Annotated in this window: 48 protein-coding genes and 1 other annotated feature (2 of these 49 only partly in view); of the genes, 39 read left to right on the top strand and 9 right to left on the bottom strand. The window is 48.6% G+C overall.

Annotated features, from left to right (window positions below; translation table 11 throughout):
* The 9 genes from WMO65_RS09795 to WMO65_RS09835 form a co-directional block, all read left to right on the top strand.
* Positions 1 to 468, top strand: the 3' end of a protein-coding gene (locus WMO65_RS09795) for an L-fucose/L-arabinose isomerase family protein (protein WP_148391985.1). 951 nt of this gene lie to the left of the window's left edge; only the last 468 of its 1,419 coding nucleotides appear in the window; its start codon lies beyond the left edge, outside the window; it ends in the stop codon at positions 466 to 468.
* Positions 469 to 479: 11 nt separating this feature from the next.
* A complete protein-coding gene (locus tag WMO65_RS09800; RefSeq protein WP_148391984.1) occupies positions 480 to 3,611 on the top strand; it encodes a glycosyl hydrolase family 2 protein in 3,132 nt (1,043 codons plus the stop codon).
* A 29-nt stretch (positions 3,612 to 3,640) separates the two neighbouring features.
* Positions 3,641 to 5,143 (top strand): xylulokinase, encoded by a 1,503-nt coding sequence (locus WMO65_RS09805; RefSeq protein ID WP_148391983.1) that lies wholly within the window; start codon positions 3,641 to 3,643, stop codon positions 5,141 to 5,143.
* A 1-nt stretch (position 5,144) separates the two neighbouring features.
* Entirely contained in the window at positions 5,145 to 5,840 is a 696-nt protein-coding gene (deoC, locus tag WMO65_RS09810) for a deoxyribose-phosphate aldolase (RefSeq protein ID WP_148391982.1), read from the top strand.
* Positions 5,841 to 5,854: 14 nt separating this feature from the next.
* Positions 5,855 to 8,407 (top strand): glycoside hydrolase family 2 protein, encoded by a 2,553-nt coding sequence (locus WMO65_RS09815; protein ID WP_148391981.1) that lies wholly within the window; start codon positions 5,855 to 5,857, stop codon positions 8,405 to 8,407.
* A 12-nt stretch (positions 8,408 to 8,419) separates the two neighbouring features.
* Positions 8,420 to 9,466 (top strand): alcohol dehydrogenase catalytic domain-containing protein, encoded by a 1,047-nt coding sequence (locus WMO65_RS09820; protein WP_033141234.1) that lies wholly within the window; start codon positions 8,420 to 8,422, stop codon positions 9,464 to 9,466.
* A 44-nt stretch (positions 9,467 to 9,510) separates the two neighbouring features.
* A complete protein-coding gene (locus WMO65_RS09825; RefSeq protein WP_148391980.1) occupies positions 9,511 to 10,479 on the top strand; it encodes an acetylxylan esterase in 969 nt (322 codons plus the stop codon).
* A 131-nt stretch (positions 10,480 to 10,610) separates the two neighbouring features.
* On the top strand, positions 10,611 to 13,064 hold the full coding sequence (locus WMO65_RS09830; protein ID WP_148391979.1) for a beta-mannosidase: 2,454 nt from the start codon (positions 10,611 to 10,613) through the stop codon (positions 13,062 to 13,064).
* Between the two features lie 561 nt (positions 13,065 to 13,625).
* Entirely contained in the window at positions 13,626 to 14,933 is a 1,308-nt protein-coding gene (locus WMO65_RS09835; protein WP_187370557.1) for a glycoside hydrolase family 140 protein, read from the top strand.
* On the opposite strand, the gene WMO65_RS09840 is transcribed toward WMO65_RS09835, so the two are convergent.
* Positions 14,912 to 16,825 (bottom strand): DUF2961 domain-containing protein, encoded by a 1,914-nt coding sequence (locus tag WMO65_RS09840; RefSeq protein ID WP_148391977.1) that lies wholly within the window; start codon positions 16,823 to 16,825, stop codon positions 14,912 to 14,914. The two genes, WMO65_RS09835 and WMO65_RS09840, sit on opposite strands and share 22 nt — an antisense overlap.
* 268 nt (positions 16,826 to 17,093) lie before the next feature.
* Between WMO65_RS09840 and WMO65_RS09845 the strand changes: the two genes are divergently transcribed.
* The 9 genes from WMO65_RS09845 (at position 17,094) to WMO65_RS09885 (ending at position 29,506) form a co-directional block, all read left to right on the top strand.
* Positions 17,094 to 19,451, top strand: coding sequence for a glycoside hydrolase family 3 protein (locus tag WMO65_RS09845; RefSeq protein WP_148391976.1), 2,358 nt, complete (start codon positions 17,094 to 17,096; stop codon positions 19,449 to 19,451).
* A gap of 172 nt (positions 19,452 to 19,623) precedes the next feature.
* Positions 19,624 to 19,891, top strand: a binding site (T-box leader).
* 409 nt (positions 19,892 to 20,300) lie between these two features.
* On the top strand, positions 20,301 to 22,019 hold the full coding sequence (locus WMO65_RS09850) for a proline--tRNA ligase (protein WP_148391975.1): 1,719 nt from the start codon (positions 20,301 to 20,303) through the stop codon (positions 22,017 to 22,019).
* A 4-nt stretch (positions 22,020 to 22,023) separates the two neighbouring features.
* On the top strand, positions 22,024 to 23,460 hold the full coding sequence (locus WMO65_RS09855; RefSeq protein ID WP_148391974.1) for an aminotransferase class I/II-fold pyridoxal phosphate-dependent enzyme: 1,437 nt from the start codon (positions 22,024 to 22,026) through the stop codon (positions 23,458 to 23,460).
* A 269-nt stretch (positions 23,461 to 23,729) separates the two neighbouring features.
* On the top strand, positions 23,730 to 24,320 hold the full coding sequence (locus WMO65_RS09860) for a nucleoside/nucleotide kinase family protein (protein WP_103732987.1): 591 nt from the start codon (positions 23,730 to 23,732) through the stop codon (positions 24,318 to 24,320).
* 419 nt (positions 24,321 to 24,739) lie between these two features.
* Positions 24,740 to 25,729, top strand: a complete 990-nt coding sequence (gene holB / locus WMO65_RS09865; protein ID WP_018595388.1) for a DNA polymerase III subunit delta' — start codon at positions 24,740 to 24,742, stop codon at positions 25,727 to 25,729.
* 1 nt (position 25,730) lies between these two features.
* Positions 25,731 to 26,609 (top strand): PSP1 domain-containing protein, encoded by an 879-nt coding sequence (locus WMO65_RS09870; RefSeq protein WP_033144218.1) that lies wholly within the window; start codon positions 25,731 to 25,733, stop codon positions 26,607 to 26,609.
* A complete protein-coding gene (locus WMO65_RS09875; RefSeq protein ID WP_033144219.1) occupies positions 26,606 to 27,376 on the top strand; it encodes a tRNA1(Val) (adenine(37)-N6)-methyltransferase in 771 nt (256 codons plus the stop codon). Before WMO65_RS09870 ends, WMO65_RS09875 begins: the two co-directional genes overlap by 4 nt.
* A complete protein-coding gene (gene rsmI, locus WMO65_RS09880; RefSeq protein WP_033144220.1) occupies positions 27,373 to 28,218 on the top strand; it encodes a 16S rRNA (cytidine(1402)-2'-O)-methyltransferase in 846 nt (281 codons plus the stop codon). The genes WMO65_RS09875 and rsmI overlap by 4 nt, the downstream gene beginning before the upstream one ends.
* Positions 28,219 to 28,264: 46 nt before the next feature.
* On the top strand, positions 28,265 to 29,506 hold the full coding sequence (locus WMO65_RS09885) for a CapA family protein (RefSeq protein ID WP_148391973.1): 1,242 nt from the start codon (positions 28,265 to 28,267) through the stop codon (positions 29,504 to 29,506).
* Positions 29,507 to 29,558: 52 nt separating this feature from the next.
* On the opposite strand, the gene WMO65_RS26545 is transcribed toward WMO65_RS09885, so the two are convergent.
* The 4 genes from WMO65_RS26545 to WMO65_RS09900 all read right to left on the bottom strand — a co-directional run bounded on the left by WMO65_RS26545 (position 29,559) and on the right by WMO65_RS09900 (position 32,075).
* A complete protein-coding gene (locus WMO65_RS26545; RefSeq protein WP_033141593.1) occupies positions 29,559 to 29,738 on the bottom strand; it encodes a UTRA domain-containing protein in 180 nt (59 codons plus the stop codon).
* A gap of 84 nt (positions 29,739 to 29,822) precedes the next feature.
* Positions 29,823 to 30,131: a GntR family transcriptional regulator gene (locus tag WMO65_RS09890; protein ID WP_148391972.1), complete on the bottom strand. Its 309-nt coding sequence runs from the start codon at positions 30,129 to 30,131 to the stop codon at positions 29,823 to 29,825.
* Between the two features lie 201 nt (positions 30,132 to 30,332).
* On the bottom strand, positions 30,333 to 30,995 hold the full coding sequence (locus tag WMO65_RS09895; RefSeq protein ID WP_033141591.1) for a DUF1638 domain-containing protein: 663 nt from the start codon (positions 30,993 to 30,995) through the stop codon (positions 30,333 to 30,335).
* 279 nt (positions 30,996 to 31,274) lie between these two features.
* Positions 31,275 to 32,075, bottom strand: coding sequence for a carbon-nitrogen hydrolase family protein (locus tag WMO65_RS09900; protein ID WP_054350349.1), 801 nt, complete (start codon positions 32,073 to 32,075; stop codon positions 31,275 to 31,277).
* A 171-nt stretch (positions 32,076 to 32,246) separates the two neighbouring features.
* Between WMO65_RS09900 and WMO65_RS09905 the strand changes: the two genes are divergently transcribed.
* Positions 32,247 to 32,891, top strand: a complete 645-nt coding sequence (locus tag WMO65_RS09905) for a nucleoside recognition protein (protein ID WP_148391971.1) — start codon at positions 32,247 to 32,249, stop codon at positions 32,889 to 32,891.
* A 68-nt stretch (positions 32,892 to 32,959) separates the two neighbouring features.
* Here WMO65_RS09905 and WMO65_RS09910 read toward each other — a convergent pair whose 3' ends face one another.
* The 3 genes from WMO65_RS09910 to WMO65_RS09920 form a co-directional block, all read right to left on the bottom strand.
* Positions 32,960 to 35,242, bottom strand: coding sequence for a CheR family methyltransferase (locus tag WMO65_RS09910; RefSeq protein WP_148391970.1), 2,283 nt, complete (start codon positions 35,240 to 35,242; stop codon positions 32,960 to 32,962).
* Positions 35,243 to 35,469: 227 nt separating this feature from the next.
* Entirely contained in the window at positions 35,470 to 36,501 is a 1,032-nt protein-coding gene (locus WMO65_RS09915) for a LacI family DNA-binding transcriptional regulator (RefSeq protein WP_033141582.1), read from the bottom strand.
* A 105-nt stretch (positions 36,502 to 36,606) separates the two neighbouring features.
* Entirely contained in the window at positions 36,607 to 37,650 is a 1,044-nt protein-coding gene (locus WMO65_RS09920) for a LacI family DNA-binding transcriptional regulator (protein WP_033141581.1), read from the bottom strand.
* A gap of 346 nt (positions 37,651 to 37,996) precedes the next feature.
* Between WMO65_RS09920 and WMO65_RS09925 the strand changes: the two genes are divergently transcribed.
* The 17 genes from WMO65_RS09925 to WMO65_RS10005 all read left to right on the top strand — a co-directional run bounded on the left by WMO65_RS09925 (position 37,997) and on the right by WMO65_RS10005 (position 53,709).
* Positions 37,997 to 39,091, top strand: coding sequence for an ABC transporter substrate-binding protein (locus tag WMO65_RS09925; protein WP_033141580.1), 1,095 nt, complete (start codon positions 37,997 to 37,999; stop codon positions 39,089 to 39,091).
* An 18-nt stretch (positions 39,092 to 39,109) separates the two neighbouring features.
* Positions 39,110 to 39,940, top strand: a complete 831-nt coding sequence (locus WMO65_RS09930) for an ABC transporter permease (protein WP_181014455.1) — start codon at positions 39,110 to 39,112, stop codon at positions 39,938 to 39,940.
* Positions 39,940 to 40,713, top strand: coding sequence for an ABC transporter permease (locus tag WMO65_RS09935; RefSeq protein WP_052099492.1), 774 nt, complete (start codon positions 39,940 to 39,942; stop codon positions 40,711 to 40,713). Before WMO65_RS09930 ends, WMO65_RS09935 begins: the two co-directional genes overlap by 1 nt.
* On the top strand, positions 40,683 to 41,447 hold the full coding sequence (locus WMO65_RS09940; protein ID WP_033141577.1) for an ABC transporter ATP-binding protein: 765 nt from the start codon (positions 40,683 to 40,685) through the stop codon (positions 41,445 to 41,447). Before WMO65_RS09935 ends, WMO65_RS09940 begins: the two co-directional genes overlap by 31 nt.
* Before the next feature lie 19 nt (positions 41,448 to 41,466).
* The gene (locus tag WMO65_RS09945) at positions 41,467 to 42,210 is read left to right on the top strand and encodes an ABC transporter ATP-binding protein (protein ID WP_033141576.1); all 744 of its coding nucleotides are present in this window, start codon (positions 41,467 to 41,469) and stop codon (positions 42,208 to 42,210) included.
* 40 nt (positions 42,211 to 42,250) lie between these two features.
* Entirely contained in the window at positions 42,251 to 43,027 is a 777-nt protein-coding gene (locus WMO65_RS09950) for an SDR family NAD(P)-dependent oxidoreductase (RefSeq protein ID WP_052099490.1), read from the top strand.
* Positions 43,028 to 43,039: 12 nt separating this feature from the next.
* A complete protein-coding gene (locus tag WMO65_RS09955) occupies positions 43,040 to 43,873 on the top strand; it encodes a transketolase (protein WP_033141574.1) in 834 nt (277 codons plus the stop codon).
* Entirely contained in the window at positions 43,870 to 44,814 is a 945-nt protein-coding gene (locus WMO65_RS09960) for a transketolase family protein (protein ID WP_033141573.1), read from the top strand. Before WMO65_RS09955 ends, WMO65_RS09960 begins: the two co-directional genes overlap by 4 nt.
* A complete protein-coding gene (locus tag WMO65_RS09965) occupies positions 44,811 to 45,833 on the top strand; it encodes a zinc-dependent alcohol dehydrogenase (RefSeq protein ID WP_033141572.1) in 1,023 nt (340 codons plus the stop codon). The genes WMO65_RS09960 and WMO65_RS09965 overlap by 4 nt, the downstream gene beginning before the upstream one ends.
* 2 nt (positions 45,834 to 45,835) lie before the next feature.
* Positions 45,836 to 46,495 carry a ribulose-phosphate 3-epimerase gene (locus WMO65_RS09970; RefSeq protein WP_187370556.1) on the top strand — a complete coding sequence of 220 codons (660 nt, stop codon included), beginning with the start codon at positions 45,836 to 45,838 and terminating at the stop codon, positions 46,493 to 46,495.
* A 16-nt stretch (positions 46,496 to 46,511) separates the two neighbouring features.
* The gene (gene araD / locus WMO65_RS09975) at positions 46,512 to 47,237 is read left to right on the top strand and encodes an L-ribulose-5-phosphate 4-epimerase AraD (protein WP_033141570.1); all 726 of its coding nucleotides are present in this window, start codon (positions 46,512 to 46,514) and stop codon (positions 47,235 to 47,237) included.
* A gap of 22 nt (positions 47,238 to 47,259) precedes the next feature.
* Positions 47,260 to 48,099 (top strand): triose-phosphate isomerase family protein, encoded by an 840-nt coding sequence (locus WMO65_RS09980; RefSeq protein ID WP_148392067.1) that lies wholly within the window; start codon positions 47,260 to 47,262, stop codon positions 48,097 to 48,099.
* Position 48,100: 1 nt separating this feature from the next.
* Entirely contained in the window at positions 48,101 to 49,543 is a 1,443-nt protein-coding gene (locus WMO65_RS09985; RefSeq protein WP_148391968.1) for a lactate racemase domain-containing protein, read from the top strand.
* 415 nt (positions 49,544 to 49,958) lie between these two features.
* Positions 49,959 to 50,360: a DUF4430 domain-containing protein gene (locus WMO65_RS09990; protein WP_054350367.1), complete on the top strand. Its 402-nt coding sequence runs from the start codon at positions 49,959 to 49,961 to the stop codon at positions 50,358 to 50,360.
* A gap of 21 nt (positions 50,361 to 50,381) precedes the next feature.
* Positions 50,382 to 50,900: a hypothetical protein gene (locus WMO65_RS09995; protein ID WP_148391966.1), complete on the top strand. Its 519-nt coding sequence runs from the start codon at positions 50,382 to 50,384 to the stop codon at positions 50,898 to 50,900.
* Between the two features lie 82 nt (positions 50,901 to 50,982).
* Entirely contained in the window at positions 50,983 to 52,212 is a 1,230-nt protein-coding gene (locus tag WMO65_RS10000) for an amidohydrolase (RefSeq protein WP_148391965.1), read from the top strand.
* A gap of 102 nt (positions 52,213 to 52,314) precedes the next feature.
* Entirely contained in the window at positions 52,315 to 53,709 is a 1,395-nt protein-coding gene (locus WMO65_RS10005) for a glutamate synthase-related protein (protein ID WP_118743506.1), read from the top strand.
* Between the two features lie 52 nt (positions 53,710 to 53,761).
* On the opposite strand, the gene WMO65_RS10010 is transcribed toward WMO65_RS10005, so the two are convergent.
* Entirely contained in the window at positions 53,762 to 55,132 is a 1,371-nt protein-coding gene (locus tag WMO65_RS10010; RefSeq protein WP_033141564.1) for an MATE family efflux transporter, read from the bottom strand.
* A gap of 275 nt (positions 55,133 to 55,407) precedes the next feature.
* On the opposite strand from WMO65_RS10010, the gene WMO65_RS10015 reads away from it, so the two are divergent.
* The 3 genes in view from WMO65_RS10015 to WMO65_RS10025 are tightly spaced (at most 48 nt apart) and all read left to right on the top strand, a layout consistent with a single transcriptional unit that may run on beyond the window.
* A complete protein-coding gene (locus tag WMO65_RS10015) occupies positions 55,408 to 56,214 on the top strand; it encodes a histidine racemase CntK family protein (RefSeq protein ID WP_033141563.1) in 807 nt (268 codons plus the stop codon).
* Positions 56,215 to 56,256: 42 nt separating this feature from the next.
* On the top strand, positions 56,257 to 56,946 hold the full coding sequence (locus WMO65_RS10020; protein WP_033141562.1) for a hypothetical protein: 690 nt from the start codon (positions 56,257 to 56,259) through the stop codon (positions 56,944 to 56,946).
* 48 nt (positions 56,947 to 56,994) lie between these two features.
* Positions 56,995 to 57,671, top strand: the start of a protein-coding gene (locus WMO65_RS10025) for a beta-galactosidase (RefSeq protein ID WP_148391964.1). Its footprint extends 1,381 nt past the window's final position; the window shows 677 of its 2,058 coding nt (coding positions 1-677); the start codon lies at positions 56,995 to 56,997; its stop codon lies beyond the right edge, outside the window.

Below are 57,671 nucleotides of genomic sequence, written 5' to 3' on the forward strand. Positions count from 1 at the left end.
CTTTTCGCGGATGTGCGCCACTATGACAAGGAGAATGACGTGTGGTTCTTCTCCAACTCAGGCACCCATGCCACATACTTTGCAGGTGCATCCATGGATCCGGCGGAGAACTTAAAGCACGTGACCTTCTGCCCGGAGACGCATTATTATCCCGCAGGCGGCGCCAGCGTACATCATTTTGCACATGCAGGCAGGGTGACTCTTGCAAGGCTTGCCAGGAAGAACGGAAAATACGTGATGACTATTGTACCTGCCGAGATCGTGGAATTTGACAAGGAAAAGATGACTGCCATGGGAAACACCACCACCCCGGCCTGGCCGGTAGCCTTCACAAGGCTTCAGGTGACCGCGGACGAATTCCTGGAGAAGTTCCCTTGCAACCATATCCACGGTGTGTACGGGGACTGTACGGAGGCTCTGAAGCTGACAGCCAGGCTACTTAACATGGATGTACAGATATTACAATAGGAGGTGGCGCCGTGTATTTAGAGCACAGACCTGAGAAGATGCGGGAGGAGGATTTCAGGAATCCTCCGGCCCGGTTCAGGGGGACGCCGTTCTGGGCGTGGAACTGTACCCTGAAAAAGGAAAATCTGAGGAAACAGATCGGATATTTTAAAGAAATGGGAATGGGCGGTTTTCATATGCACTGCCGTACAGGTATGAATACGGAATATCTGGGTGACGAGTTCATGGACATGGTGTCAGACTGCAATGAGACGGCAAAGCAGAAGGACATGCTCTGCTGGCTCTATGATGAGGACAGGTACGCATCGGGATTCGGCGGCGGCTATGTGACAAAGGATATCCGGTACAGAGAGCGGTATCTTCTGTTTACGCCATGCAGGCAGGACGGATACGAGAAGGACAGGGAGACATTCCAGAGAAAGTGCCGTCAGGGGGAGGAACCTAAAGGATACTTTGTCATGGCATACAGGGTGCGGCTCACCATGGGATATCTGGAGGGATATGTGGCAGAGCAGGAGGAGAGTATCCGGTGCGGGGACGGGGAAACTATATGGTACGCCTACCTGACAGTTGATGAGAAATCTTCCTGGTGGAACAACCAGACCTATGTCAATACCCTGGATAAGCCTGCTCTTGACCGTTTTATCCACATCACCCATGAGCGGTATTATGAGAAAGTGGGGGCTGACTTTGGAAAGAGTATTCCTGCCATATTTACAGATGAGCCGCAGTTTGCGGAGATGGAAAACCTGAATTTTGCGGAGGAGAAAAAGCCCGTCCGCCTGCCCTTCACCGATGATTTTGATGAGAGCTTTCAGACTGCATACGGGGCTTCGCTCCTTGAACATCTGCCCGAGGTTATATGGGAAAAGGGAAAAGACACGGCGGCCACCTTCCGATATCAGTATATCAACCATCTGACAGACCGTTTTGTGGAAGCGTACGCGGCAAATGTGGGAAGTTGGTGCGAAAATCACAACCTGGCGCTGACAGGACACATGAAGGGGGAGGAGACACTCCGCTCCCAGACCGTGTTCACAGGGGAGACAATGAGGTCCCTGCGGCATTTTCATCTGCCGGGCCACGATGTGCTGTCAGACCAGCGGGATTATCCCACCGCAAAAATGGCCCAGAGTGTTTCACGGCAGTTCGGGCGTTTCGGTGCCCTGAGTGAAACATACGGGGTGACGAACTGGGATTTTGATTTCCGGGGACACAAAATGTCGGGAGACTGGCAGGCAGCCCTGGGCATTGCCGTGAGAGTGCACCATGTGAGCTGGCTCTCCATGGAGGGGGAGGCCAAGAGGGATTATCCGGCATCCATAAACTATCAGTCACCCTGGTATAAGGAATACCCCCTGATCGAAAATTATTTCGGACGTGTCAATGCGGCTCTGACAAGCGGGAGGCCACAGGTAAAAGTCGGTGTCATACATCCCGTGGAATCCTTCTGGATGACTTTCGGACCTTATGACCAGACCTACGAGAAGCAGGAAGCCCTGGAAAACCAGTACAGAGATTTGTGCGGATGGCTCACCTTCGGTCAGATGGATTTTGATTATATCAGTGAAGCGCTTCTGGCGGAAGAGACGAACTGCGCGTTTGACAGCCGGGGCTTTTGTATGGGGGAAATGCGTTATCAGGTAATCCTGGTTCCGGGCTGTATCACGTTGCGGGAGAGCACGGTGGACCGCCTTCTGGCTTTTGCCGGCAGCGGAGGCAGAGTGGTGATCCTGGGGGAAGCGCCCGTCTGCATGGACGGCGTATTCTCCGAAAAGGTAAGGGAGCTTGCCGGAAAGTGTGAGGTGCTGACCTTTGAAAAAGGGGCAGTCCTCAAATGTCTGGAACCATGGCGCGATGTGGATGTGCTTCTGGACAGCGGCGGAAGAGCGGACAATCTGGTATATCAGATGAGGCAGGATGAGGACGGCAGATGGCTGTTCCTGGCACATGGATATGAGAAAGTGCGGGATACCTTCTGGAGCATGGTGGACTGTGAGGATTACCCTTATGTGGAGAACATACACCTGCGGATACAGGGGGAATATGACCTGACGGTTTATGATGCCATGACAGGAGAGACAGAAAAACTGCAGTGTACACACCGAAACGGACAGACCAGAGCGGAATGGAGACTGGGCGTGCATGACAGCCTGCTGATCCGGCTGACTCCGGCTGCAGAGCGGCAGCAGTGCAGCGGGAACGCGGTGGAGATAAGGGAACCGTCCAGCAGGATCCGGCTGACTCAGCCTTTCGAGGTGATAAGAGAGGAGCCGAATGTGCTGCTTCTTGACAAAGCGGAATACAGGATCGACCGGGAACCATGGCAGCCGGAGGAGGATATTCTGAGGCTGGACAATATCTGCCGCAGACGTTTTGGCTATCCGCCGAAAGAGGAGGCAGGGGCGCAGCCCTGGACCGTGAAGGATGAAAAGGGATTCCCCAATGTACTCTCTCTCCGGTTTGCCGTAGATTCCCTTACCGATACATGGGCAAGCCTTGCCCTTGAGAGCCGGGACAAAACGGAGATCTATGTGAACGGCAGCCTGGTGGAAGAAGAATCTTCCGGATGGTTTACCGATGAAGCCATAGAGGTGGTGAAGATACCGCCGCTTCGCCGGGGAAGCAACACCATAGAGCTGAGGATGCCCTACGGGGAAAAGGCCAATGTGGAAAGCTGCTATCTGCTGGGGGATTTCGGGGTGGAAGTATTCGGAAAAGAAAAACGGATCATCCCGGTGCCCGAAAAGGTGGTATTCGGTGACCTGACCCGCCAAGGCATGCCCTTTTACGGAGGGAACCTTACATACCGATGTAAGTTTACAGCTCCCGGAGGCCATATGCGCCTGAGAGCCCAGTATTTCAGCGGACCGCTTCTGGGTGCTGCAGTCGATGGAAAACGTACGGGAAGTATTGCCTTTGCCCCCTATGAGGTGGATTTGGGTGATCTGGAGGCAGGGGAGCATCTGCTGGAGATCACAGCATTCGGAAACCGTTACCACACCTTTGGGCAGCTCCACAACTGCGACAGGAACTATTCCTGGTTCGCCTCCTGTTCCTGGAGGACGAAAAATGACCGCTGGAGCGATGAGTATATGCTGAAGGAGCTGGGAATCCTTGTGACCCCTGAACTAATATATTGAAGGAACCAAAATGCGGGAAAGGATGACATATGAAGTTACAGTATGCGGCCGGTATAGATATCGGAACACAGGGAACAAAGGCTGCCCTTTTTTCCCTGGACGGAAAGAAAATATCGGAGGCTTTTGAGAAGTCGAATCTTATATACGGCGGACCCGGGGAGGTCTGCCAGAACGCTGAGGATATCTATGGTTCCGTTCTGCGGACCGTAAACGCGCTGATGAAAAAGAGCGGTGTCCCGCCAAAACAGGTGGCTGCCATGGGAATCGATGCGCAGATGGCGGGCATCATGGCAGTGGATGCTGACTTTGAAGCGGTTGGCCCTTATGATTCCTGGCTGGATACCCGGTGTGAACCGTATATCCATACAATGATAAACCGGGCCGGGGATGAGGTCATACGCCGGACCGGGGGACCGGTCACTTACACACACGGCCCGAAGATATTATGGAGGAAGGCAGAAAGGCCGGCAGAATATGAGAAGGCTGCCAAGTTCGTCCTGCCCGGAGTCTTTGTGGCCGGAAAGCTGTGCGGGCTGAAGGCGGAGCAGGCGTGGATCGATTATACCCATCTGCACTTCTCCGGATTTGCGGACAACAGGAGGAAAGTCTGGGATGAGGGGCTGCTCTCGGAGTTCGGCATAGAGAAGGATAAGATGCCCCGGATCGTAAGCCCCTGGACCGAGGTGGGCAGGCTGACCGAGCAGGCGGCAAAGGCCTGCGGTCTCACAAGCGGGACAAGGGTGGTGGCCGGATGCGGGGATTCTGCGGCTTCCGCCCTGGGCGCGGGGATCGTGGAAAAGGACATGATTTATGATGTGGCCGGGACTGCTTCCATTTTTTCCTGCAGCACGGACCGCTTTACGCCGGATCTGGAGACGAAGACCATACTGTTTTCCAGGTCAGTGATAAACGGGCTTTACACGCCCCTGGCATATATCGGAGGCGGAGGACTCTGCCTGCGGTGGTTTCTGGAACAGAACGGCAGGGATTATGAATATTGGAACAAACAGGCCGAAAGGCTGGAGGCAGGCAGCGGCGGGTTATATTTCGTACCCCATTTTTCTGGCCGTACCTGTCCAAATGATCCCGGGGTGAGAGGCGCATACTGGGGGCTTTCTTTTCATCACACCGGAGCTCATATGTACCGGAGTATTATGGAGAGTATCGCATATGAATACGCGTACTATTATTCCATTTTGAAGAGGCAGAATCCACAGATCTCACCCAAGTATATTTACGGAGCCGGGGGAGGCGCCAGAAGTGCAGTCTTCAGCCAGATAAAGGCTGACGCGCTGGGGATACCTTACCGGCCCCTGCAGGAAGCGGATACGGCAGTGTACGCCAGTGCCATGCTGGCGGCTTACGGTACAGGACTGCTTCGGGATTTAAAAGCCGTCATGAAGGCGCCTCTGAGAGAAGAGGTATATCTTCCGGATAAAGAGAGATATGAGATATATCAGAAAAACAAAGAAATTTATGTAAACCTATTGGAGGCCCTGGGGGCTTTCGGAGAAAAGGAAAGAGGAGAATGACATGAAAAATAATCTTACACCACAGAAACTTGCAAAAATGATTGACCAGACACTGTTAAAAGCATATGTGAGCGACGAGGATTTCCAGGCGTTTTGCAAGGAGAGCGCAGCGTATGATTTTAAGATGGTGGCGATCAATTCAGCGCCGGTAAAAAAATGCAGGGAGTTCCTTAAAGACAGCGATGTGCATGTGGGCGCAGCCATAAGTTTTCCTCTGGGCCAGACAACCATCGAAACGAAAGTATTTGAGACAAAGACAGCAATCCGGGAAGGCGCGGATGAGATCGACTATGTAGTCAATCTTGTGGAGCTGAAGAACAGGAATCTGGACTATATCCGCAGGGAGATGGAGAGCATTGTGGAAATCTGTCGGAAAGCGGGCGTGTTATCCAAAGTGATTTTTGAAAATTGTTATCTGACCCAAGAGGAGAAGGAGATTCTCTGTAAGATCGCCCTGGAGGTAAAACCCGATTTTATCAAGACATCTACCGGATTCGGTACAGGGGGAGCCACAGCGGAGGATGTGCGTCTGATGAAATCCCTGGTCGGTGATGAGATAAGAGTAAAGGCAGCCGGAGGAATCAGGGATCTGGATACTGCCTTTACCATGATCGAGGCCGGAGCGGAACGAATCGGGACCAGTGCAGGTGTGAAGATCGTGGAGGAGCTGAGAGAACGGATTGCGGCAGAAAACTGAGAGGAGGAGAAGCGATGACTCAAAGGCTGGGAATCAGAAAATCCCTGGACGAGCTGGAGAAAGAAGCCTGGGCGCCGAAGCCGTCCATGCTGGAGACACCGGCTGTTATGACAGGGCTGAATGCGGACAGAAAAGTTGTGATAAAGGATACGGAGAACCGTGTATCCCTAAACGGCATCTGGCAGATGGTCTGGGACGGGGACGAGAGGGAGAGACTGGATCTATCGGTGCCCTGGAAGGACAGTATTCCGGCCAATGTGCCGTGCAGTGTACATACGGCCCTCTATGAAGCCGGCATCATTCCGGACCCTACGGTGGGGCTGAATGATAAAACTGCCAGGGAGTACAGCTATAAGACCTGGTGGCTGAAAAAGGAATTTTCCCGGGAAGATGGCTGCAGAGCGAATCAGTTGTACTTTGAAGGAATCTGCCATTATGCAAAAATCTGGCTGAACGGTCATTACCTGGGAGAGCACAAGGGAATGTTCGGACGCCCTGTGTTTGACGCCGCGCCTTATCTGCAGAGGGAGAACACCCTGATCGTGAAGATAGAAAACTCGCCGGCCCGGCCCCAGCCCATGTCCGAATATATGGATAACGACGAGGGGTGGCATGACGGTGTTGTCATCAACTGCGTGTATGGGTGGCATTATGCCTGCATTCCCAGCAGGGGTATATGGGCGCCCGTCGGGCTGGAGGAAAAGAAACCCTCCTGCTGCAGCGAGAAGCCCCTGGTATCCTGTGGGGATACAGATGAGGGGATTGTGGATATCTGCATGAAATTTCACGGAACAGGTGGAAAAGTGACCATCACCGGCGAGATAGAAGGAAAGAACCACAAGGGAAAAGGCGGCAGTTTTGTCTTTGGGACGGAGATCCACACGGATGGACAGGTCGTCCATCTGCAGACCAGAATCGAGGATCCAAGGCTCTGGTGGCCGGTCAATATGGGAAAACAGAATCTGTACACACTTCGTCTGTCGGTGGTGACAGAACAGGGGGAGACACAGTATTTTTATACCACTTTCGGTATGCGCACCATTGAGATGGGCCCGCTTCCGGGAGGACCATATGAGGACAAGCATAACTGGACATTTATAGTAAATGGACGCCCTGTTTTCATCAAGGGTACGAACTGGTGCACGCTGGATGTGCTTCTGCGGTTTGACAGGAATCTGTACCACAGGTTTTTAAGCCTTGCCAGGGACCAGAATATCCAACTGCTCCGTGCATGGGGCGGCGGAATGCCGGAGTCGGATCTGTTTTATGACTTGTGCGACGAATTGGGGATCATGGTCATGCAGGAGTGGCCCACCTGCTGGGACAGCCAGAAGGACCAGCCCTTTGACGAACTGGAGGAGACGGTACTGGTGCATATGCCGCGGCTGAGAAACCATCCGTCCCTGATCATGTGGTGCGGGGGAAATGAGTCTGCCAGGGCTGACGGCAGGGCCATGGATATGATGGCACGCTGTGCCTATGAGCTTGACGGCAGCAGGGGATTCCACAGGACTTCGCCGTGGGGTGGCGCCCTGCACAATTATTCCACGTACTGGGATATGCAGGATATTGATGTGAGCCTTAACCTGAGATCTCATTTTATGGGGGAATTCGGCATGGCTTCCGCGCCGAATCACAGAAGTGTGATGCGGTATCTGCCAAAAGAGGAGGCAGGACAGTGGCCGCCCAGCCGCTTTGGTTCCTTCGGGCACCACACCCCCAGATTCAACCAGCTTGAACCTGATGATATGGCGCATCTGAGTAAACGGGTGCCGGAATTCTGTGCCGGGGATACCATGGAGAGCTTTATCTGGGGAACACAGATGGCCCAGGCAACGGCGGTCCGCCATACATTGGAAGCCTACCGGTGCAGGTGGCCTGAATCCACGGGAATCTGTTACTACAAGCTGACAGATGTGTACCCGGCATGCTCCTGGTCCACAATTGATTACTACGGCGTGCCGAAGCTTTCCTATTATGCAATCAAGGACAGTTATGAGCCGCTCCACGCCTGCATTTTATTTTCATCCATGCGGATGGAGGAAGATGTGAAGCTTCCTGTATACCTGCTGGATGACGCAGACCGTCTGGATGGGAGTGCATGGAGTGTGCAGGTGAGGGCTTACGATGAAAACCTGCATGTGATCAGCGAGGCGGTGTACAGCGGAAGAGACAGCGCAAATGTAACCTATCTCGGGCACTTGCCTGTGGACAGAGCAGATGCGGGCAGCGGTCCGGTCCTGCTGACTGCAGAGGTGTATGTGGAAGGGGAAAAAGCGGACGATACTTTTTACTGGTTCAATTATCAGCAGAAACAGGGCTGTCTGCTGGCACTTCCAGGAACAACGCTCACCTGTAACGTAAAAGAGGGCCATGTCGTCATTTCCAATACCGGGGATGTTCCGGCAGTCGGAGTCACCGTGGAATGCCCTGACAGAGATACGGAATTTGTAACCGAAAGCAGTTTGTTCTGGCTGAATCCGGGGGAGGTAAAATGCATTGCCGTTTCCCATACGGACAGCCTGGTGGTCCGGGCCTGGAATGCACCGGAAGCCACGGAGAGATGAGAGGGATAGAGAATGAAAGCAATACAATTTTATGGAAAAAATGATTATGCGCTGACCGATGTGGCCAAACCGGAGATCGGGGACGGTGAGCTTCTTCTGAAAGTAAAAGCGGCAGCCATCTGCGGCAGTGACCTGCGGATGATCCAGAACGGATACCAGGGAGTGACAAAGGAGACACCACGTATCTACGGGCATGAGATATCCGGGATCATTGAACAGGCCGGGAAAGCGGTGATCGGCTATGAGCCGGGAATGACTGTGGCGATCGCTCCGAATATGGGATGCGGCACCTGTGATGCCTGTGTATCAGGCAATACCCATCTGTGCCGGGAATACCGTGCCTTTGGGATCAACATGGACGGGGGATTTGCGGAATATGTGGTGATCCCCGAGGCAGCGGTCCGCCAGGGAAATGTGGTGAAGATAGAGATCGACAGGGACATGACTTTTGAGAAGGCGGCGGTCCTGGAACCGTTATCCTGTGTATACAATGGCTTTGAGCAGGTAGGGATAAAGCCCTGTGACACAGTGCTGATCATCGGCGCCGGCCCTATCGGCATCATGCACGGTATGCTGGCAAAGATGGCCGGTGCGGCAAAGGTCATGATCACGGATCTGAATGAAAACAGGGTGGCTATATGCAGGGCGTTTGACCCGTTCTTCACCACATACGCAGGCGGAGATCTGAAGGAATTCGTCATGGAGCAGACACAGGGCCAGGGTGTTTCTGTCTGTATCACTGCGTGCCCGTCTCCCCAGGCGCAGGCACAGGCCCTGGAACTGCTGGCGGTGAACGGCAGGGTGAACTTCTTCGGCGGACTTCCCGCTGACAGGTGTGAGGTGACGATCAATACCAATCAGGTACATTATAAACAGCTTGTCCTCACAGGGAGCTGCCGTGCCAGTCTGACCCAGTACAGAAAATGCATGAAGCTGGTGCAGGCAGGTGTCCTGAATATAGATAAAATTGTTTCTGCCACATATGCTCTTGAGGAGTACGAGGAGGCCTTCGCCGCGGCAAGGGAAGGCAGGAACCTGAAAAACATATTTGTATTGTAACTATTTGGCGCGGGAAAACGCGGACCTGAATCGGGAGGACAGAGATGGGATACATAGAAGACAGGAAGAGAGAGCTGGAAAAATATCTGCCGCCCCTGACCCGGAAACCGGATTTTGATCTGTTCTGGGAGCAGTCTCTGGAAGAGAGCCGGAGGCTGCCGCTTGGACTGGAAGTGAAAAGGCTGGAGGATTATCCGGCGGAAAAGGTCCATGTGTATGACATCAGTTATCAGGGGATGGAGAATACCAGGATTCACGGCTGGTATCTGGCTCCGCGGACGGCGGGCGGGGGCAGACTTCCCTGTGTGATTCAGTATCACGGATTTTCCGGCAGCAGAGGGATGCCCTCAGACCATCTTTTCTGGACAGCGCTGGGGATGGCGGTTCTGGCTGTGGACTGCCGAGGACAGGGCGGGATCACAGCAGACCATGCCTGTTATCAGGAAGCTTATTTTGACGGGCCTGCATGCAGAGGGATCTTAGATCCCCATGAGTATTATTACCGGCATGTTTATCTGGACAGCGTCCGTGCCGTGGACGCGGCCTGCGCCATGGAGGAGACGGACAGGGACAGGATTGTGCTCCACGGAATCAGCCAGGGCGGAGCCCTTGTCATGGCAGCCGCGGCACTGGACAGCCGGCCTGCCGCAGCACTGGCGGATGTACCGGGCAACAGTGATCTGGCAGTGAGGGTGGAGGGGGAGTACGGCAGCTTTGGTGCCGCTGCCGCGTACCTCCGCAGATTTCCGCAGCATACGGATACGGCTTTCGGCACATTGAGCTACTTTGACACAATGAATCTGGCGTCCCGCATTACCTGTCCTGTCCTGTGTTCTGTATCCTTAAAGGATAAGACCTGCCCCGCAGAATGCTTTTTTGCCACTTATAACAGGATTGAATCAGATAAACAGATAGAGATCTATCCGTTCTGCGGACATGAGAATGCTTACAGCATACAGATGGAGAAAAAGCTGGTGTTTCTGCGGCATTGTAATATCATAGGTAGCTGTTAAGCACCCTCAGTTCCGGGAGGTGTTTCGCTGAGCGAAACCCGAGTCAGCCGGCGCCGGACTGCTGCAGGGATACACGGTTAAGAAACATGGCATCCGGAAGGATGGAGACAAGACTGGAGGATAAACGAAATATGAGGAGACAGGAGATTACACAGGGGTGGACGCTCCAGGTTCAGGGAGAAAAGGAGAGGATTCCCGCCCAGGTGCCGGGGTCTGTTTACTATGATCTGCTTCGCACGGGCAGGATGGAAGATCCCTTCTGGAGGGACAACGAGGATGAAGCCCTGAAATGGATGGAGAAGGATTTTGTCTATGAAACCCGGTTCACACCGGAGAGCGGACTTTTTGATACAGATGAGATCAGACTTTGTTTTGACGGTCTGGATACCATTGCAGACATTTATCTGAATGGATGCCTGCTGGGCCGGGCTGACAATATGCACCGCGCATGGGCATACTCCGTGACCGGGATGCTGCTGCGGGGAGAAAACAGTCTGAGGATTTATTTTCACAGTCCTGTTAAATATATCCGGGAGCGCTATGCGGAGTGTGTGACTATGGGATCTGAACACTGTATGGACGGGTTTCCCCAGATCAGGAAAGCACACTGCATGTTTGGCTGGGACTGGGGCCCAAGGCTTCCGGATGCGGGAATATGGAAGAATGTTTTCCTGCAGGGAGTGGAGAAGGGAAGGCTGGAATCCGTATATGTGACGCAGGAGCATGAGGAGCAGAAGGTCACACTTTATATCCGCACAGAGATCGCTTCCGCAGGAGAAACACAGGAGGACAGGGCAAAAGCACAGGAGCTTTCCTACAGGGTCACAGTCACAGACCCACAGGGAAATGTGAGGACAGAGGAGGATTCACCGGAGTGTCTGGTCATCACACAGCCGCTTCTGTGGTGGCCGAACGGATACGGGGAACAGAATCTGTATGGAATTTGTGTGCAGCTTATGGACGGCAGCCGTGAAGTTGACCGATGGGAGAAGCGGATAGGGCTTAGGACCATGACCGTGCACAGGGAGAAGGATGTATACGGCGAGAGCTTTGCCCATGAGGTAAACGGCGTGCAGATTTTTGCCATGGGCGCGGATTATATACCGGAAGACAATATTTTCGGCAGAATCACCGGGGAGAGGACCAGGAAACTGCTGGAACAGTGCCGGGCGGCTAATTATAACTGTATCCGGGTATGGGGAGGCGGATTCTATCCCCATGACGATTTTTATGATGCCTGCGATGAGCTGGGACTGGTAGTCTGGCAGGATCTGATGTTTGCCTGCGCTGTCTATGAATTGACAGAGGATTTTGATAAAAATATCAGGGCGGAGATCAGGGACAATGTGCGCCGCCTCCGCCATCATGCCAGTCTTGGACTCTGGTGCGGGAATAATGAGATGGAAATGTTTGTGGATGAGGGCCAGTGGGTGAATACGCTGAAGCAGAAGGCGGATTATATCAAGATGTACGAGTATATCATCCCGCAGGTGCTGAAGGAGGAAGACCCGCAGACCTTTTACTGGCCGGCAAGTCCGTCTTCGGGCGGAAGCTTCGACGCGCCCAATGACCCCGACCGGGGGGATGTGCATTACTGGGAGGTATGGCACGGGGATAAGCCATTTTCCGAATACCGTAAGTATTATTTCCGGTATGCCAGTGAGTTTGGATTCCAGTCTTTTCCGTGTCTGAAGACAGTGGAGGCGTTTACGCTGCCGGAGGACAGGAATATTTTTTCCTATGTGATGGATAAGCATCAGAGGAATGACGCGGCAAATGGGAAGATCATGAAGTATCTGTACCAGACCTTCCTGTATCCCACTGATTTTGATACGCTGCTGTATGCGTCCCAGCTCCTGCAGGGAGAAGCTATAAAATACGGAGTGGAGCATTTCCGAAGAAACAGGGGCAGGTGTATGGGAGCAGTGTACTGGCAGCTCAATGACTGCTGGCCGGTGGCTTCCTGGTCCTCCATTGACTATTACGGAAGGTGGAAGGCACTGCATTATTATGCCAAAAGGTTTTTTGCTCCAATCCTGCTGTCCTGCAGGGAGGAGGGGATGATGACGCAGAACACCAATGTGAATGCGCAGCCCTTTCAGATGGAGAAGAGTGTGACGTTCAATGTGTCTAATGAGACGCCGGAGGATAAAGTGGTCCGGGTCGTATGGGCTGTACGGGACCGGTTCGGCGGTATTCTGCAGAAGGAGGAGACAGAGCTTTCGGTGCCGACACTCTCCAGTGTGTGGATGGAAAAAAGGGAGCTTCCGGACATGAAAATCCGGGAAGAGTACATCAGCTATGATCTTTTTGAGGATGACCGGTGGGTATCCGGTTCCACAGTGATACTCACACTGCCGAGATTTTTCCGGTATGAAGATCCGCAGCTTACGGTGGAGTCCGGAGACGGTGAGGTCATCGTCAGGGCAAAGGCGTATGCGAAGAGTGTTGAGATTCGGAACAGGAATGAGAATCTGGTGTTGGAGGACAACTATTTTGATATGAATGCAGGGGAGAGAAGAGTGAAAGTGGTTTGCGGTGAGATAAAGGATCTGACGGTACGGAGTGTGTTTGATATTCGGTAGCGAAGGCAGCCGGCGCGATATAGAGCAGAATGTTCCATATCTGTGCATTGCGAAGCGTGTTGCTGGGCGCGCAGTGAAGGGTAACTGCTTTGGTATATTCAGAATAGAAAATGCAAATGGGTACTTGAAAAATTCAAGTACCCAGTGTATAATTGATTTAGAAGTAATCAAGAGATAATCGCTATCCATTGATTGCGCTTCGGAAAACCATAGTAATTTATAGTTACCAGCTATCCTCTACTGCCTATAGAGGATAGCTATTTTCTTTTCTGATGATTGTCTATGTATGACAGCGCAGATAGTATGACCAGAACTAAGGTAAGCACTTCAAGCGTGTTCATAATACATGTCCCCTTTCGTTTGTTCCGAAGGGGAATCATTAGATTGTCTAATATTATCCTCTGACTTAAAATCAATTATACCATTATATTTTACCATTAAAAACCAGTAAAAGCAATGTTGTTATTTGCATAAATTTAGCCGGGAATACACTGCAGATTGCCGGAATAAATCTTAAAACACATTTTAAGAAAAGAAGGAATGCTAATATGGAGGCGAAACATGAAAAAACTGAAAGTACACCATGAGAAACAGTATCTTATGTGGGAGGACGGGACTCCTTTTTTCTATTTGGGAGATACAGCCTGGGAACTGTTTCACAGACTGAACAGAGAGGAAGCGGATGAGTATCTGAGCCTGCGGGCAGCACAGGGATTTCATGTGATCCAGGCGGCAGCGCTGGCGGAGCTGGATGGAATCTATACAGGGAATGCGTATGGGGATAAGCCGCTGCCGCTTTGCAGCGGGAAGGTCTGCCTGCCGGGGACGCAGGGAGGGGCATTTCCGGAAATGGAGGACTGCGAAGCGTATTGGAGGCATGTGGACTGGATCGTACATAGAGCAGCAGAACTGGGGATGTTTATCGGGATGCTGCCCTGCTGGGGAGATAAGTGGAATAAGAAGTGGGGATGCGGGCCGGAAATCTTTAAAGATCCCGGAAGTGCTTATGATTATGGCGCCTGGATTGGGGAGCGGTATAGCAGAGAATGGAATATCATATGGATCCTGGGCGGAGACAGACCGGTGGAAAACGAGGAGCAGGAGAGCGTGACAGACGCAATGGCAGCCGGAATCAGGAGCAGAGATACAGAACATCTGATGACCTTCCATCCCTGCGGAGCGTCCTGTTCCACCGATTTTTTGCGGGATAAGTCATATATTGATTTTAACTGCTGCCAGTCCGGGCATGGACTGGAGGGCTATGAGAGCTGGAAATTCATAAGGAAGATGCAGGAGGAGGAAGAGAAACCCTGTCTTGATCTGGAACCGAGATACGAGAGTCATCCGGCCTGTTTTCAGCCCGAGTATGGTGTGTTCTGGGGAGAGCGGGAAGTAAGGCAGAATGGGTATTGGAATCTGCTTCAGGGAGCCTGCGGCTGTGTTTACGGGAACCATGCAGTGTGGTGTTTCTGCAGGGAAAAGGACCAAGGCCATCTGAAGACCTGGCGTGAAGGGCTTTTGGAGAAAGGTGCGGGACAGATGCGGTATATGGAAAAACTGCGGCTTGACAGACCGTTTTTTGAACTGCGCCCGGCACCGGAACTTGTGGAGCAGGAGGAGTGGTGCGGACAGTATATCTCTGCCGCCAGAGGAGATACATATGCTTTTTTGTATACCCCCTATGGGCAGGAGATAAAAGCCCATCTGGAAAAAATGGGAGAGGGACCGGTGCTGTGCAGCTGGTTTGACCCTGAGGATGGAACAGTTAAGAAAAAGGAAATATGGCCGCCCTGTCCGGTGGTCTTAAGACCGCCGGATGGAGGGCGGGACTGGATTGCCGTGCTGGATCAGATGCGGGCAAAGATCTGATAGCCGTATTCATTCCAGGTCACATGGTCAGGAGATAACGGGCTGCCGCAGGGCTGAGGTTCTATGGTGACAGTGATGTCCGATTTTCCGGCAAGATATCTGCGGGGAATGATGAACTCGTCTTCCAGCCATCTCTTATATGGATTATGATCCGGAAAATACCAGGGGTATTCTTCCACCGCTTCATTATCTACAGAAACGAAAGCTTTTTGGCGTCCGTACTTCTGGTCGCTGACCCGGCGGAGTATAACTGCCTGGGCGTCCGGTGGAACAGGGACAGTGAAGGAGCGTTTTTTTCGGCTGTAATGCCCGTAAAAAGTAACAGGAATATGGTCATCGTCCCCCTCAAAAAAGGAAGTCAGCGAAACGGGCACAGGGCTGTCCTCGCAGATATAATGAAAAGCTTCCAAAGTGCCGGGGTCCTGAAATTGGATCTCCCCTATTTTCTTAAGCTTTATTTCGTCTCTGCCGTAATAAAATACCATGCCGGAGTGTTCCATATACAGGTCATTGCACCCGCCGGATTCGATTCCGAAACGAAAACAGGAAGAAAAAGGATACCAGTCCCCCGGAAGGGAGCGATGCATGGACCAGTCTTTGTGTTCATGCCCGTCATAGCCGCTGGCAGGATTACACTCTTTGGGAGTCTCGAATCCCCAGCCGTAGCAGGAATAGCTTTCAGAACCGTCACTCTCAATCTGCGGTGTGCGCAGTCCGTCAAAATGGATGCGGACATCACCTTCACAGTCAGCCCTGGATTCGGGGGTCTCGCCATATGCGGTGATGATGGAGGAGATGATATGACCGTTTCCGGATACCTGTGCGATCAGGCTGTCAGCACCTTCCGTATGTTTTCGGCTGTAGTAGGGAGCCCCTCTGAAATATAGGAATCCGTTTTCCTGATAGTATGGATTCCATTCACGGGTCCAGAGAATCTCGGCAAAGGGGATTTGTACCGCCAGGTCCCCGGTATTTTTCAAGACCAGATCAGCACTGTGGGCAAAAGGCATGGGGTAAAAGTTATAATAATACCCGTCTGTATTCATGCCTGACAGCAGATACTGTACACTGTGATACCCCAGTTCATTGGAGAAAAGGCAGCCGAATGAAGCATCGAAGTCAGGGGAGGAATGTCCGTCCCAGCGTGCGCTGAGAGACAGAGTGTGTAGCTGGGAGGCGGTATACTCCCCTGTGAGAATGCGGATACCGGCTATACAGCCGCTTTCCTCACAGGTAAAAAGCGGGAACTCTTCCCCAGGCTTCAGAACCAGGTTTGTCAGTTGGCGGCGCAGGGGGGACTGCAGGCTGTGTATACAGCTTCCGGTCTGTTTCCAGAGAGCGGTCAGCCTCTGCTGTGCCGGGTCTTCTGCAGGGCTGAAAGTTTCCACGCCGTCTCCGTTTTCATAAGAGTGATAGACAACATGGCCCCAGCCGCCCTGGTTTTTACTGCGGTCACAGCCTTCCAGCCGGATACTGCTGGTGATTTTACAGCTTTTTTTATAGGGCATGGGCACAAAGCTGCGCACCACGCGGATAGGACCTCTGCCGTTGTCATAGGGGCCGATATAGCGGGAGGCAAGAGGTTCTGTAAACGGGTATTTTTCACCGAATTCCGAGTGCCGGATGGTAAAGCGGGGGGTCTCTTCCCCGTCAAAGTAAAAACGGAAAACCGGCTCCTCACAGGACGGATAGCGGTGCTGGACAAAATTATAGATACATCCGGGGCCAAGGTGTTCAAAAAGAACCCATTCACCGTCTGCATCCTGGTAGAGCGCCCAGTCCCAGTCAGCATTTCCGCCTTTTTTATCAATACTTCCCTCATAGTGGGCTCTGCAGCCTGTCTTGGGGACCGGGAGGGACTTTAAGTCTGCCATGGTTTCGTAAATATTCATATGGATATCTCCTGTCTTTTAGTGTTTTAGGATATTATAAAAAAAGGGGGGATTATCTCAATGGATAATATTAAGATTTTTCGGAAAAAAGAAAGAAATGCACTGTGAAACAAACGGAGCGGCAAGGGTGGATGGAAGAGGTTAATATCAGGAACATTTACGTCAATATAAGCTCTTGTTCCCCAGAGAATGGGGAGATAAGATAGAAAAAAGATTACGAGGAATCCCGCCCATAGAGGCGCGAGAAAAAACAGGAGGATTTTTAATTATGAAGAAATGGGCGCGTGCGCTGTATCAGCCATGCCTGCCTTTAGGCAGGAACGGACAGAGAGTGACAGGATGTGAAGAACACATTCTTTTATCCAGAAAAGCAGCAGCCGAGGGAATGGTGCTGTTAAAAAATGAAAAGAGTATCCTGCCCTTTGAGAAGGGGACCAGACTGGCATTATTCGGAAAAGGCAGTGTGGATTATGTAAAAGGAGGCGGAGGCAGCGGTGATGTGACTACCGCTTATGTGCGCAGTCTCCAGGATGGTCTTGAGATAAAGGAAGAAGAGGGAAAGGTACAGGTACTGGCGTCTCTCGGCAAATTCTACAGGGAAAATGTAAGTGCACAGTATGCCGGCGGGATTCAGCCGGGTATGACTGCAGAGCCGGAGATTCCCTGTGATCTGCTTGAGAAAGCCAAAGCATGGGCGGATGTGGCTGTAATATCCATCTGCCGGTTTTCCGGCGAAGGCTGGGACCGGAAAGGGATTCCGGGAGATGGAGATTTTTATCTTACCCGGGAAGAGCAGAACATGGTGGATACAGTGACTGCCAATTTTGAAAAGGTTGTTGTTGTGCTGAACGTGGGCGGTATGGTGGATACCTCCTGGTTTTGTGATTCTGAAAAGATACAGGGAGTTCTCCTTGCATGGCAGGGAGGCATGGAGGGCGGACTGGCAGCGGCGGATCTGCTGTGCGGGGACGTAAACCCATCCGGAAAGCTGACAGATACCTTTGCCCGTACATTTGATGACTACCCATCTTCTGCAGGTTTCAACGAATCCGAGGATTATGTGGATTACACAGAGGACATCTATGTGGGATACCGGTATTTTGAAACGATTCCGGGCGCTGCCGAGAAGGTAAATTATCCCTTTGGATACGGACTCTCCTACACGGAGTTTGCCATTGAGCCGCTTCGGGCAGGGGAAGAAGATGGGACCATTTGTGTGGATGTGAGAGTTACCAATATGGGAAGCAGGGCCGGAAAAGAGGTAGTACAGCTTTATTACCGGGCACCTCAGGGTGTTCTGGGAAAACCGCTTGAAGTGCTGGGGGCATTTGCAAAGACAGAGCTTTTGGGAGCCGGGCAGTCCCAGGTGCTCAGACTGAAAATGCCGGTCAATGCCATGGCTTCGTATGATGATCTGGGAAAGATCCAGGCATCTGCTTATGTGCTGGAGGCCGGAAATTACAGCTTCAGAATCGGAAACTCTGTGAGAAATACAGTAAAACTGGACTATGAATACCAGGCAGCGCAGACGGTTGTGACAGAGCAGCTCGAAAGAAAATGCGCGCCGGCTGCCCTTAAATTACGCCTGTTGGCAGACGGGTCCTACGAGGAACTTCCGCAGGGCGGAGACGGATATGAGAAGAACCGTCTGGTTCCTCAGGATATTGATACGCTGGAAGGAGTGGAACCCGATGTACAGGGAATCTCGTATCAGGAGAAAAAAGAATGGCGAAATGCGGACAGGATCACCCTTGAAGGTGTAGCGGAAGGGAAGGCAGATTTACGCCGGCTTCTGGCACAGCTCAGCGACAGGGAATTAGCCGGGCTGCTGGGCGGTCAGGTAAATACAGGTACTGCCAATACATATGGAATGGGCAATCTTCCGGCATATGGAATTCCCAATATCATGACTGCGGACGGCCCGGCAGGACTGAGAATCAGGGAGGAGTGCGGTGTCTATACGACGGCATGGCCCTGCGCCACACTGCTGGCCTGTACCTGGAATCCGGAGATAGTATTTGAGGCAGGGGCAGCAGGAGCGGCTGAAGTGAAGGAAAATAATATCGGTGTCTGGCTTACCCCGGCTATGAATATACACAGAAGTCCCCTGTGCGGAAGAAACTTTGAATATTATTCCGAGGACCCGCTGGTATCAGGAAAAATGGGAGCAGCTATGATCAGGGGCATCCAGTCTCAGCATATCGGGGCGTCCATGAAACATTTCTGCTGCAATAATAAGGAGACTAACAGGAAGGACAGCGATTCCAGGGTGTCGGAGAGGGCGCTCAGGGAAATCTATCTGAAAGGATTCGAGATTGCGGTAAAGGAAGCCCAGCCCTGGACAGTGATGACATCCTATAATCTGATGAATGGATATCCCACTTCCTGTAACCCGGAACTGCTTAACGGAATCCTCAGAGAAGAATGGGGCTTCGAGGGAATGGTGACTACGGACTGGTGGAATCACGCGGAGCATTATCTGGAAGTAAAGGCCGGGGGAGATATCAAGATGGGATGCGGTTATCCTGACAGGATTCTGGAGGCTAAGGAGAAGGGATTCGTGAGCAGGGAAGAGATGGAGAAGTGCGCGGAGAGGATATTGGGGATGATATTGAAAGTGGATTAAATATTCTGGACGGGACTGTGTACTTGCTGATTTGGAATTTTGATGCCATCGGCCTGAATATACCCTGCGGGACAGGAACGTGTAAATGGTAATCACAGGCGGCTTTTAGCAGCGGTTTTGTTTTTAATATCGTTGACATGGATGCGGTTTTGTGATAAGATTCGGAATCAAGAGAAAGGCGTTGAGAAGAGATAGTAAGCGTGTCTGGACGTTGCAGAGAGAAGCCGGGTGGTGCGAGGCTTTATGGAGGGGCGCTGAACCGGTCTTTGAGCTGCAGGCTGAAAGGTGACGAGTAGGTTATGACGGGTATCCTCCGTTATGGGGATGGAGTATCGGATGGCTGATGATCTTTGGATGGATGGCGTCCTGTACTTGGAGAGAGCAGAATGGAAATTCTGAATTCAGGTGGTAACACGGATATTTGAGTATTCGCCCTGAACTGGCTTAGCTGGTTCAGGGTTTTTGTTTTTTCTGCCGCTCGCTGTCCCATCGGTTCCGGGCAACGTGGTGTGTTGCGTTTGTATGCAGCCGAATTCTACACCGAGGGTATTTCGTCCGCCTGAGACGAACAATGGGTTGTACGGCTCAGACGGACGAAATACCCTCGGTGTAGCTTCGGAATGCATACGGCACTGCAACACACCACGTTGCCCGGAACCGATGGGACAGCGGCGGCAGAAAAAAGCACTTCGTGCAGGGTGAGGGCGGGAGGTTGTTTTATGTGAGCAAGCGATAATTCCATTGTTAGATGCAATTCAGGATGGATTTTGCCTTTAGATGTGAGGGGTGCTGAATAGTTGGTAGATTTAGATATATGAAATAAAAAAATGTGAATGGAGGAAGAGTGTTATGAAGATGGAGAAAGTTGTGGGGGAAAGGTTTCGGGAGAGGCCGGCGGATTGTGTGATCGACAGCCATGCTTTGATGGTGAGAGGCGGGTATATGAAGTATGTGGGGAATGGGATTTATTCGCAGTTTGGGCCGTTGAGGAGGATCTGCAGGAAGATTGAGGGGATTATTCGGGAGGAAATGGATGGGATTGATGGGCAGGAGGTGCAGTTTCCTGTTGTTATGCCGGCCTCGCTTTGGGAGGAGTCGGGGAGATATGAGAGTGTGGGGAGTGAGCTGCTGCGGTTTTCGGATAGGAATGGGAGTAAGATGGTACTGGGGATGACGCATGAGGAGGCTTCGGTGCAGTTGGTGCGGGAGTATGGAAAGAGTTATGCTAAGTATCCTTTTATGATTTATCAGATCCAGACAAAGTTCAGGGATGAGGCAAGGCCGAGGGCAGGGCTGATCCGGGTGAGAGAGTTTACAATGAAGGATGCTTACTCATTCCATACTTCTCAGGAGGACCTGGAGGAATATTATCAGAAGTGTTATCATGCTTATGAGAGGATTTTTGCAAGGGCCGGGATTCCGGAGACGATTGCCGTGGCTTCGGATTCGGGGATGATGGGCGGCAGTCTGTCTCATGAATTTATGCTGCTGACTCCTGTGGGGGAGGACTCTGTTGCGGTCTGCCCGGAATGCGGGTTCAGGGCTAATGTGGAGATGGCTGAGAGTATTGTTGAGAATCCGCAGGATGATGTGCAGGAGGAACTGAAACTGGTGTACACACCGGATATTCATACGATTGAGGATGTGTGCGGATTTTTGGGGATGCCTGAGGAGAAATCCTGTAAGGCTGTGGTGTATCAGAAGAATTCGGATGACAAGTTTGTGGTGCTGTTTATCCGCGGGGATCTGGATGTGAATGAGACAAAGGTTACCAATTTCCTGAAAAGTGAGATTCGTCCGGCGGAAATAACGGAGGAATCCGGACTGCATCCCGGATTTATCGGGCCCTATGATCTTCAGGGGGATTTTACGGTGCTCTATGACAGGTCTTTGCAGGGGGGAATGAATCTCTCCTGCGGCGGTAATGTGGAGGAACATCATTATACAGGACTTTGTATGGAAAGGGACTGCCCGCAGGCGGAGTATCATGATTTTGCCAAAATTTCAGAGGGCGGCGTGTGTCCCGGATGCGGTAAGCATACGATTCAGGTGTGCAGAGGTATTGAGGTGGGAAATATTTTTCAGCTCGGTACAAAGTATACGGAGAGTATGGGGATGCAGTATCTGGATAAAGATGGGAAGGAAAAGTATCCTTTGATGGGGTGTTATGGGATAGGGATCGGAAGGCTGGCAGCCTCCGTGTGTGAAGCACATCATGATGAGTACGGGCCAATCTGGCCTATGGCCATTGCTCCCTGGCAGGTGCATCTGTGCTGTGTAAGGCCGGATAATGAGGAAGTGAAAGCATTTGCGGATAAGCTGTATGAAGACCTTCAGAGGCAGGGCGTGGAGGTGCTCTATGATGACAGGAAAGTGAGCGCCGGGGTTATGTTCTCAGATGCGGATCTTATGGGTGTGCCTGTGCGTGTGATCGTCAGCCCGAGAAATATGAAAGAAGGGTGCTGCGAGATCGTGACAAGGGATAAAAATGTTCAGAAGAAAGCGGCGCTTCAGGATGTTAAAAAGGAGATTGCAGTGCTGATTGAGGAATTGTCTGGGAAAGGATGAGAAAATGGAACAGCAGAAGTGGCTGGATGAGGCTTTATATGAATATGGAAGAAAGGATTACTATCCATTTCACATGCCGGGGCATAAACGGGAATTTTGTCCGGGGACGCTGAAAAACCCTTATTTGGTTGACATAACTGAGATAGACGGGTTTGACAATCTGCATCACGCCGAAGGGATTCTGCTGGAGGCTCAGCAGCGGGCTGCCTCTCTTTACGGGGCGCGTGAGACATGGTATCTGGTAAATGGCAGCACGTCGGGAATTTTGGCCGCTGTGTCCGCATGTACGTCCAGAGGCGGTGAGATACTGATGGCAAGAAACTGTCACAAGGCAGTTTATCACGCGGCTTATCTGAGAGGACTGACAACACATTATCTCTTTCCGGAGGCCGAAAAAAGTGTGGGATTGAACGGTGGAATTTCGCCTGAGGCTGTCAGGGAGATGCTGGAGAGGTATCCCGGCACAGAGGCAGTGCTTATCACGTCTCCTACTTATGACGGAGTGGTGTCTGATGTGAAGAGGATTGCGAAGATTGCTCATGCATTTCATGTGCCTTTGATCGTGGACGAGGCACATGGGGCGCATTTTCCGTTTTCGGAATATTTTCCGGAATCCGCGCTTGCATGTGGGGCGGATGTGGTGATTCATAGTTTACATAAAACCCTGCCATCGCTGACGCAGACCGCGCTTCTGCACAGGAACAGTGAGAGAGTGAGTGAGGAAAAGCTCAGGCGTTTTCTGGGGATTTATCAGAGCAGCAGTCCGTCTTATCTGTTTATGGCCGGGATGGATGCGTGCGTAAGGCTGATCCGGGAAAAGGGGAAGGAGCTATTTGCGGGCTATACAGAGAGGCTTAAAACCTGCAGGGGGAGACTGGCGGCCCTTAAGAATCTGCATTTGGTGAGTAAGGATGAGATTTTGGGACGGGGGTTTGTGTATGACCTGGATGAATCAAAGATTCTGATCTCTACGGCAGATGCGGAAATGGATGGGGCAAAACTCCATGAAATTTTGCTGGAACGGTATCATCTGCAGATGGAGATGGCGGCAAGCCAGTATGTGATCGCACTCACCAGCGTAATGGATACAGAGGACGGGTTTGGCAGGCTGGAGCAGGCGCTTCTGGATATTGATCGTGAAACGGAGAGAACAGAAGCAGCGAGGGATGAGTTTTGCACCTATATTTCCGGCGAGGTATGCACATCTATAGCGGAGGCTGTGGAAGGAGACCAAGAGGAAATCGACCTGTCGGACAGTGAGGGAAGGATTTCTTCGGAATATGCGTATCTGTATCCGCCCGGAATCCCGTTTCTGGTTCCGGGAGAGAGAATCAGCAAAGATGTATTGCGGCAGATTTGTATTTGGAAGGAACAGGGTCTGGACATTCAGGGCTTAAATGACTATACTCTAAAGAAGATTCACGTGTTAAAAGATGTTTGAAAGTAACGATTCGGCAGGTCTGCGCATCTACTGCGCTGCCCTTAAGAAAACACTTTGCAGCGAAGCAAAAATTCTATTGCCAAAGGTGAATATGCATGGATTTTTGCCTGTAACGGTGAAGATATTGAACAGTTACGTTTGAAAATCCATTTCTGCAGTCCGTGTACCAGCCGGGGAAGGTGTCCCATGGTTGAAGGAATGATAAGATGAAGGCATACTCTTTGAAATTGCCGGGCGGGGGTGGAAATAAGAGACAGAGGAACAAAAGAATGGGCAGAATTTTTTATATTATGGGTAAAAGCTCTTCCGGTAAAGATACCATTTACAGCAGACTTCTCCGTGACAAGGAGTTTGGTTTAAAGAATGTTTTGTTATATACAACACGTCCGGTCCGACAGGGGGAGGCTGATGGGAGAGAGTACCACTTTGTGGATGAGGAGCGTTTCAGACAGTTTATGGATGAGGGAAAGGTGATCGAGTACAGGACTTATGAGACTGTGCACGGCCCCTGGACTTATTTTACGGCGGATGACGGGCAGGTGGATCTGAAGGCGCGCAGTTATCTGGCAATCGGGACGCTGGAGTCCTATGAGAATATGAAGAGATATTTTGGGGAGGAAAATGTCTGCCCCATTTATGTGGAGGTGGAGGATGGGGAGCGCCTAAAACGGGCCCTCGCCAGGGAAGAATTGCAGGAGAAGCCCCGTTATGCGGAAATGTGCCGGCGTTTTTTGGCTGACACAGAAGATTTCTCGGAGGAGAACCTGGAAAGAGCGGGAATCAAAAGGCGTTTTCAGAACGTGGAGCTGGAAAGCTGTATGGAAGAAATCCGGGAGTATATCCGCAGCCGAAGCGTCTGATATCCATTCCGGGCACGGACAGCGGCTGTTTGTACATTATCTGGAAGGTCCCGGAGTTTTTGATGCTTTGCGGGGCAAGGAAGCCTGGGACCTGTATCAGGTTATCTGTAAAGCAGGGAGAAACCGCGGTGGTGTCTCCAAAATTACCGGCGAAAACCCAAGACAACATTCAAATTATCTGTAAAGTAAGCAGAAACAGTGGCCGGGCCGCTCCGAATTGCCGACGAAAGTCCAAACAGTTCACACAACCACAGTATTCGGGAGTGGACACCAACCGGGGATGAAATAATAGAAAAGTAAGAACACCAGACGTTGCAGGACCCGGAAAACCTGTGCTATAATGATAGAAACGAGCCGGTGCAGGCCAGCTCTGAATATAAATGCCCTTATTGCAGGGCGGAAGGATAGAGGTGATTGCAATGCAGGAAGTTGAAAAGGTATTAGGACATGAGGAGGTTATCCGCCATTTACAAAATGCGGTTGCCATGGATCAGGTTTCTCATTCCTACATTTTTGCAGGAGAGAAAGGGAGCGGAAAAAAACTTCTGGCGAAGCTGTTTGCCATGACATTGCAATGCGAGAAGCACGGAAAAGAGCCGTGTCTGCAGTGCGGCTCATGTAAAAAGGCCATGAACAGGAATCATCCGGACATCATCTATGTCAGCCATCTGAAACCAAATTCCATTGGTATTGAGGATATCAGGGAACAGCTCATTGCGGATGTGGAGATCAAACCCTATACAGGGCCTTATAAAATATATATTGTGGACGAAGCAGAGAAGATGACAGTCCAGGCACAAAACGCTCTTTTGAAAACCATTGAGGAGCCGCCGGCCTATGCGGTGATTCTGCTTTTGGCGAACAACAATACCAGTCTTCTTCCAACCATCACGTCCAGGTGCGTGACCCTGAATTTCAAACCGGTCAGGGATGATCTGATCAAGAGTTATCTCATGGAGGAGCTGCACGTACCGGACTACCAGGCAGAGGTCAGCGTGGCGTTTGCCCAGGGAAATGTAGGGAAGGCTAAGCAGATCGCAACGGCCGAGGATTTTGCCGACATGATGGATGCTGCCCTGAAGATTCTGAAGAAGGGGGACGGCATGGAGGTCTACGAGATGGTGGATGCCATCAAGACACTCTCAGAGGAGAAGCATACGGTATATGAATATCTGGACCTGTTTTTAGTGTGGTTCAGGGATGTGCTGATGTTCAAAGCTACAAAAGAAGTGGACGGACTGGTGTTCCGTCAGGAATATAATGCAATCAAGGATCGTGCAGACAAGAGCTCTTACGAGGGGCTGGAGAAAATTATCCAGGCGATCGAAACAGCTAAGACACGTCTGCAGGCAAACGTTAATTTTGACTTAACCATGGAACTTCTGTTCCTTACAATCAGGGAGAACTAAAATGACAAGAGTGATTGGAGTCAGATTCCGGAATGTGGGAAAAATCTATTATTTTTCTCCAAAGAATCTGGAGATAAAATCCGGCGACCATGTAATTGTGGAGACCGCAAGAGGTGTAGAATACGGAAACGTGGTTCTGCCCCCCAGGGATGTAGAGGATGAGAAGGTGGTTCAGCCTTTGAAAGAGGTCATCAGAATCGCCAATGCACAGGATGACAAGAAAGAGGAGAGCAACAGAAAGCGGGAAAAAGAAGCATACCAGATCTGTCTGAAGAAGATCAAAGAGCACGGGCTTGAGATGAAGCTGATCGATGTGGAATATACATTTGACAATAATAAAGTACTCTTTTACTTTACCGCGGACGGACGGATTGATTTCCGTGAGCTGGTGAAGGATTTGGCAGCTATCTTTAAGACACGCATTGAACTGCGCCAGATTGGTGTCAGGGATGAGACAAAGATTCTGGGAGGCATCGGAATCTGCGGGCGTGCCCTGTGCTGTCATACTTATCTGTCTGAATTTGCACCTGTTTCCATCAAAATGGCCAAGGAGCAGAATCTCTCTCTGAATCCCACCAAGATTTCAGGAGTCTGCGGAAGGCTTATGTGCTGTCTGAAAAATGAGGAAGAGACATACGAGGAGCTGAACCGGAAACTGCCGGTTGTAGGAGACAGAGTGAACACACCGGAGGGGCTCAGAGGCGAAGTGCAGAGTGTAAATGTGCTGCGCCAGCTTGTCAAAGTCATTGTAGATGTGGATGACGAGAAGGAAATCAGGGAATACGCTGTGGAGGATCTAAAATTCAAACCGCGGCAGAAAAAAGAAAAGATAAAACTGTCTGATGAAGAATTAAAAGCATTAAAGGAACTGGAGAAATGAAATCTCTGATTATGGAAAATGAACGTCTGGATGACCTTCAGAACGGCTACATGCTGATTCAGAATCCAAAACAGTTTTGTTTCGGAATAGACGCAGTGCTTCTCGCCTGGTTTGCCAGGGTAAAACCGGGTGAGAATGCATTGGATATGGGGACGGGGACTGGCATCGTCCCTATTTTGCTGAAAGCCAGGTACCCGCAGGGGCATTTTACGGGACTGGAGATCCAGGAGGAGAGCGCGGCGCTGGCCAGACGGAGCGTGGCTTACAACGGACTGGATGCAGATATTTCCATCGAAACGGGTGACATCAGGGAGGCGGCGAAGACTTTCGGAGCATCCTCTTTTGACGTGGTCACCACCAACCCGCCTTATATGATCGGAAGTCATGGTCTCGTAGGGGAAAACACGGCAAAGACCATTGCCCGCCACGAAACCCTCTGTACACTGGAGGATGTGATCTCCCAGGCAGCCTCTGTTCTGGTGCCGAAAGGGAGATTCTACATGGTACACAGGCCATTTCGTCTAGCAGAAATTATGTCAACCATGGTAAAATACAGGATTGAACCAAAAAGGATGCGCCTTGTCTATCCCTATGTGGACAAGGAACCCAATCTTGTGCTCATAGAGGGTATGAGAGGCGGAAATTCCAGGATTACTGTGGAAAAGCCGCTGATCGTCTATGACAGACCGGGAGTCTATACGGATGAGATACTGGAGATCTATGGACGGAAGCGGCAGGAAACGGCTGCGGGAGAAGAGGAAACATGAGCGGAAAATTGTATTTGTGCGCCACACCTATCGGCAATCTCGAGGATATGACCTACCGGGTGGTGCGTATTTTAAAAGAGGCGGATCTGATCGCGGCAGAGGATACCAGAAACAGTATCAAGCTGCTGAACCATTTTGACATTAAGACGCCCATGACCAGTTATCATGAATATAATAAGATAGATAAGGGAAGATATCTGGTGGAACAGATGCAGGCAGGGAAAAATATTGCACTGGTCACAGATGCGGGAACACCCGGGATCTCAGACCCCGGCGAGGAGCTGGTAGCCATGTGCTGGGATGCGGGGATTACGGTGACCGCCCTTCCGGGAGCGGCTGCGTGCATCACAGCACTGACCCTGTCGGGACTTCCCACAAGGCGGTTTGCCTTTGAAGCTTTTCTTCCCTCAGACAAAAAGGAGAAGAGAAAGGTTCTGGAGGAGCTGAAAAATGAGACCAGGACCATTGTATTATACGAGGCGCCTCACCGGCTTGTAAGGACACTCCAGGAGCTGTTGGAAGCTCTTGGCGAGCGCAGAATCTCCGTGTGCAGGGAGCTGACGAAAAAGCATGAGACCATATTCAGGACTACATTATCGGAGGCGGTCACCTATTATGAGACCAATGCCCCCAAAGGAGAATGTGTGCTGGTTTTGGAAGGAAGAAGCCGGAGTGAGATGGAAGCTGAGGAACAGCAGCGCTGGAGTGAGATGCCGTTAAAGGAACATATGGAGTATTATGTAAACCAGGGAGCCGACAGGAAAGAGGCGATGAAGAGAGTCGCAAAGGACAGAGGAGTCAGCAAACGTGACATTTACCAGGCTCTTTTGGAAGAGGAGTAGAGGTACCGGGCAGTGCAATACTGTCCGAAAGAGAAGGGGATCATAAATGGCGTACCATTACAGAAAAAAAGAACAGGAACGAAGAAAGAGGGAAAGGGAGCGGAAAGTAAGGCGGATCAAGCTTATTTTCGGAATGGATCTGGCTCTGGTCCTGGTGCTTCTAGTCATTCTGGCTGTGAGCAGAGGCATGTCTGCCGGTTCCGGAGAAAAGGAGACAAACGCAAAGACCGAGACAGCCAGGTCAGAGGCTGGTCAGGATAAGGAGACAGTTCAGGACAAAACGGCAGCCCAGGACAAAGCGGAGAAAAAAGACAGTACCGGGGATGCGGATAAGAAGTCGGGTGCAGGCGGGGAAGAGAAAAAGGCAGAGGAACCCGTAACGATCACAGTCAGCGCAGCGGGAGACTGCACACTGGGAACCGATGAGTTCTTTGACTGGAGTGACAGCCTTCCGGCTAAATATGAGGAAGTGGGAGATCCGGCTTATTTCTTTCAGAATGTTCAGCCAATTTTTTCGCAGGATGATCTGACCATTGTGAATTTTGAGGGAACTCTCACAACCAGTGAGGAACGCGAGGACAAACAGTTTGCATTTAAAGCGGATCCCGCCTATGCAAAGATACTCACTGCGGGCAGTGTGGAAGCTGCGAATATGGCAAACAACCACAGTAAGGATTATGGTGAGCAGAGTTATATAGATACCATCAAGGCCCTGGAGGATGAGGGAATCACCACATTTGGATATGACAGGACTGCTGTGATGGAGATAAAGGGCGTAAAGGTGGGGCTGCTGGGCACCTATGTCCTGAGGGAAGGCCTTGGAATCAAGGATTCCATGATGGCCAACCTGGAATCCCTGAAAGAACAGGGAGCGCAGATCATTATCGCCAGCTTTCACTGGGGTTCAGAGAAGGCATATGAACCGGACTCCACACAGATTGAGCTGGCACACGCAGCCATAGACAACGGGGCGGATCTGGTCCTGGGACATCATCCCCATGTGCTGGAGGGGATAGAAGAATATCAGGGGAAGAATATTGTGTACAGTCTGGGCAATTTCTGCTTTGGCGGTAATGCCTATCCGTCTGACATGAACACCATGATCTTCCAGCAGACATTTACCATAAAGGATGGAGCGCTGCAGCAGGACAATGTGAAGAATATCATTCCGTGCAGGATTTCCTCTGAGGATGGATATAATAACTATCAGCCGACGCCTGCCAAGGGAGAGCAGGGGGATGATATATTGAAGAAGATTAAAGAGTATAGTTCCTGGGTGCAGGGATAAAGGGAAACGGCAGCAGATTTTGCAGGAAAAATCTGCTGCCGTTTTAATAAATTTAACAGGGTTCAAAATAACCGGAACTGGCTTTTAGCCTGCCGTAATTCTGCCGCATATATTTTTTGCCGAATCCAATACAACGTCCATCCTGGTCTATGAAATACCTGTATATTACAAGCAGTGGATCGGATAGTTCACACTGCAGTGTATGTGCTGTTTTTTCATCTCCGGATTCCATTCCTGGAAATGACTCGGCTGATTTCAATTACTTTATCAGACGAATTCAGTTCTAAAGCATTTCTGATTTCTTCTGAGGGTTCTATCACTGTGATATTTCTGTATTTCGTTTGGTTTCCGGAATCATCTTCGGAAAAAGACATAGAGAATACATTGTGCTGAGGAGACGATATATAAGAACCCTTTCCGGCTCTGGAATAAATGAACCTTCTTTTTCCAGTATATTTAAACTTTTTCGCACCGTCTCGCGGCTGGTATGATATTGGGTAGATAATACATTTTCAGAAGGAAGTAAATCCCCGGGATTAAATTCACCACCCATAATTTTCCTGCGCAAGGATCCTGCTATCGTAATGTATAGAGGCTCTCCAAAGGTATTATTATTTTTTTCCATAGCTTTTTGCTTTCATAGAAGACTTGCAGATTACAGCAGTTTCGATGGGGTCCTGTGAATAGGCATCTTTTGAATTTCAAGTGTTTATATTATCTTCCAATTAAATTTCCTCCCTCCATATGATGTACGCGGGCAGTGCAGCCACATTCTGCCATCGGGTATATCATACCGGTATATACAACTCAATATAAACACAGGGGGTTAATAAGTATATAGATCCTCAATTGCAATTTCTGAGTCTGCAGGAACCTGCAAAAACTGTTCGGCAGGCCAGGGGCCTGATAAGAGTTGTGACAGATAACGGGTCGAGGCCGGTATGATTTTTGGCGATAAGTCAAGAGTCCGGGCTATTTTTTCTGTTTCTTCCATGAGTGAATCCAAAGGACAGATTTTTGTATCGAGAAGGCCCAGAGTGCTGTAGTGGCCAAACATGGCATGAAAAATTTCACGGCCTGTTTCAATCCCATATTTTTTAACTGTATATTGATATTCCACCCAGATATTCCGCTCACCTTTCATCCATCCTTTTGAAAGAAAATAAGTTGGATTTGTGTGATTCAGCGCAGCTTTTACAGACACGGATCCCAGAAGCAGTGATATACAGTCATCTACTCTTGGCAGTATCAGTGTATAATTTCCGGTCTTTAAATGAAGAACAGAGTTACCGCAAAATCCAAATGCCATGATCACCAGTTCCTGCCCGGTGATTTTGTCTAACTCTTCCTGTAAGCGTTCGTGCAGGTGGGCTGGATTATTGTGCAGGCCGGATTCCAGCCACACAACAGGTGGATGCATTGACAGGGATTCCATAACATAGAGCAGTTCTTCTTCCAAGGTTTTGCAGGCAATAATTGTGGATTTCATTAAAATGCCACCTTTCTTTTCGGGAGTGCAGAAGTGATAAGCTGCTCAAATTATATCCTGTTTTTTTTGTTAAGTCAAATATAGATATAAAATATTGGATAAAAACAAAAAATAACAGAAAATAATCAGTTTATATAAAAAGTGTAAAAATATTGATGAGAGATAGTTACGGGGTAGGGGAGCAGTATAATGAAGGTTCCGAGCTGCCAGTATGGCACATAATACGATGATTCCAAAGCAGTTTGAGGGATTTGCCGTATACGCCTGTCTGATGTTAATTTAATATAAGTCAGTGCGCCTGTTTACAAGCGATGGTATCCGGGAATGGGCATCCCTGGTCAGGCCGGGAGTAACAGGAACAAGGAGGAGCTCATTTTGCGGCCCTCCCTCTGCCAGTGTATTGCCGAAAGGGTCACAGGCAAAACTTTGTCCAATGAAAGTATCCTTTGCGTATTGGCTGCATCCTATAACGGTTATACCGTTTTCTATGGCTCTTGCTGATATGAGAGTTTTCCACTGCAATGCTTTCAGAGGGCCATCCACCCAGGCAGAAGGATAGATAAGGAGTTCAGCACCCTGTAATGCCGCATGCAGGGCTACTTCCGGAAAACGAAGATCATAGCAGGTGCCGAGTCCAAGCCTGCCGAAAGGCGTTGCTATTGGTAAAAAAAGTGAATTGCCTGCAAGTGTGTGGCCGGATTCCTGCCAGTCAAATGCATCGAACAAATGTGTTTTTTGATAAGTACCGCGTATTATGCCGCCACTGTCCAGAATGACCAATGTATTGTAGCATTTCTTTTCATGCACATCAGAGGATTTTTCATTCATTCCGAAAAGAAGCCAAATGTTATATTTTACTGCAAGCTCTTTCATACAGAGAACAAACGGACCGTCAACCGGCTGGGCATGCGCTGTATAAGATGCGGTATCTCCTGTGCAGGGATACATAAAGTATTCAGGGAAAACAATGAGAGATGCCCCCTCTTTCTGCGCTTCAGCTATAAATTTTTCGGCAGTTACCAGGTTTTGGGATATGTCCGGCAGAGAGGTACATTGAGCCAGTGCAATCGTATATGACATAAGAATCCCCCTTTCAACGGGTATTAGCAGTCTGCTGCAAAACGCTGTTTTACGTGCGCTTTTTGCCATTGTAGCAGATACACAGGGAAAGTCAAGCGCCTGTGTCCGGCTATTCAGAATAAATGAAACCTACAAAGCATATAGTAGAGAAAAAGCCTGTGAGGCGTGTAAATGCTGAATATTCTCTGGGGAGCCATGATGCTCATAGGAATTACATACGGTGCCATGACGGGACGCATGGGAGAGATCACGGATGCGGCTCTATCATCTGCCAAGGAGGCGGTGGTGCTCTGCATTACCATGGCGGGAATCGTTGCCATGTGGATGGGGGTCATGGAGATTGCCAGATCCTCCGGCATGATAGAGAAGATGACAGAGAAAATGCAGCCGCTGCTGCGTTTTTTATTCCCGAATCTGCCCAGGGATCATCCTGCCATGGAGTATATATCCGCCAATATCATCGCCAATTTTCTGGGGCTTGGATGGGGGGCAACCCCATTTGGCCTGAAGGCTATGGAAAAGCTGGCAGAATTGGAAGAGGAACGGAGGCAGGAGAACGGACAGGAGGCAGGCATAAATTCCCGGGGAAAACTGCGGATACTGCCCAGGGGGACAGCCAGCAATGAGATGTGTACTTTTTTAATTTTGAATATTTCTTCCCTGCAGCTGATCCCGGTAAATATCATAGCATACCGGAGCCAGTACGGAAGTACAAACCCTGCCGGCATTGTGGGGCCGGGGATTGTGGCTACGCTGCTCAGCACGGTGGTGGCTATTGTTTTCTGTAAGTTCAAGGACAGGAAGCGAAGAGAGTAAAGAGAACTTAAAAAAGGGCGTCTGAAAACAGGCAGCCCTTTTTGAGTCTGCTCATGACAGATAGGTGCTCAGCAGATGCACCAATGGGGCGTTATTTTTCGGATGTGCATATTTTCATCCACATACAGGGCACCCACATCCGCGTTCAGTAAAAGGTTATCAAAGTCCGCATTGGCAGTGGTCAGTTCCACAATCTTGTTCTGGTACTCAGCATTGATGGTGTAAAGCTCCTCGTTGACGGACTGCATTTCCTCATTGGTGCTTTGAAGTTCCTCATTGGATGCCAGAAGTTCTTCATTGGTGGCCTGCAGCTCTTCGTTGCGGGATTCCGATTCCTCTACGGCCAGTTTCAAATTCCAGTTGCTTTCATTCAGCGCATTTTCCAGGATCTGAATACGGCTGTCCTTTAATTCTCTTAAATCCATGGGGGAATCAGCAGCTTCTGACTCTGCCTTTTCTTCGGATTTGATTTGTATCAGGTAGTATTCCCCTTCGGTAAGGTTGAAAAAGCGAACTTTCACACACAAAACTTCCTCGGGGTAGTCTGCCAGGCCGGTAGCCCGTTTTTCAACGATACCGTCGGATATCTTTCTGGAATCCAGAAGCAGACGATTGAGAAAGGCAGCCAGGCTGGGAGAAAAAAAGGAGCTGAGGCCTCCGTCAAATTGTCCGTCCTGCATCCTCATATAGTGCCCGCCGCCCTGAATGACCTGCAGTACCTTAAACTCATGATTGAGCAGAACGGATGGCCCGGCCATGGCGAACAGCAGCTTTTCAGAGATATTGGTAGAGTGCAGTTGTTTCTGCAGGGGATTAGCCTTCTGGATACGTTCTGTCTGGTGGGGAGAAAAATTCCCAAACATGTTCAAAGCCGGATACATGGAAATATCTTTTTTGGAATACTGTTTATTTTTAGAATATATCTTCCACTTTTTATCCAGCAGATTATAAGCATCTCCCATATCCCCAACGGATTCGCTGCTGCCTAAAAACAGATAGCCGTCATCAACTAAGAGCTGATAGAAGGAGGCCAGTGCCTTCTGCTGCATTTCCGGTTTCACATAGATGAACATATTACGGCAGACGATCAGATCCAATTTTGAGAAAGGGGCATCCCTGAAAATATTATGTTTGGCAAAGACGATCATTTTCCTGATCTTTTCGCCTGCCAGGTATCCGCCGCTTGTGTGTTCAAAGTAGCGGTCTAATATTGCCTGATTCAGATTTTCCAGAAGACTTTCCGAGTAAATGCCCTTCTGGGCGGTAGTGATGGCATTTTGATCCACATCTGTGGCAAATATTTTCACATCCGCAGTAAAATGCAGGTATTCCATACATTCGCAGAGCAGTATTGCCAGGGAATATACTTCTTCACCGGTAGAACATGCGATACTCCACAGGCGGATGGACTTCTTTTTCTTAAGGAGGGGAATGACCACATTCTCACCCAGATGGCGGAATGCTTCCTCATCCCGGAAGAAGGAAGTTACGCCAATAAGCAGATCCCGGTGAAGCTGGGCACGTTCTTCCTCTGTTGAGAGGAGATAGTCCAGATATTCCTCCACTCCATGGAAATTATTGAGTGCGATGCGGCGTTCAATCCTTCGGTAAATGGTATTTGTTTTATAGATCGTAAAATCAATATCCGAATACTGGCTGATAGCATTGAGAATGCAGGAATAATCCTCTGCCAGCTCCATGTGATCCGGTTCTTCCTGGTGCATGGACAGTATATGAGGATTTTTCAGGTATTCTCTCAGGGATGAGCCTATCTGCGTCACGTTTAGAATCAGGTCCACCATACCTGTTGAAATGGCACTCTGGGGCATGGATGCATACTGGGCCTCTGTGGGTTTCTGAACTATGACAAGTCCCCCGTTTTCCTTGATAGAGCCGATTCCAATCGCTCCGTCAGAACCGCTTCCTGACAGGATAATGGCCGCGGCATGCACATCGCTTACCGAGGCCAGGGACTGGAACAGCAGATTAATGGGCAGATAGAGCTGGTTTCGGTCATGAGCAGATTCCAGGTGAAACTTTCCTTCTTTCATGGTCAATGTTTTTCCCGGGTGATTTAAGTAGATGTGATTGGGCTGGGGAACTGCGCCTTCCTCGGCCAACTGCACCGGCAGACTGGAGGATTTCTGCAAAATTTTATCCATCAGGCTGACTGCGTCCGGCGAAAGATGCTGTACAATAATAAAAGATGCGCCGGTGTCCGGCGGCATATGCTGAAATAGTTCCTGTAATGCCTCCACACCCCCTGCGGAAGCCCCTACACCAACATAACATCGAACATTTTCCTGATTCAGTGTAAGATGCTCTGCCTGACCGGCATCCTTCTCTTCCATAATAGTCTCCTTTCATGCAGACAATAACTATGGCTATAGTATATATTTTTTTATATTTGATTTATAACTTTTCTTTTTATGCAAAAAACACCTGATGAAGATATTTCCTCATCAAGTATTATTTAAGTATATCATATGGAATGATACATTGCACTTGTATTTGCCAAAGTTTGTCATTCTTAAGTAAATATTAAACTATCTGGATACAATTTCAGCTATTTATAAAATTACCTGGTATATCTGGCGCAGCTATTCCTCTCAGCTATATAATGGGGCAGTTCCACTTTCAGATTCAGTTTATGTCCGCCCTGAATCCGGTCCAGTAAAACCTTCATGGCAATATTACCCAGCTCTCCGACGGGAACATGGACTGTAGTGAGCATGGGTATAGTGCGCTGGGCATGGGGAATATCGCCGATTCCTATGACTGAGATATCTTTTGGGATTCTCCTTCTGCATTCCCGGTAATACTGCATTGCACCTATAGCTGTCAGATCATCAGCGCATACAACTGCGGTGATGTCAGCCTCCCGTTCCAGAAGCAGCCTTGCTCCGTGATAGCCCCCCTCCATTGTCTCCTTGACATTGACCGTATTGGTTATGTGAAAGGGCAGGCCAAGTTCTCTCAGTGCCTGTTTGTATCCCTGAAAACAGGAAGTGTCTTTTTGTGCCCCGAGATATCCGATTTTATTATGCTTCAGACGGTGAAGATATTGTACAGCAGTAACAGACGCATGATAACCATTACATATAACCTGGTCGCATTTTAAATCCAGAGGATTGATGCCGACGTATACAAGGTTTCGGTAGGTGGTTTCAAGAAGTTCAAACTGCCGCTGCGTCAGGCATCGTTTTCCGAATAACACAGCACCGTCAGCATTGTTTTTTTGCGTTGTTGGGGGATTTGGGGGAAAGGAAAATTCTTCCAGAAAAAAAGAGCGGCGTACAGTACATTTTTGTCGAATGGCGATCTGTTCAATTGCCCGCTCTAATTCCTGGTAAAGTGGGCTGATATCTGTTCTGGAATGTTCACCGTAAATACAGTCAATCGTGTAAGACGGTTCGGATTCCTCCGGGACGGGGCTGCCGTTCTTTAATGTCCGGGCAGCCGCGTTTGGGATGTATCCGTTTTTTCGGACGATAGACCAGATTTTGTCCTGGGTATGTTTGCTGGCAGCATTGCTTCCTTTATTGTTTATGACTCTTGAGACTGTGGAGATGGAAACCCCGGCTTCCTTTGCAATATCCTTCAGTGTCATTTGATTTCCTCCTGTGTTGTTATATTATAAGCCGATACAGAAAATCCATACTGTCGTAGATATCCCCAAAAGAGCAGGGCAGATAGGCAGGGATTCGGTACATGTCTATCTGTTTGCAGAACGGTATTTGGAACAACTGTCACGTTTAGCTATGAAAAACGGTAGTTCTACTTTCATTGGAAGAGTATGTCTGCCGTTTATGCGGTCGATTAATATGCGTGCAGTCTGTCTGCCTAATTCTTCGATGGGGATATGTACAGTGGTAAGCATGGGTGTTACGTATTGAGCCAAATCGATATCATCCACGCTTATGACAGAAATATCTTTGCTGACCTGTTTTTTATTCTCATGAAAGGCTTTGATGGCGCCAATGGCAGTCAGATCATTTGCACAGAAAACAGCTGTAAAATCAGAGCTGCTGTTTATTAACTTCTGAGCGCCTTTGTATCCACCGTCTGTGGATTGTATCACGTTGGCAGTATTATGGATCGTAAAATTTAAATTATGCATGGATAAAGCATCCTTATAGGCCAGAAAACGGCATTCATTCGCCTGTTCTCCAATATAGGCGATTTTTTTGTGCCCCAGTTCTATTAAATGTTCCACTGCACTGATGCCTGCTTTGTATCCGTCGCATATAACTTGGTCACATTTTAGCGGTATGGCATTGAGTCCCACATAAATAATGTTTTTATATACTTCTTTCAGGATCTTTAATTGTTCTTTTGTGAACATGTATCTTCCCAGTATAACAAGACCGCATATATTCCGTCCATCTGCCTGTATCATAGAATCCAGAGACTTCAGGTCCATAGGTCGGTATGTATGTTTGACAATATAATTATAATCAAAAGCCTCTTGTTCCAGTGCACGCTCCAGTTCGGAGAAAAAAGGATCTGTATTTAGATTGGGGGTACGGGCCTGAAGGCAGTCTATATAGAACAGCGGATTTTCTTTGGAATCCGTAATAGATGTCCTGCGTTTCAGATTCTGTGCCAGGATGTTAGGGGTATAGCCATTTTTCCGTACAATGGACCAGATTTTATCACGTGTTTCTTTACTGGCGGCTCCTTGTTCCTTTCCGTTGATAACTCGGGAGACAGTTGAGATGGAGACACCTGCTTCTTTTGCGATATCTTTTAAAATCATAGAATTCCCTCCTTGTCCTGGTCATACTGAAGATTTATTTTAGAGAACTGCGGCATGTATTTCGCAGGATCTAATTTTCGGATACGTTAGTATTCATATTTTCATTATATTAAAAAAATAAAATAATAAAATGCAAAAAAATACAAACGTTTGCGTAAGATAACGACAGTCAAAGAAGAATAAAAAAGATAAGGGAAAATATAAGGTTTATGAATAAATTGACAGTGAAAATAGCGAAAAAAGGAAAAACGTTTGTGTAAATAGGCGTTGAATCCGAAGAAAATACAAGATAAATTGTAGATAGTAACAAATGGAGCGTGAATTAAATCATATTGGGAGGAAAAACATGAAGAAAAAATTAGCAGTATTGTTAGTGACAGGAATTTTGGGTGTAACGTTGGCTGCATGCGGCAGCGGCAAAGAGCAGAAAAAGAATTTGGAGACTGCGGGAAATGAGAGCAAAAGCGAAGATAAGATACCGCTTAAGATCAGTCATCACCCGTATCTGCATGCGCTGCCCAGTATCTATGCGGAGGATAATGGACTCTATGATGAGTTTGATTATACCATTGATATGTATGCAGGAGGCCCTGTACAGAACGAGGCGATTGCATCCGGTGCATGGGAAGTCGGGACAACAGGTATCGGCGGGGCAGTGCTTGGATGTCCTGCCTATAATATGAAGGTTCTTGGCTACTCCTGTGATGACACTCAGGCACTGGATATCTGGGTGAGAAAAGATAGTGAACTGGCTGGCAAAGATGCAGATGAGATGGGAGTGAGGGGAACTGCAGAGGACTGGAAAGGTAAGAAAATTCTCTGCCAGACCGGAACCACGTGCCATATGACCCTGATAGCAACGCTTGAACATTTGGGGCTTACCATGAATGATGTAGAGATAATTGATACAGCAGTAGCACAATCATATGCTGCATTTAAGGCCGGAGAAGCAGATGTCGTATGCTTGTGGTCGCCGTTTGGATACCAGGCAGAAGATGTTGAAGGATGGATAAAAGTGGCGGATGCAGGCCATCTGGGATTAAAGATGCCTACTCTGATTGTTGCTACGGAGGATGCAGTTAAAAACAGACCTGAAGTGGTGCAGGAATGGCTTAAATGTTATTTGCAGTCAGTGGAAGAATTGAGAAAAGATCCGGAAGGCAGTGCCCAACTTTTGTATGATTTTGAGGAAGAAGAGGGGATTTCCATGACGGAGTCGGCAGCTAAAAGAGATATCGAGACCCGTACTTTCCCATCTTTGGAGGAAAATAAAAAGGCTTTTGCGCAAGATAGTGATGGAAATATCGCAGCTCAGGAGGATTTACTGAAGTTTGCTGACTTTATGATATCACAAGGTAAATTAACAGAGAAAGACAAACAGGCCATGATTGATAATAAGGCAGTTGACGGAACTTTTATGGCAAACGTTACACTGGATTAAACTGCTTATGAGGTAAGGATTATGAAAGAATCTGAAAAAATAGTGAGTTCTGTTCAGATTGAAGAGAAAAAGAGGGCAAAAGAGAAAATACAGCTGTTTCTGATTTCAGCAGCCAGTGTCATTGTGTTTTTGGGAATTTGGGAGGCAGCAGTGCGGCTGTCCTGGGTAAATTCTCAGTTTGTATGTTCTCCATCGGAGGCTTTCATGGCATTTGTGGACAAACTCACGCAGCCCAATCCTGATGGAGCGGTCCTGGGTGTACATATCTGGGAGAGTTTAAAGCTGGCGCTGATAGGTTATGTGGCAGCAGCTGTTATAGGAGTGCCTTTAGGGCTCCTCCTTGGGTATTATCATACATTTGACAAGCTGGTAAACCCCATTTTTGAAATTATACGTCCCATTCCCCCTATTGCCTGGATTCCATTATCTGTTATCTGGCTGGGAATAGGAACGACGGCAAAATGTTTTATCATATTTCTGGCTGCTTTTGTTCCCTGTGTGATCAATTCTTATACAGGTGTAAAGCTTACAAATTCTGTGCTTATCGACGTGGCGAAAACATGCGGGGCAAGCAGATGGAAAATATTTATCACAGTCTGCACGCCTTCAGCCATGCCTCTTGCATTCACTGGTATCAGGGTGGCTCTTGGGAATGCGTGGTCCACTTTGGTTGCAGCAGAAATGCTTTCCGCGACAGCCGGCTTAGGCTATATGATCCAGCAGGGCAGAGCTCTTGGAAGATCCGACATAATCATTGTCGGTATGCTTACAATTGGTGTTATAGGAGCAGTTCTCACAGCTGTCCTGAATAAATTGGAAAACAGGGTAATCAGATGGAGGGCCAAATAATGGAGAGACGTAAGTTAAAAGATATTTGCCTGACATGCATATCCCTTATTGCATTGGTGGTTCTCTGGGTAATCGTTTCCAACAGTAAGCCTGATTTCTTTCCAACGCCCCAAGCAACCTGGGAAAGATTTTTAAAGATGGCAGAAACGCCAATCAGCAAAACAACAATCATAGGACACATATTAATCAGTTTGAAGAGGGTTTTGACTGCTCTTGTTCTGGCGGTTGCCTCAGGAATAGGCATAGGCCTGATCATGGGATGGAGCAAAAAGATGAACGCTGTTTTAGGCCCTATATTGACGGCGCTGCGTCCCATTCCTCCAATTGCCTGGATACCATTGGTGATCTTATGGTTTGGAGTCGGTGAATTTTCGAAGGTTCTGCTGGTATTTATAGGCGCGTTTTTTCCGGTAGTATTGAATACAGCGACCGGTGTAAGCATGGTGGATCCTATGTATTTGAATGTAGGCCGTGTTTATAATGCCAATACCTTTCAAATGCTGTGCCACGTGGTTATGCCGGCAGCGCTTCCGGCTATCATGGCAGGAGTAAAGATCGCGCTGAGCAGCGGTTGGATGGTGGTTGTGGCAGCAGAAATGATAGCCAGTAAATCAGGTCTCGGATTCCTGATCACAAGGGGGAATGAGAGCTATGATGTTGCTCTTGTCCTGTGCGGAATGATACTGATTGGTCTGGTGGGAGCGATTTTAAGTGCGGTCTTTACATTGATGGAAAGGTGGTTATGTCCGTGGATGGAAAAGAAAAACGGGTAAAACTGACATTAAAAAATATATCAAAGTCTTTTTATGCCAGAAAGGAAATCTTCGAGGCAGTGAATAATATTTCCATTGATGTCTATGAAAATGAATTTCTTGTCATACTGGGTCCCGGTCAATGTGGGAAAAGCGTACTGCTGAACATAATAAGCGGCCTGGAGAAGCCTACAGCTGGGGAAGTGAAGTTCCCCAGCAATGATGAAAAAAAGGTTGGTTTTGTTTTCCAGAAGACAGCAGTATTTCCCTGGAAGACAGTCATGCAGAATGTGGAATTTTCCCAGGAGCTGAAAGGTGTAAATAAAGCGAGACGAAGAGAGCAGGCACAGTATTTGATCGAGCTGGTTGGGTTAAAGGGATTTGAAAATTCCTATCCGCGTCAGTTGTCAGGAGGGATGAAACAGAGGGTGGGAATTGCCAGGGCTTACTGCAGCGATCCCGATATTTTATTGATGGATGAGCCATTTGGGGCGCTGGATGCGCAGACACGGTATCAGATGGAGGAGGAAGTGCTCAGAATCTGGGAAAAGGAGAAGCGCACGGTGATCTTTGTCACAAATAATATTGAGGAGGCTGTATATCTGGGAGACAGAATCATCCTGCTCAGTGAGTGCCCTGCCTCAGTGAAAGAAATTTATACCCTGGAGGCTCTTCAGCGGCCAAGAGACTATGTAGATACAGAGTTTCTCAGAATGAGGGAAACAATAGAGAAAAATATGGATTTGGCATTATAAAAGAAGGCAGGATGCACATATGGGAGAAGAGGTAAAGGTAAGGGTAGAAAACCTGACAAAGTGTTTTGGGGATTTAAGAGTTCTTGATAAGGTTTCCTTCCAGATAAAAAAAGGAGAGTTTGTATGTATCGTGGGTCCTACAGGCTGCGGAAAGACAACATTCTTAAGACTTTTAACGAAGCTTACAGAGCCCACGTCCGGAGAAATTTACATAGACGGTGAGCCGGCTGATCCTCAGAAACATAATATATCCTTTGTGTTTCAGGAACCTTCAGCTTTTCCGTGGCTGACCGCAGAGGAAAATATTGAATATGGGCTGAAGGTCAAAAAGAGGCCGGCCCGTGAAATAAAAGCGCAGTCTGACAAAATCATTGGCTTACTTGGATTGGAAAAGTTTCGCAAAGCATATCCTCACGAGATGTCAGTGAGTATGGAGCAGAGGGTTGTGATTGGCAGGGCATTTGCTATGAACCCTGATTTACTGCTGATGGATGAGCCGTATGGGCAGATGGATATTAAAATGAGATATTTCCTGGAAGATGAGGTGATCAAACTCTGGAAGGCAACAGGCAGTACGGTCCTGTTTATCACCCACAACTTGGAAGAGGCAGTATATCTGGCGGAAAAAATACTGATCCTGTCGAATAAACCCGCAAGGGTAAAAGATGAAGTGGTAGTAGAGCTTCCGAGACCAAGGGATATTGCAGATGAGAAATTTGTTGAGATCAGGAAAAAGATAACAGAAGAGATTAAGTGGTGGTAAGACGTGTTTAGCGGGTGCAGAGAGAGGCGAAGGAATATACATGAAAAATCTGAGGGATAAAAAAGTGCTGGTGACCGGAGGCGCACAGGGAATTGGATATGCGGTTGCTGAGTGTTTTGCAAAAGAAGGTGCGGATGTTTTTATTGGTGATATCAAAATCCAAAATGCAGAGGAAGCAGCAAAAGCGCTGCATGAGAAGTACGGTATTAACACCGGAGCTTATATGCTGGATGTGAGTGACAGAAAAAGTATTGCTTCCTGTTTTGAAAGATTCGGAAAGGAACAGAAGGTTCTGGATATTTTGGTTAATAACGCAGGGGTGCAGATTCGTATGCCTTCCCTTGAATTTGAGGAAGAGAAGTGGGACCTGCTTATGAACATCAACTTAAAAGGAGCTTTTTTCTGTGCCCAGGAAGCAGCGAATATCATGAAGGACAAAGGCGGTGCCATTGTAAATATATCATCGGGAACTTCTACTGAGACCCTGCCCGGAAGAGCACCGTACTGTATCAGCAAGGCGGGCATTAACGGTTTGACTGCTGTTCTGGCTTCTGAGTGGGCCAAATATCATATTCGGGTGAATGCGGTTGCCCCCGGGTGGATTTTAACTCAGCTGTTATTAGACGGGATGAATATGGGAATCGTCAGTGAGAAACAGATACTGGCAGCGGTTCCCATGAAGAGGCTGGCAGATGTCAGTGAGATTGCAGAACCTGTGGTGTTCCTCGCTTCAGATGAAGCCAGTTATGTGACGGGTCAGACCTTGTTTGTAGACGGAGGGCAGTCCGCTCTTGGCCTGCCGGATATTGAATTATGAGGAGGTGTGAGAATGAGACAGCAGAATAGTGTAGAAGAAATCATCAGACATGCACAGCAGATACGGAGGAATACGATTATCAGTCTGCACAGTGCAGGTTCCGGGCATCCTGGCGGGGCTTTGTCTATGGTTGAGATCATAGCAGTGCTGTATTTTTATGAGATGAATATCAGTCCGGACAAGCCGGAAGAAATGAATCGTGATCGTTTTGTTTTGTCAAAGGGACACGCGGCACCGGCTTACTATGCCGCATTGGCAGAACGGGGATATTTCGAAAAGAGTGCTTTGACCACACTTAGAAAAATGGGCAGTATGCTGCAGGGACATCCGGATATGAAAAAGGTACCGGGAGTTGATATGTCCACAGGTTCCCTGGGCCAGGGTATATCTGCAGCATGCGGTATGGCTCATTATGCAAAAAAGACAGGAAAAGATTACAGGGTTTACTGCATAATAGGGGACGGAGAAATGCAGGAAGGACAGGTATGGGAGGCGTTTATGAGTGCCGGTCATTTTAAACTGGATAATCTGGTAGTGTTTTTGGATAACAATAATCTGCAGATTGACGGGAGGGTAGATGAGGTTATGTCCATATATCCTGTAAAAGAAAAGCTGCAGGCATTCGGATGGCATGTAGAGGAGACAGACGGTCACAATGTCAAAGGGTTGATAGAAACTCTGGACCGTGTCAGACAGGTGAGAGACCAGCCTGCTTTTATAATAGGAAAAACAACAAAAGGTAAGGGGGTATCTTTTATGGAGAATCAGGCAGGGTGGCATGGAGCAGCTATTAATGACGAACAGTTTGAACAGGCAATGAAAGAATTGGGGGAGGCGTGCGTATGAGTTCAACAAGAGAAGCATATGGTGCTGCGCTGACTGAATTAGCGGAAAAATATGAATTCTTTGTTTTTGATGCAGATTTATCCAAGGCAACCCAGACAATACATTTTGCGAAAAAATATCCTGACCGGTTTACAGATATGGGTATTGCTGAATGTAATATGATGGGATATGCAGCGGGGTACGCGGCCAGCGGAGCTGTGGTATTTGCAAGCACTTTTGCTGCCTTTGCAGCGGGCAGGGCATATGATCAGATCAGAAACAGTATAGCCTATCCAAATCTGAATGTTAAGATTGCAGCTACACATGGAGGAGTGTTGATCGGTGCGGATGGGGGTTCCCATCAGTGTGTGGAAGACCTGGCTCTTATGAGAGCAGTGCCTAATATGACTATACTCTATCCGGCAGATACCATAGAGACAAAAAAATGTGTGGAGGAGGCAATCAACCATAAGGGACCTGTTTATCTCCGATTTGGCAGGCTGGATTCTCCGGAAATATACACTGAAAAAAAAGATTGCAGGGCAAGCATCGGGAAAGGAACGCTGCTGCGTGAGGGACAGGATTTAACTATCGTAGCTGCAGGAGATTTGGTAAGCAGAGCACTGGAAGCTGCAAAGGAAATGGAGAAAAACGGTATCTGTGCGGATGTCATTGATATGGCATCTGTCAAACCAGTTGATGCGGAGCTGCTTTTGGATTCCGTTAGGAAAACGGGATGCGCAGTGACTGCAGAGGATCACAATATACTGGGAGGATTAGGCGGAGCAGTCAGTGAAGTGCTTTCCAAAAACTATCCCGTACCTGTAGAGATGGTCGGAATACAGGATATGTTCGGATGTTCAGGTACACCCAAAGAGCTGGCAGAACATTATGGACTTACTATTGAAAATATTGTTGCGGCTGCACACCGTGTGATCAGGAGAAAAGAAGGGAAATCATGAGAAAAATAGTATTTGAAAGTCCTATGAAAGCCGTGGTCCGACAGGCTGATAAGCCTGTATGCGGCAGGGGGCAGGTTTTACTGAAAATGAGACGGATTGGTGTATGCGGAACGGATATTCAGGTATTTGCCGGAAAAAATCGGTATATGGAATTTCCTGTTGTGCCGTTTCATGAGGGAATTGCCATAGTGGAAGAGACAGGGGAAGACGTGAACGACCTAGAACCGGGCAGTCTGGTCACAATCCGCCCCATTCTGAGCTGCAACATGTGTTATTCCTGCAGAAAAGGAAAGAAAAATGCCTGCATGAATTTTAATTCGTTAGGTGTTCAGTCTGATGGTCTTGGTGCAGATTATTTTGTGATAAGCAGGGAGTATGTTTACCCTCTGGAACAGGATGCGGATCTGGATAAAGTTATTTTTATCGAACCTTTTGCTGTGGGAGTACACGCGGCTTATCAGGGCGATGTGGAAGGAAAGGAAGTTTTAGTCGTAGGGGGCGGTACAATTGGAAATTTTACGGCCCAGGCATGTATGCTGGCCGGGGCAAAAAAGACTGCAATCTGCGATATCAGCCGTGAAAAGATCAGAATGGCAGAGAAGTCAGGGATTGATTTTGCCATTGATACATCGAATCTTACTTTGGTACAGGCAGCCCGGCAATGTTTTGAGGAATTTCCGGATGTCATCATTGACTGTGCAGCAGTACCGGCAGTTTTTACACAGATTCTGGAGCTGGCGGGAAAGACAACCACTGTAGTTATCGTAGGGAATTACAGTGTTCCGGTGCAGGCAGACATTGCAAAAATACAGAGAAACGAACTTACAGTGAAAGGGTGTATCACGTATCGGGAGGAGGACTTTATAAGAGCCAGGGACTTGATAGAGGAAGGCAGGGTTTATTTGGACGGGTTTATATCAAAAAGGTATCGGTTTTCCCAGGTGCAGGAAATGATGGAACAGGCATTGAAAAATAAAGGTATCAATATGAAGACGATCATGGATTTTGAGGGGGAATGATAATGTACCATATAGCGCCTACAATGCTGTGCGCGGACTTGTTCAAAATGAGGGAAAGTATGGAGCTACTGGATAAGCTGGGAATTGACTGGTTTCATATAGACGTTATGGATGGGAATTTTGTACCTAATTTTGCATTTGGCACAGATTTTCTAAGGCAGATGACAACAGTGGGTAAAAGCCCGTTTTATTTACATCTGATGGCTGCCAGGCCTGAGGAATATGTGGATTTATTTGCAGAACTTGGAGTGGAGTATTATTGCTTTCATTATGAATGTACCCAAAATCCCTTTCGGCTGTGCCAGCAGATAAAAAAGCAGGGGATGAAGGCAGCGGCAGCGCTAAATCCGGCAACACCAGTCCAATTTCTAAGGGATTTGATTCCTTATCTGGATGCGGTCACACTTATGTCAGTGGAGCCGGGGTTTTCCGGGCAGCGTTTTATGGAATTTACATATCAGAGAATTAAAGAGTTAAGAGCTTTGGCAGACGGATTTAAGTTACTGATCGAGGTGGATGGCGGTATAGACATTGAAATAGCAAAGAAGTGTATAGATGCCGGATGTGATGTTGTAGTAGGAGGATATTTTACACTGTTTCAGAAGGGAAAGTCAATAGAGAAAAATTACGAGACGTTTCGGCAGGCAGTTAGGAATCGATAATCAGGGAGATAAGGGTATGGAGTTAGAACAGTTGAAACAAATGGTGGTGGAGGCAAATAAAGAATTGCCCCGCCGGGAATTAGTCAAGTATTCCTGGGGAAATGTAAGTGCGGTAGACAGGGAAAGAGGGATTATTGTTATAAAGCCTGTGGGGGTACCTTATGAGGAGCTGACCACTGAGAATGTCAGTGTTGTCACTCTGGATGGAAAATTGCTGGGGAAATCGTGGGAACCATCAGTAGATCTGGATATTCACAGAGCAATATATGAGAATTTTGAGGGTGTCAGTGCTATTGTCCATACACACTCCACATATGCGACAGTTCTGGCTCAGCTTCGGCGTTCATTGGTCTGTTTTGGGACCACGCATGCAGATTATTTTGCCGGTGATATTCCCTGTGTCAGGGAATTAAGTGATGATGAGGTTGTCAATAAGTATGAGTGGAATACTGGAATGACAATCGTTGAGTTTTTCAAGGAGAATAAAATTTCCCCTGAGGACATTCCGGCTGCGTTGACACCGGGACATGGACCGTTTACGTGGGGCAGTGATGTGTGGGATGCTGTACACAAATCGGTTGTATTGGAGGAGATAAGCAAAATGGCAGTCCACATGCTGTGTATAGATAAAAATGCACAGCCTCTGAAGCGTATTGTCGCTGACAGGCATTATGACAGAAAACATGGCGCTAACGCATCTTTTACAAGAGATGATTATGGACATGGAATGGTACAGAGATAAAATGATTGGGGGACTTCACAGAATGAAGTATATTTTTGCAAATTTGAAACGGTTTGATATACCAAAAGAAATGGATGGAATTAATACATTGGCACCAGTCAGCTTGTGGGGAAGTTATCTGACAGGCCAGATACGGGAAACGATGAACCAATATTCCGCTCAGGCAGAATTTGCTGTTTTCTATCCCGAGGCTTATCTGCTTCAGGCAGCAGACGCAAAGGCAGCAGAGGATGGTTGGAAAGTCGGGGTACAGGGGATTTATAGGGAAGATACGGAGAAAGGCGGAAACTTTGGGGCATTTACTACGAACAGGACAGCCAAGAGTGTAAAATCTATGGGATGTGAATATGTTCTGATAGGTCACTGTGAGGAACGGATGGATAAAGCCGGGGTTCTGGCCCATGCGGGTATTACTGATTCAGAGGCTGTGAACAGAATCTTAAATGAAGAGGTTGTCTGTGCAGTTAAAGCAGGTCTTTCTGTCCTGTATTGTGTCGGGGAAACAGAAGCAGAACAGAACAGATGGCAGGATGTTATAGGGGAACAGCTGGATGTGGGGCTTAATGGTGTGGACTTATCAGGTATTTCCGTTGCATATGAACCACTTTGGGCAATTGGACCGGGAAAACCAGTGCCGGATTCAGATTATATAACTAAAATCGCCTCATTTATTAAATCTCGGACAGATGGCTGTCCTGTGATATACGGAGGTGGTCTGAAAGAGGAAAATGCCCGTATGCTGGCAGAAATACCATGTGTGGATGGAGGCCTTATCGGACTTACAAAATTCAGCGGGGATATCGGATTTTATCCGGACGGATTTGCCTCTATCGTTGAAAAATATCTGGGGGAGGGTAAATAAGATGAAATTGGATTTTGAATATGGTACGGGCACCATGGCGGCAGAACTGCCGGATGAACGGACAGATGTTTTTATTCCGGGTATAACAGTATCTGATCCCCCATGTATCCCAAGAAATCAGCTGATAAACAAAACAAGAGAATCCATATTACATCCTGTGGGAATGCCGCCTCTGTCAGAATTGGCCGGTAAGGGCAGCAAAGTCACAATAACAATTCCGGATATCGTAAAAGGGGGATGTCAGCCAACCTCACACCGAAAACTGGCGGTTAAACTGATTCTTGAAGAGTTATATAAGGCTGGGGTGGAGAAAAAGGATATCCTTTTGATATTTTCCAATGGACTGCATCCGCGGACCAGCAAAAGGGAAATGCAGCAGATCCTTGGTGATGAACTATTTCATGAGTTTTTTCATTCTCATCAGATTATCAGTCATGACAGCGAAGATTATGAACATTTGGTGGATCTTGGCTGCACAGAGAGGGGAGACCGAGTCCTGATGAATAAGTATGTCTATGATTCTGATATAGCTGTTTTGATCGGACATACTCAGGGAAATCCTTATGGCGGTTACTCCGGTGGATATAAACACTGCGCAACGGGTATTACACACTGGAGGAGTATTGCGACACATCATATACCGGATGTGATGCACGGAAACGATTTTACTCCGGTCAATAACCATTCACTGATGAGAAAAAAATTTGATGAAATAGGCATGTACATGGAAAAATGTATGGGTAAGAAGTTTTTCTGTTGTGATGCTGTTCTGGATTCTATTTCCCGTCAGATAGAGATCAGCAGCGGTTACGCAAAAGAAATGCAGCTTATTTCATGGCAGACAGCTGACAAGAGGACATATGTACCCTGGGCAGAAAAGAAATATGATGTAATGGTATTCGGCATGCCTCAGGATTTCCATTACGGGGATGGTATGGGGACGAATCCAATCCAGATGATGCAGGCTTTATCCGCTCAGGTCATCCGTCATAAGAGGGTGATGAGTGACAATTGTGTGATTATATGCTCTTCTATATGTAACGGTTATTTCCACGATGAGCGCTGGCCATACCTTCGGGAACTTTATGAAATGTTCCAGCATGATTATATGAATATACTGCCGGATATGGATAAGTACGGAGAGTATTTTGCTACAAATGAAGAATACATCAGAAAATACCGTTATGCCGGTGCGTTCCATCCTTATCATGGTTTTTCCATGATGAGCTGCGGCCATATCGCGGAGATGAATACCTCCGCCATATACATAGTCGGCGCACAGGAACCCGGAATAGCCAGAGGTATGGGATTAAAGACCAGGGCCACGTTCGAGGAGGCACTGGAGGATGCTATGAAGAAATATGTGGGAGGAAAGCCGAATATCCTGGCGCTGCCGCTGGCTTTTAAGAGGGCATCCGTACATCTGTGTATGAAAGAGGCATAAAAGGAAATGCAGGAAATATATCTGTGAATAGCTGTAGGCGGAGAACGAGAATGTCTCCGCCTTTTTGACAATATTCTTTCCATATTCCGTACAAAATGCTGGTATAAAGAAGTTTGACACCTGATAAGCTTATGTGTTAAGATTGATTTAACTAAAGCGGCCTAAAAGCTGAATATTGGTCGTAAAATAAAAAGACAGAATCTGTCATTAGGGGAATCAGGTGTAAATCCTGAGCGATGTGGTCACTGTATGTGGGATGCAAATCTCATGAGCCAGAATACCTGGTGCCGGATGGAATGAAGCTTCCGAACAAAGCCATGCATTCCGGATTCTCTATAGATTCATATATTGATTCGGAAACAGACCGGCGGACGGAAGCGGGTCTGTTTTTTACGTGCGAAGGAAGGAGAACAACATGAAAAAGAACAACAGCAAAAAAGTAATCATAGGAGCCATAGCGCTGGTCGTCGTATGCGCAGTCCTGCTCCTGGTTTACAAAAATTTCATGCCGAAAGGAGCGGAGGGTGACAAAACCGTCACAGTAAAAGTAGTACACGGAGACGGCAGTGAGAAGGAGTTCAGTTATGCGACTGACGAGGCATATCTTGGAGCGGTGATCCAGGCTGAGAATCTGGTGGAAGGTGAGGAAGGCCAGTACGGGCTTTTCATGACATCTGTGGACGGTGAGAAAGCAGACGATTCCAAACAGCAGTGGTGGTGCCTGACAAAGGGCGGAGAACAGGTGAATACATCAGCGGACCAGACGCCCATAGAGGACGGGGATACTTTTGAACTGACCCTGACTGAGGGGTATTGATTGAAAGGATGCGAAATACCAATGAAAACAAGGTCTCTTGTTATTATGGCAATGCTGACAGCCATTTTGTTTCTGGGACAGGTGTGTATGGCTTTTCTTCCCAATATTGAAGTGGTGACATTGCTGGTGATTCTGTATACACAGGTGTACAGAAAGAAGGTTTTCTTTATTATCTACGCGTTTGCCCTGCTGGAAGGCGTCTTCTACGGGTTCGGGATCTGGTGGTTCAACTATCTGTATGTGTGGAGCATTCTGGCATTGATCGTACTTGTAGTTAAGAGTGAATCGCCGTTGGTCTGGAGTATAATCGCCGGCGCCTATGGGCTGGCCTTTGGATTTCTGTGTGCGCTGCCGTATTTTGTATCAGGCGGTGTGGGCGGCGGTCTGGCCTATTGGATCTCAGGGCTGCATTTCGATGTGCTGCACTGCATCGGCAATGTGGTGGTCTGTCTGGTCTTATATAAGCCGATGTATTATATTTTGAAAAAGCTTGAAAATGTACAGCAGGTGCATGTGCCTTCAAGCCCGCAAATAAGATAAAAGTAATGAAACAACAGAAGAATATGAAAGCCCTCCTCTGCGGATACTAAAGAAGTCAGGTATCTGCAAAGGAGGGAATTTTATGCTGATAATTAATGGGAAAATATTTACCATGACCGGAAAACCGGTAGACTGCGGATATATAAGAACAGAGGGCAAGGTGATCACAGAGGTGGGAACCATGTCCTCACTGGATAAAAGGCAGAAGGGGGAAGAGGTTCTGGATGTGGATGGTGCCTGGGTGCTGCCGGGGCTGATCGAGGCACATGCCCATATCGGAATCTCTGAGGAAAAATGGGGTGCCATCGGGGATGACTGCAATGAACTGACAAACCCGGTGACGCCGGCACTGCGGGCGATTGATGCCGTTAATGCCATGGACCCGGCATTTCATGACGCGATCAAGGCAGGGATCACCTCTGTGATGACCGGGCCGGGAAGCTCCAATGTAGTGGGCGGCCAGTTTGTGTTTATGAAGACCCAGGGCAGATGTGTGGACAATATGGCGATACTGAACCCGGCAGCCATGAAAGCAGCACTGGGGGAAAATCCAAAAACTACTTACGGGGAGCAGGGAAATTGTCCGGCTACCAGAATGGGAGAGGCAGCCCTTCTGCGCAGAACGCTTTTGGAGGCAGTACAATACCAGAAGGACAAGGAACGGGGCCGGCTTGACAGGGAGGACTTTGAGAAGGAACCGTGGATGCCTGTGCTCCAGCGTGTGATCCCTATGAAGGTCCATGCGCACAGGGCGGACGACATACTGACCGCCATCCGCATTGCAAAGGAATTTAATATAGATATAACCATAGACCACGGCACAGAGGCACATCTGATCGTGGATGAGGTAAAGGCATCCGGGTTCCCGGTGATCGTGGGCACGGATTTAACCTCGCGCTCCAAACTGGAAGTGCAGAATATGAATTTCAAGACCAATAAGATCCTGGCAGAGGCAGGGGTGCTCATTGCAGTGACCACAGACCACCCTGTGGCGCTGATCCAATATCTGCCCCTGTGTGCCGGGCTGGCGGTGAAGGAGGGGCTTCCCATGGAGGAAGGGCTGAAGGCCATTACCATCAATCCCGCCAAAATATGCCGCGTAGAGCAGCGTGTGGGAAGTCTGGAGGCCGGAAAAGACGCAGATATTGCCATATTTACGGGAAATCCCATGGGGGTTTTCACGAAGACCCTTTATACCATAATTGACGGTGAGATCATCTATAACGGCATGAAAGATGAGGAAAATTCTGAATTTGTACCGGGAGGCAGCCGAAAGGACGCACAAAAAACGGCGGCAGGAGAGAATGAGTAGAATTCTTTGAAATGCTGTGGTAAGATAAAGGTAACTATTCAGCAGGCAGTGCGGACTGCAGGTCCTTCCTGCAGAGCCGCAGGTACAAAGGAGGATGTAAGTGTGGCAAAATACAAATGTAGTGTATGCGGGTATATTTTTGAAGAGACAGAAAGTAAAAAGTTTGAGGACCTAAAACAGTGTCCTGTATGTAAACAGCCGGCTTCCGTATTTGTGCGTATAGAGGAGGAAGAGAAGAAGGCACCGGCGCCGGAAGAGCCGGGAACGGAAAATGCGCTTGATTATCCGCCGGAGTATGTGCGCCGTGATCCCTCCTGCCGCTATATGGCAGAGATCCATCAGATGGCGGTCACAGGAAAGCCGATCATAGAGGCCATGGGCACACAGATGAAAATGCCCAATTGGGATGACATCCTGATACTGGGTGCCCAGCTCAATCCGCCGCCTCTTATGGAGCACGACCCGGTCAGCACCACTACGGTGATAGGAAAACATGCTGAGAAACCAATGGTCCTGGACATGCCGGTCTACATATCACATATGTCATTCGGCGCTATGTCAAAGGAGATGAAGACAGCTCTTGCAAAGGGCAGTGCTATGGCAAAAACCGCCATGTGCAGCGGGGAGGGAGGAATCCTTCCGGAGGAAAAAGCGGCTGCGTACAAGTACATATTTGAATACGTCCCCAACCGTTACAGTGTTACACCTGAAAATCTTTCCACAGCGGATGCCATCGAAATTAAAATCGGGCAGGGTACAAAGCCGGGAATGGGCGGCCATTTGCCTGGAGAAAAGGTGACACCTGAGATTGCAGCCATCAGAAACAAACCCCTCGGACAGGATGTGATCAGTCCGTCCAAATTCCCCGATGTCAATACAAAAGAGGATTTAAAGGAACTGGTAGACCAGCTCAGAATGGCCTCCGGCGGGCGTCCCATAGGGATCAAGATTGCGGCAGGCAGGATCGAAAAGGATCTGGAATACTGTGTGTTTGCAGCGCCTGATTTTATTACCATTGACGGCAGGGGCGGTGCCACGGGAGCAAGCCCAAAACTGGTGCGGGATTCCACCAGCGTGCCGACTATTTATGCGCTCCACAGAGCCAGAAAATATCTGGACAGCATAGGTGCGGAGATTGACCTTGTCATTACAGGCGGTCTGCGGGTGTCCTCGGATTTCGCAAAAGCTATTGCCATGGGTGCGGATGCCGTTGCTGTTGCATCTGCGGCTCTGATAGCGGCAGCCTGTCAGCAGTACCGTATCTGCGGCTCGGGCCAGTGTCCCGTAGGCGCGGCTACCCAGGACCCGGAACTCAGAAAGCGTCTGAAGGTGGACGCGGCAGCCAAAAGAACGGCGAACTTTTTAAACTGCAGCAGGGAAGAACTGAAAACATTTGCCCGTATCACAGGGCATAAGGATGTCCATGAGATGAATGTGGATGACCTGTGCACGATTAACCGTGAGATATCAGAATTTACAGACATAGCACATGCATAAGCATAAAGATACCGCGGGGTATGTTCCATAACGGAGACTGCCCCGCGGTTTTTTAAACTTCCTCGCCCGGAAGCGAGCGGTAAAATTTCTTCTGTTTTACAAAATAATAAATGATAAACAGCACAGCCGTCAATGCCCAGGAAATCGGATAACTCATAAGTATACTCTGAATCCCCGGAATATGCGGCACAACCGCGAAAATCCAGAAAATCCTCAGCAGACACACACCGCCGCATGTCATGATCATGGGAATCAGCACATCTCCGATGCCGCGGAGGGCACTGGACAGGATCTCTATGAAGATAAAAAGCACATAACTTGGCGCGATCACCTGGATGATCTTCATTCCCACTTTGATAACCTCCGGGTCCTGGGTGAACATGCGGAAGATATAGCTGCCAAACAGCAGAAACAGGGCACTTACCAGTATGGAAGCGATAAAGTCCATGAACAGGCAGACAAACACGCTTCTCTTCATACGGGAATATTTTCCGGCCCCATAGTTCTGCCCCACGAAGGTGGTGATGGCGATGGAAAAGGCGCCGGATATCATCCAGTAGATAGCATCCATTTTGCCGAATGCCGTGTAGGCTGCCATGGTATCGGTTCCCAGATTGTTCAGCGAGGTCTGTATGATAATATTTGAAATGTTATACATGACAGACTGGATTCCGGCAGGAAGCCCGATGGTGACTATGGATTTGAGCAGAAATCTGTGGAAACGGATATTCCTTGCTTCCAGCAGATACATTTCTCCCGGCTGCATCAGGGCGCGCACTACAAGGATGGCACTTACGGCCTGGGCGATCAGCGTGGCGATGGCAGCTCCCTCAACCCCCAGATCCAATCCCACTACCAGCAGGATATCCAGAAATATATTGATAAAGCAGCACACGATCAGATAGTACAGGGGACGTTTGGAATCCCCCACTGCTCTCAGGATCGCAGACCCCACATTGTAAATAAATACAAAGACGATGCCGCCGAAATAAATGCGCAGATAAGACGCGGAACCTGCCATTACATTTTCCGGTGTGTGCATCAGCCGCAGCATGAAGGGGGTAAGAATCAGCCCCAGCACAGTGATGATGATACTTCCCACAATGGACAGGGCTGCCGCTGTGTGGAGCGTGGCATTTAAGTCCTTTTTATTTCTGGCGCCGTAATATCTGGCAATGATGACCGTGGCACCGGAGGAAAGGCCCACGAAAAAGCCCACGACCAGGTTGATGAGCTGCCCGGAAGAACCGCCCACGCAGGCCAGGGCTTCCTTGCCCACGAACCGGCCTACCACAATGGCATCCGCTGTGTTATAAAGCTGCTGGAACAATGTGCCCAGCATAATGGGAAAGAAAAACAGGAGAATCTGTTTCCAGATGACTCCCTCGGTGATCTGATTCTGACCGGTTTGTTTTGTACCCATGATGTTTCCCCCCTGTTTATAACGTCAAAATTCATGCAGAAAGCATGTTTATTTATATCGAAAAAAAGCACATAAGATTTCACACCTTATGCCCTATATACATATATAACACAGTTTTTCGGGAAAGTCGATAAGAGAAAATAGTTTTATTTATTTTTTACGGATTAATATGTAACAGCACATAAAAATACGTGCTGAATTTACTGTGAACAGTAACCATTTTGTGGTATGATAGAGGCAGAAAAATTTTGTATGGGGTAAGACTGGAGGAACTTATGAAGGTAAAGATACGTGTAGCGGACCCAGCAGGGAATATCACAATTTTTGTCATGACACCACTGGAAAGGAGTCAGTACGCGGAAGCAGCCAACCAGCTTCTGGAGCAGAAGAAGTATAAGGCGGAGCAGGTTGGATTTGTGGAGGAAAAGGAGGACGGAACCCAGCATATGCAGATGATGGGCGGTGAGTTCTGCGGAAATGCCACAAGAAGTTTCGGATATCTGAAGAGTCTTGTGGACGAGAACCATCCGCAGCTTGTGCAGGTGGATGTGAGCGGTTCGGAATCCCCCCTGGATGTTGAGGTGGACCTTGAAGCCGGTACCAGCCGCACGACCATGCCGCTGCCGCGAAAAATCGTAAATCTTTCTGTGCCTGACCTGGGAACCTGTCCCATGGTCTGCTTTGACGGCATCAGCCATATGATCGTGAAGGGGCCGAGAAGGAGTGATGCCTTCGTACAGGAAGTGCTGAAGGCAGCCAGGGCGTGTGAGACATGCGATGCATACGGCATCATGTTCCTGGAACCCAGCGGTGACGGCATGGAGAAATGCTACCGGATGACGCCTGTGGTATATGTAGTGGAGACAGATTCCCTTGTGTGGGAATCCAGCTGCGGCAGCGGAAGTATGGCATGTGCGGTGTATCTGGCGGACAGAAAAGAGGACGGCACTTACGTGTATGTACTGAGACAGCCGGATGGTCAGATCGAAGCAACAGTGATCCGCCGGGAAGGAAAAACGGTACAGTGCAAAATGGGCGGAAAAGTCACTGTTTCCGATGAACTGGAAGCAGAAGTCCTGTGAAGCAGATACAGTATAAAATAAAAGAGAAAGGTTGACATAAGTATGCAGAGAAGCAGTTTACATAATCCATATCCAGTGATAGAAAAGGACGGCGTCCTGTCATTTGGAGGAAACCAGGCGTGGTCAGATTCTGCTGTTATGAGAAAATGCGGATGCGGTGTCATAGGCGGGACAGATTTATTGCTGTATTTAAGTTTACATAAAGATATCTGCCGGACGGAATTATTTCAGGAAGCCTATTTGGAAAACGGAATTCTTGAACTGCCGGAATATATGAGTTATGTTAACTACTTTAGGAAGAAATACCTGCCGGTCATTCCTCATTTCGGCATGGCAGGGTGGATGCTGGTGCTGGGGCTTAACAGGTATTTCAGGCATGAGAGGATCAGGCTCAGGGCAGCCTTCGGCGTGCTGCCCAGAAATCTGTGGGTGAGGATCAGCGCAATGCTGGCCCATGATATTCCTGTCATTTTGCTGGTAGGACCTAATTTCCCCTTTGTGTGGGGAAAACACAGGCTGAATATGTACCACCGTTCCCCAGAGGGAGAGTATTCCCCTTCCTGCCAGATAAAGGCGCATTTCGTCACCGTGACGGGGATGGATGATACCTGGATGCGGGTTTCCTCCTGGGGGAAGGAGTATTATATCAACAGGCAGGAGTATGTTAATTATGTGAAGAAACACAGCAGTTTTCTGATCAGTAATATTTGCTATATTAAGAGCAGGAAGTAGCGGTTACCGCGGGCAGAGTCTGGACTGTCTGCAGGAGGAGGAAACTAAATGAGGAAAACACAGAATTTCAATTGGCCCGCCCTATCCCTGGGCACCTGTTATTACCCGGAGCACTGGGACAAAAAGCTGTGGAGGGAAGACCTCCGGCGTATGAAGGAAAACGGTATCTTTACTGTCCGGATCGCGGAGTTTGCATGGAACAAGCTGGAGCCGAGAGAAGGGGAATATACCTTTGATTTTTTCGATTCTTTTCTCGATGTGGCGGAGGAGGAGGGTATGAAGGTGATATTCGGCACTCCCACAGCCACGCCGCCGGTCTGGCTGACGGAAAAGTATCCGGAGGTGCTGAACTGCCGTCTGGACGGGACTCCATTCCGGCATGGTATGCGGAGACATTATAACTATAACTCACCTGTTTACCGGAAGTTCTGTTCCATTATTGTGGAGAAGGCGGTACAGCACTACGGACAGCGCCCCTGTATTGTGGGATGGCAGATAGACAATGAGATCAACTGTGAGGTGGATGTCTTCTATTCAGAGAGTGACACAGCAGCCTTCAGGGAATTTTTGAAGGAAAAATATCAGACACTGGATGCGTTGAATGAAGCCTGGGGAACCGTATTTTGGAATCAGACGTATACAAAATGGGAAGAGATCTATGTGCCCAGACCCACAGTGCACGATTCCACCAATCCCCATCAGGTCCTGGATTACACCAGATTTGT

Source organism: Blautia caccae (assembly GCF_040095955.1).
GTDB classification, from domain to species: domain Bacteria; phylum Bacillota; class Clostridia; order Lachnospirales; family Lachnospiraceae; genus Blautia; species Blautia celeris.

What these genes read in the sequence shown, in the direction of transcription:
- WMO65_RS09950 (WP_052099490.1), top strand. Translation starts at nt 42,251, where the DNA reads ATGAAAAATCTGAGGGATAAAAAAGTGCTGGTGACCGGAGGCGCACAG.
- WMO65_RS09990 (WP_054350367.1), top strand. Translation starts at nt 49,959, where the DNA reads ATGAAAAAGAACAACAGCAAAAAAGTAATCATAGGAGCCATAGCGCTG.
- WMO65_RS09815 (WP_148391981.1), top strand. Translation starts at nt 5,855, where the DNA reads ATGACTCAAAGGCTGGGAATCAGAAAATCCCTGGACGAGCTGGAGAAA.
- WMO65_RS09850 (WP_148391975.1), top strand. Translation starts at nt 20,301, where the DNA reads ATGAAGATGGAGAAAGTTGTGGGGGAAAGGTTTCGGGAGAGGCCGGCG.
- WMO65_RS09985 (WP_148391968.1), top strand. Translation starts at nt 48,101, where the DNA reads ATGAAATTGGATTTTGAATATGGTACGGGCACCATGGCGGCAGAACTG.
- WMO65_RS09965 (WP_033141572.1), top strand. Translation starts at nt 44,811, where the DNA reads ATGAGAAAAATAGTATTTGAAAGTCCTATGAAAGCCGTGGTCCGACAG.
- WMO65_RS10020 (WP_033141562.1), top strand. Translation starts at nt 56,257, where the DNA reads ATGCAGAGAAGCAGTTTACATAATCCATATCCAGTGATAGAAAAGGAC.
- WMO65_RS09830 (WP_148391979.1), top strand. Translation starts at nt 10,611, where the DNA reads ATGAGGAGACAGGAGATTACACAGGGGTGGACGCTCCAGGTTCAGGGA.
- rsmI (WP_033144220.1), top strand. Translation starts at nt 27,373, where the DNA reads ATGAGCGGAAAATTGTATTTGTGCGCCACACCTATCGGCAATCTCGAG.
- WMO65_RS09940 (WP_033141577.1), top strand. Translation starts at nt 40,683, where the DNA reads ATGTCCGTGGATGGAAAAGAAAAACGGGTAAAACTGACATTAAAAAAT.
- WMO65_RS10010 (WP_033141564.1), bottom strand. Translation starts at nt 55,132, where the DNA reads ATGGGTACAAAACAAACCGGTCAGAATCAGATCACCGAGGGAGTCATC.
- WMO65_RS09895 (WP_033141591.1), bottom strand. Translation starts at nt 30,995, where the DNA reads ATGAAATCCACAATTATTGCCTGCAAAACCTTGGAAGAAGAACTGCTC.
- WMO65_RS09920 (WP_033141581.1), bottom strand. Translation starts at nt 37,650, where the DNA reads ATGATTTTAAAAGATATCGCAAAAGAAGCAGGTGTCTCCATCTCAACT.
- WMO65_RS09875 (WP_033144219.1), top strand. Translation starts at nt 26,606, where the DNA reads ATGAAATCTCTGATTATGGAAAATGAACGTCTGGATGACCTTCAGAAC.
- WMO65_RS09835 (WP_187370557.1), top strand. Translation starts at nt 13,626, where the DNA reads ATGAAAAAACTGAAAGTACACCATGAGAAACAGTATCTTATGTGGGAG.
- holB (WP_018595388.1), top strand. Translation starts at nt 24,740, where the DNA reads ATGCAGGAAGTTGAAAAGGTATTAGGACATGAGGAGGTTATCCGCCAT.
- WMO65_RS09885 (WP_148391973.1), top strand. Translation starts at nt 28,265, where the DNA reads ATGGCGTACCATTACAGAAAAAAAGAACAGGAACGAAGAAAGAGGGAA.
- deoC (WP_148391982.1), top strand. Translation starts at nt 5,145, where the DNA reads ATGAAAAATAATCTTACACCACAGAAACTTGCAAAAATGATTGACCAG.
- WMO65_RS26545 (WP_033141593.1), bottom strand. Translation starts at nt 29,738, where the DNA reads ATGGAATCCGGAGATGAAAAAACAGCACATACACTGCAGTGTGAACTA.
- WMO65_RS09825 (WP_148391980.1), top strand. Translation starts at nt 9,511, where the DNA reads ATGGGATACATAGAAGACAGGAAGAGAGAGCTGGAAAAATATCTGCCG.
- WMO65_RS09905 (WP_148391971.1), top strand. Translation starts at nt 32,247, where the DNA reads ATGCTGAATATTCTCTGGGGAGCCATGATGCTCATAGGAATTACATAC.
- WMO65_RS09925 (WP_033141580.1), top strand. Translation starts at nt 37,997, where the DNA reads ATGAAGAAAAAATTAGCAGTATTGTTAGTGACAGGAATTTTGGGTGTA.
- WMO65_RS09915 (WP_033141582.1), bottom strand. Translation starts at nt 36,501, where the DNA reads ATGACACTGAAGGATATTGCAAAGGAAGCCGGGGTTTCCATCTCCACA.
- WMO65_RS09970 (WP_187370556.1), top strand. Translation starts at nt 45,836, where the DNA reads ATGTACCATATAGCGCCTACAATGCTGTGCGCGGACTTGTTCAAAATG.
- WMO65_RS09995 (WP_148391966.1), top strand. Translation starts at nt 50,382, where the DNA reads ATGAAAACAAGGTCTCTTGTTATTATGGCAATGCTGACAGCCATTTTG.
- WMO65_RS09860 (WP_103732987.1), top strand. Translation starts at nt 23,730, where the DNA reads ATGGGCAGAATTTTTTATATTATGGGTAAAAGCTCTTCCGGTAAAGAT.
- WMO65_RS09820 (WP_033141234.1), top strand. Translation starts at nt 8,420, where the DNA reads ATGAAAGCAATACAATTTTATGGAAAAAATGATTATGCGCTGACCGAT.
- WMO65_RS09840 (WP_148391977.1), bottom strand. Translation starts at nt 16,825, where the DNA reads ATGAATATTTACGAAACCATGGCAGACTTAAAGTCCCTCCCGGTCCCC.
- WMO65_RS09805 (WP_148391983.1), top strand. Translation starts at nt 3,641, where the DNA reads ATGAAGTTACAGTATGCGGCCGGTATAGATATCGGAACACAGGGAACA.
- WMO65_RS09910 (WP_148391970.1), bottom strand. Translation starts at nt 35,242, where the DNA reads ATGGAAGAGAAGGATGCCGGTCAGGCAGAGCATCTTACACTGAATCAG.
- WMO65_RS09980 (WP_148392067.1), top strand. Translation starts at nt 47,260, where the DNA reads ATGAAGTATATTTTTGCAAATTTGAAACGGTTTGATATACCAAAAGAA.
- WMO65_RS09960 (WP_033141573.1), top strand. Translation starts at nt 43,870, where the DNA reads ATGAGTTCAACAAGAGAAGCATATGGTGCTGCGCTGACTGAATTAGCG.
- WMO65_RS10015 (WP_033141563.1), top strand. Translation starts at nt 55,408, where the DNA reads ATGAAGGTAAAGATACGTGTAGCGGACCCAGCAGGGAATATCACAATT.
- WMO65_RS09945 (WP_033141576.1), top strand. Translation starts at nt 41,467, where the DNA reads ATGGGAGAAGAGGTAAAGGTAAGGGTAGAAAACCTGACAAAGTGTTTT.
- WMO65_RS09935 (WP_052099492.1), top strand. Translation starts at nt 39,940, where the DNA reads ATGGAGAGACGTAAGTTAAAAGATATTTGCCTGACATGCATATCCCTT.
- araD (WP_033141570.1), top strand. Translation starts at nt 46,512, where the DNA reads ATGGAGTTAGAACAGTTGAAACAAATGGTGGTGGAGGCAAATAAAGAA.
- WMO65_RS09955 (WP_033141574.1), top strand. Translation starts at nt 43,040, where the DNA reads ATGAGACAGCAGAATAGTGTAGAAGAAATCATCAGACATGCACAGCAG.
- WMO65_RS09855 (WP_148391974.1), top strand. Translation starts at nt 22,024, where the DNA reads ATGGAACAGCAGAAGTGGCTGGATGAGGCTTTATATGAATATGGAAGA.
- WMO65_RS10000 (WP_148391965.1), top strand. Translation starts at nt 50,983, where the DNA reads ATGCTGATAATTAATGGGAAAATATTTACCATGACCGGAAAACCGGTA.
- WMO65_RS09845 (WP_148391976.1), top strand. Translation starts at nt 17,094, where the DNA reads ATGAAGAAATGGGCGCGTGCGCTGTATCAGCCATGCCTGCCTTTAGGC.
- WMO65_RS09890 (WP_148391972.1), bottom strand. Translation starts at nt 30,131, where the DNA reads ATGGAAAAAAATAATAATACCTTTGGAGAGCCTCTATACATTACGATA.
- WMO65_RS09870 (WP_033144218.1), top strand. Translation starts at nt 25,731, where the DNA reads ATGACAAGAGTGATTGGAGTCAGATTCCGGAATGTGGGAAAAATCTAT.
- WMO65_RS09900 (WP_054350349.1), bottom strand. Translation starts at nt 32,075, where the DNA reads ATGTCATATACGATTGCACTGGCTCAATGTACCTCTCTGCCGGACATA.